The organism is Streptomyces sp. TRM49041, from assembly GCF_008271805.1.
GTDB lineage: Bacteria > Actinomycetota > Actinomycetes > Streptomycetales > Streptomycetaceae > Streptomyces.
Genome location: NZ_VSRY01000170.1, coordinates 1 through 57,671, shown reverse-complemented (window position 1 = coordinate 57,671; position 57,671 = coordinate 1). Strand labels below are relative to the sequence as shown.

Here is a 57,671-nt window from a genome sequence, read left to right as displayed (position 1 = left end):
CGCAGCGTCGGCTCGTCCCGCAGCAGCGCCGCCGGCCGTAGCCGCTTCCCGTGCTCGGCGGCCGCACCGGCCAGGAACCGGTCGGCGTGCCGCAGCAGCCGCACCTCGTTCGCGAGCCCCTGGGAGCCCTGCGCGCCGACGAGGCCCAGCAGGTTGTTGATGCCCACGTAGTAGACGAGCCGCTCGTCGATGACCTCGTCCGCGACATACGTGCCCAGGTCCCGGCCGACCCCCGGCACCCAGCCGTACAGGGCGTCGCTGCGGGCGGGCGAGAAGTAGTAGCCCTGGTTGTCCCGGTAGCGGCCGCCCACCGGCCACCCGTCGTCGTCCAGTACGACGAGCGTGTTCTGCTGGTGCGCCTCCAGGCCGAGCCCGTACGTGGCGTACAGCCAGAGCACCGGGGCGACGACCCGCTTCGCGTACCGAGTGAACCACTCCTCGGCGACCTCGCCGACGGGCCGCCCGGCGCGCTCGGCGAGCCCCCGCACCAGCGTCGCGAGCCACGACCGGCCGCCGGGCAGGTCGGGGCGCGGCGCGACCAGACCGGCCACGCACACAGCCTGCGCCACCGAGTCCGCCAGGAACGGGTTGGCCCGCACCACCACGTCGAGGCCGGTGCCCTCGCCGCCGTCGGGCGACGTGTCGACCGCGAGCCACGCCGGGTCGCGGACCACGGCGAACCCCGGGTGCGCGGCGTGCAGGGCCCGGCCCAGACCGGCCGTCAGCAGCCGGTCGACCGCCAGCCCGCGGTGCAGTTCGGACCGCATGTTCTCACGCCGCGAGTTGGTGATCCGCAGGCCCAGGGAGAGCTTCAGCATGACCGCCGCGTCGGCCCGGTACAGCGTCCGCACCGACGACGTCGCCGACCAGGCGGGACCGGCCGGGCCGAGGTCGTACAGCAGCCCCGCGTCCAGCAGGGCACGTACGGCGGGCCGGTGGACGACGTCCCGCGCCTGCCACGGGTGGGCGGGCACCAGGACCGTGCCGGCGGGGCGCGCCGGGCTGTCGCCCGCGAACGGCGCGAGCAGCTCGTCGGCTGTCCGGTCGAGCGACGAGTCCGCCCGTACGAGGGACGGGTCGGCGGCGAACCAGTGCAGCGGGAAACTGCCGCGCGTCTCGGGGGAGTAGCGGGCGGCCTCCGTCCCGGAGAGCCCCTCGCGGCTCTTGGGCGTCGGGTGCAGCGGGTGCCCGGTGATCAGGGCCTGCTCCCCGGCGAGGAACGCGGTCGTGCCCGCCGGGTCGTCGGGCGCGGCCCGGCGGGCCCGTACGAACTCCGCGACGCGGCGTACCGAGTCGCTGACCCAGCCGGTGAGGTCCATGACCGACTCCGGGTCCCCGTCGGCCGCCTCGACACCCAGCAGGGCGGCGAGGGCGGTGGCGGACGCGGGGGTGCCGGACCGCAGCCGGGCGGGACCGAAGCGGTGCCAGCCGACGGGCGACCAGTACAGGACGGGCGCCTCGACCGCCGTGCCCGAGGCGGGCAGCTCCAGGCGCAGGAGGTTGCCGACGGGCCGCTCCACTCCCGTCTCCCGCACCCAGCAGCGCAGCAGGTTGTCGACGGCGGCGCGGTCGGCGGCCATGACGGGGTCCAGGTGCTGGACCGGGCTCTCGCTCATGCGCACTCCATCCGCTCGTCGGCGGAGGTAAGGGACCGGTCCGCCGGCGGGTGGGGCCGGTCCCCGGGCGTACCGGCCCCGGGCGTACGGGCTCCGGGCGTACGGGCTCCGTGCGTACGGGCTCCGTGCGTACGGGCCCCGGGCGTACGCGCCCCGGTGAGGCCGAAGGTCGTGAACGCGGTCCGCTCCGGCAGCCGGTAGGCGGCGCGCCCGGTGAGGGCGTTGAGGATCAGCGCGGAGCGCCAGGCGGCCAGACCGAGGTCGGGGGTGCCCACGCCGTGCGTGTGCCGTTCCGCGTTCTGCACGAACACCGAGCCGCCGACCTTCTCGTCGAGGACGAGCCGCTGGTCCCGGCCGACGAGGGGGCGGCCCGCGCCGTCCCGGGCGATGTGCCGGCCGAGCGGTTCGAGGAGCCCGTCGACGGGCCGCTCCGCGTACCCGGTGGCGAGGACGACCGCGTCGGTGCGCAGCCGGGCCCGCGAGCCCTCCTCGGCGTGTTCCAGGCTCAGCTCCACGCGCCCGTCGCGGCGTTCGGCGGCGGTGACGGCCACCCCGGGCGTGAGCGTGACGTCCGGCCAGCCGCCGCCGCCCTCCACGACCCGCCGGTACAGCTCGTCGTGGATGTCGGCGAGGGTGTCCGCGCTGATCCCCTTGTACAGCTGCCACTGCCCCGGCAGCAGCCCGTCCCGGGCGGTCTCCGGCAGGTCGTGGAAGTAGCGGGTGTAGTCGGGGGTGAAGTGCTCCAGGCCGAGCTTGCTGTACTCCATGGGCGCGAACGCCGCGGTACGGGCCAGCCACGCCAGCCCCTCCCGCCCCTCCGGCCGGGCCCGCAGCAGGTCGAGCAGCACCTCGGCGCCCGACTGCCCGGCGCCGACGACCGTGACATGGCCGGCGGTGCGGAGCCGGTCCCGGTGGGCGAGGTAGTCGGCGGAGTGCAGCACCGGCACGCCGGGGTCGGCGGTCAGGGCGCGCAGCGGCGCGGGCACGTGCGGGGCGGTGCCGACGCCGAGCGCGAGGTGCCGGGCGAGGACCCGGCCGGTCCCCAAGGGCACGCCGTGCCCGTCGAGGCGGGTGAACCCGACCTCGTACGCCTGGCGGCCCTCGTCCCAGCGGACGGTGTCGGCCCGGTGGCCGAAGCGGCAGGACGGCAGTTCCTCGCTGACCCAGCGGCAGTAGGCGTCGTACTCGGCGCGCGGTATGTGGAACCGCTCGGCGAAGTAGAACGGGAACAGCCGCTCCTGGGCGCGGATGTGGTTGAGGAACGACCAGGGGCTCGTCGGGTCGACCAGGCTCACCAGGTCGGCCAGGAACGGCACTTGGAGCGTGGCGCCGTCGATGAGCAGGCCCGGGTGCCAGTGGAAGGCGGGGCGCTGCTCCAGGAAGACGGCGTCGAGCCCCGGCACCCCGTCGGCGAGCGCGGCGAGCGACAGGTTGAACGGGCCGATGCCCACGCCGAGGAGATCCACGGTCGTCGGGTCCTCGGCGGCTTGATCGGTCGTCATCGCGGTCCTTCCGGTTCCGGTACGTCGTGCGTCGTGCGGATACGGGCGGTGGTGGTGGTCGCGGTGGCGGCGGTGGCGACCGACGGGCCGGAAGAAGCTCGGCGCGCGGCGCGCCGTTCGGCATGGCGTATGCCCTTCGGTCGTGTTGCGGAGATCGCGCACAAGGCGCACGCGCGGCGGGCACGGGCGGGGTGCCCACCACCGCCTACAGAAAGTTAGGTTAGCCTAACTTGCAGTGGGATCAAGGGTTGCGGCCCGGCGGTGCACCGGTCCTGACGCCAATTACCCGCTGCCCGCCCCCTGTTACGCGCCACGCGCCGAGTTCGGTGTGGAAGTGGACGGTTGTTGACGGAGTGACGCCGCCTCAGCAGGCCACCTGCCCGTCAGTCCGGCGGCGGCAGCGGCAGTCGCGCGACGCGCCCCGGCTCGATCGACACCGACCGGTCGGGCAGCAGGATGTCGATCGGCGCGGTCCCCGACTCGGGGACCGCCACATGCAGGTTCCCCGGCGTCATCCGCAGCCGCACGCCCCAGTGGCCGTGGAACCGCAGCGTGAAGTCGTACTCGGACAGCTCCGGCAGCGGCACCGGGTCCAGCCGCAGCACCCCGCCACGGGTATCGAGCCCCGTCAGCCCGCGCTGCACCAGGTCGAGCGTGCCCGCCATCGCCCCGAGGTGGATGCCCTCGGCCGTCGTGCCGCCGTGCACGTCCGCGATGTCCGCCTCCAGGGCCTCCTGGCAGAACTCCCACGCCTCCGACCGGCGCACCCGCGCCAGCACCCACCCGTGCACCAGCACGCTCAGCGTCGAGCCGTGGCTCGTCCGATGCAGGTAGTAGTCGACGGTCCGCCACCACGTCTCGTCGTCCAGCACATGCCCGAGCCGCCGCAGCAGTCCCCGCAGTTCGCCCGGCGGGAAGAGATAGCCCAGCATCAGCACATCCGCCTGCTTGGACGCCTTGTACCGGTTGATGGAGTCGCCCTCCGCCTCCAGGATGCGGTCCAGCCGCCGGATGTCGCCGTACTTGTGGCGCAGCTCGTCCCAGTTCAGCTCCGCCAGCTCGCCGTAGCCGTGGAACTGGCTGATCACCCCGTCGTGGAACGGCACGTACAGCCTGCGCGACACGTCCTCCCACAGAGCCAGCTCGCTGTGGTGGAGCCCGATCCGCTCCTCCAGCTCCCGGCGGCGCGGCTCCGGCAGCGACTCCATCAGTTCCAGGGCCCGCATCAGCACCCACGCCGCCGTCACGTTCGTGTACGCGTTGTCGTCCAGGCCCGGGCGCTTCGACCCGGGGTAGGCGTCGTGGTACTCGTCCGGGCCCATGACGCCGCGGATCCGGTAGCGGTCGATGGCGTCGTCGTACGCCGCCGAGTCCGCCCAGAACCGGGCGATCTCCAGCAGCATCTCCGCCCCCTTGGTGTGCAGGAACTCGTCGTCCCCGCTCGCCTCCCAGTACCGCCACACGTTGTACGCGATGGCCGATCCCACATGGTGCTGGAGCCGCGAGTGGTCCGGCAGCCAGCGGCCCGAACGCGGATTGAGGTGCAGCTGCTGTGTCTCCTCCCGCCCGTCGCTGCCGCTCTGCCACGGGTACATGGCCCCCGAACGGCCCACGTCACGGGCCGAGAACCGGGCCCGCTCAAGCCGCCGGTGCCGGTAGGTGAGCAGCGCCCGGGACACCTCGGGGAAGTGCAGATTGAGGTACGGCAGCACAAACAGCTCGTCCCAGAAGATATGCCCCCGGTACGCCTCCCCGTGCAGCCCGCGCGCCGGAACGCCCACGTCCAGGTCGGCGGTGTGCGGCGACAGCGTCTGCAACACGTGGAACAGGTGCAGCCGCAGGATGCGACCCGCCTCGTCGGGCACCTCCAGCTCGGCGCGGCGCCATTGCTGCTGCCACGCCGCCCGGTGCGACGTCAGCAGCTCACCGAAGCCGGGCGCGCGGCCCACCCGGTCCACCGCCGCGTGCAGCGGGTCGGAGATCGCCGGGTCGCGCGAGGTGTGCAGCGCCACCGTCTTGTCCACCACGACCGTCGCACCCGGCAGCAGCGTGAGCCGGAACCGCTGCGCCACCCGGCGCTCCCGGTGCTGCACGACGGCCTCCTCCGGGGCCGTCGTGCGTGCGGCGAGCCCGATCCGGATGTCGGACGTGGTCGTACGGGCGCACAGCCACACCCGCTCGTCCGCGGCCTCACCCGTCTCGATGTGCTCCAGGTGCCGCGACGAGAGCTGCCGGTAGCGGGCCACGCCCGTGTTGGTGACCGAGCCGTCCAGCTCCGCCTCCACCTCCAGCGTCCCCGCCCAGTTCTCGGCGGTGAACTCGGTGCGCAGCGCCGCCACATGCGGATCACCCATATGGACCAGCCGCACCTGGCGGACCGCGAGCCGCCGCCCGCCGTCGTCCTCGTACCGGCTCCGCCGCTCCAGGGTGCCCCCGCGCAGGTCGAGGGTGAGCGCGTGGTCGGTGAGGAACTCGTGCGCGGGCGTCAGCCAGGGGCCGGGCTCCGGCCCGTCGGCCACCCGGTAGCGCAAGGGCAGCCAGTTCGGCAGATTGACCATGTCCTCGTTCTCGACGCGCCGGCCCGCCACCTCCGACGCCAGCCGGTTGTAGCACCCGGCCGCGTACGTGCCCGGGTAGTGCGTGCCGTCCGCCGCGCACTCGGGCATCGCCCCGCGTGTCGCAAAGTAGCCGTTGCCCAGCGTGCACAACGCCTCGCGCAGGCTCTCCCGCTCGGCGGCGTATCCCTCGAACTGCCACGTCCAGTCGCTCATGACGGCTGTCCCTCCCGTACGGCCAGCAGCTCGGCAAGGTCCTGTACGACGAGGTCGGCCCCGTGGCTCCGCAGCGCCTCCGCGTGGCCGGGGCCACCCGTACGGTCGACGCCGACGACCAGCCCGAAGCCGCCGCGCCGCCCCGCCTCCACGCCCGCCAGGGCGTCCTCCACCACGGCGCACCGCCCGGCCGGCCGGCCGAGCCTCCGCGCCGCCTCCAGGAACAGCGCCGGGTCCGGCTTGCCGGGCAGGCCGAGCCGGGCCGCCTCCGTGCCCTCCACCAGCGCGTCGAACAGGGCGATGACCCCCGCCCGCTCCAGCAGCTCCCGGGCGTGCCGCGAGGCCGAGGCGGCGGCCAGCGGGACACCGGCCTCACGCAGGGCGCGCAGCAGCCGCACCGTACCGGGGTAGGCGTCGACCCCCCGCTCGCGCAGCCGTTCGGTGAAGCGTCGTTCCTTGTCGGCCGCGACCGCCTCCACCGTGGACGGGTCGGTGGACAGCCCGCGCGAGGCGAGGAAGGCCGCCGCCCCGTCCAGCCGGGAGCGCCCGTCCACGTACCGCGGATAGTCGTCGGCGGTGCCGAACGGCCGGCGCGCGGGGCCGGCCGCCGTGTCCGGGGGCAGGTTCTCCAGATACGCGTCGAACGCCGCCTTCCACGCGGCCGCGTGGACCCGCGCCGAGTCGGTGATGACGCCGTCGGTGTCGAACACGACAGCGCGCACGGCCCGCAGCGCGGGAACCACCGGGCTGCGGGCCGTGCGTGAGGTCATCGCGGCGTCTCCTTGCGTCGTCGACCGCCCGGGTGCCCGGAAACTCCGGGATCACACGGCGCGGGCGCGCGGAACGGGCTCCACCCGACCATCATGGCCCTCCTGGGGCCCGGGTGAAGGGCCAAGAGGGCCATGAGGGGCATGCCGTCCGGCGGCCGCCGTGCCGTCAGGCGCCTGGGGGAGTGCCGCCGGACACCGTGTGGTGGGACTTCTCCGGCTCTTCCGCCCGCGTCTTCTCGTCCTCGTCGGTCGGGATGCCCGCCAGACTCTCGACGTGGAAGGCCCGCGCGATCGGGACGTCCGTGCTGCTGTGGGCGATGATCGAGAAGGCGATGCAGACGGCGATCAGCGTGTACGCCTCCTGGCCCTGCGGAATCCCCGCATGGAGTACGAGCAGCCCGTACACCACCGACGCGAAACCCTTCGGCCCGAACCAGGCGGCGACCAGCCGCTCGCGGCGGTCGAACCGCGTCCCGGCCAGCGACAACAGCATCGACGCGGGCCGGATCAGGACGATGGCCAGGACCACCGTGACGTACCCGCCGAACGACAGGTCGCCGAAGAGCTGCGGCGTCAGCAGCGCGCCGAACACCAGCAGCGCGGCGAACTTGGCCAGTTCGGCCAGCGCCTCGCCGAGCGGCTCGAACGCGTCCTTCGCCTCCGGCGACACCGCGGTCAGCACCGCGCCCGCGGAGAACGCCGCCAGGTACGGGTTGGCGTGGGTCAGGTGGCAGGCGCCGTACAGGATGACGGCGGTGGCCAGCGGGAGCAGCGGCTGAAGCTTCGGCTCGGCGCCGAGCAGCCGGAACCGGGAGAGGCCGCTGACCAGCAGCGGCAGCAGCACACCGAACGCCAGTCCGAGCGCGAGTTCCAGGCCGATCGCGCCGTACGACGTCTCCGCGAAGCCACCGGCCGTCGGACCGGCCGCGGCGATCAGAACCAGCACGACGGGCAGCGCGAGACCGTCGTTGATGCCGCTCTCGACGTTGAGCAGCTGCCGCAGCTTCGCCGGCACCTCCTTGCGGCCGACGATCGCCGACGCGAAGACCGGGTCGGTGGGCGCGAGCACGGCCCCGACGAGGAACGACGTCGTCCAGTCGAGCCCCACCAGATAGTGCGTGATGAGCGCCGTGCCCACCAGGGCCAGCGGCATGCCCAGACCGAGGGCGCGGGCGGGGTTCTTCCAGTTCTCCCGCAGCTTCGGGAACGACACGTGCATGCCGTCCGTGAACAGCACCGCGAAGAGTGCCAGATCGGCGGTGACGCCGACGATCTCACTGTCCGGGGTGATGTGGATCAAACCGAGGAAGCCGTCACTGACGAGCGCGCCGCCGACGAGGAACAGGAAGGAGGTGGACAGAACGGTCCGGGCGGCAAGCCCGGACAACAGCACCGCGATGAGCAGCGCGGCACCGAAGACAGCTACCAGCACCATGGGTGGGACATCCCCCGATCAGCGACGACGGTTCTCTTACGACGCGCCGACCGGGGACCGGCCCATGGAACGCCGCGATCCGGAAATGTATCGGACGCCCTCCGCCGCCCCGCGTGCCGGTCTCGCAGTCCCGCGCTAACGTGCGATCAGGTCGGATCTCCTTGAAACGGAGCGGAAGGTTCCAGCACTCCCCAAAGCGCAGACCAGAAGGACACGACATGACCCAGCAGCCGCGCGAGCAGTGGGCCACCCGCACCGGATTCCTGCTGGCCGCGATCGGTTCCGCCATCGGCCTCGGCAACATCTGGCGGTTCCCCGCCATCGCCTTCGAGAACGGTGGCGGCGCGTTCCTCCTCCCCTACCTGGTCGCCCTGCTCACCGCGGGCATCCCGCTGCTGATCATGGAGTACACGATCGGCCGCAAGTACCGGATGTCCCCGCCCGCGGCGCTGCGCCAGATGGCCCGCCCCGCCGAGACCCTCGGCTGGTGGCAGGTCATGGTCAGCTTCGTGATCGCCACGTACTACGCGGTCATCCTCGCGTGGGCCGTTCGCTACGTCGGCTTCTCCGTGGGGCAGCAGTGGGGCGACGACCCCGAGGGCTTCCTGTTCGGCACGTTCCTGAAGGTCGCCGACACGCCGGGGCCCATCGCGTCGTACGTGCCCGGCGTGCTCTGGCCGCTGATCGCCGTCTGGGCCGTCGTCCTCGCCATCCTGGCGTTCGGCATCCGGCGCGGTATCGAGCGGGCCAACAAGATCTTCATCCCGCTCCTGGTGGTGTTCTTCGCCGCCCTGGTGATCCGCTCCCTCACCCTGGACGGCGCCTCGGCGGGCCTCGACGCGCTGTTCTCGCCCGACTGGTCGGAGCTCGGCAACGGCAGTGTGTGGGTTGCGGCATACGGACAGATCTTCTTCTCGCTGTCCATCGGCTTCGGCATCATGGTCACCTACGCCTCCTACCTGCGGCGCCGCGCCGACCTCACCGGCTCCGCGATGGTCGCGGGCTTCGCGAACAGCTCCTTCGAGATCCTGGCGGGCATCGGCGTGTTCGCGACGCTCGGCTTCATGGCGACCAGCGCCGGGGTGCCGGTCGGCGAGGTCGCCAGCTCGGGGCTCGGCCTGGCGTTCGTCGCCTTCCCGACAGTCATCTCCGAGATGCCGCTGGGCGGACTGTTCGGCGTCGTCTTCTTCCTGTCGCTGGTGATCGCCGGACTGTCCTCGCTGATCTCCATCGTGCAGGTGGTCGTCTCCGCGGTGCAGGACCGCACCGGTCTGCGCCGCAGGACCGCCGTGTTCGGCGTGGGCGGGCTGGTGGCGCTGGTGTCGATCCTGCTGTACCCGACCGACGAAGGGCTCTATCTGCTGGACAGCGCCGACCACTTCATCAACCAGTACGGCATCGCCCTCGCCGCGCTCGTCGCCCTCGTCGTGATCGCCTGGGTCCTGCGGGCGCTGCCGTCCCTCCAGCAGAACGCCGACGAGACCTCCGCCGTCCGGCTGGGCCACTGGTGGCGCATCTGCCTCGGCGTCATCACTCCGCTGGTCCTCGGCTGGATGATGGTGGACAGTCTGCGTGCCGAGTTCGACGAGAACTACGAGGGCTACTCCACCGGCTTCCTGCTCGCCACCGGCTGGAGCGTCGCCATCGGCGCACTGCTCGTCGGTGTGCTCCTCACCGTCGTTCACTGGAAGGCCGGCGGAGAGGACATCGACCTGGACATGGAGTCCCCCGCCGACCGGAAGGAGCCGTGATGTCGGCGTCCGCCATCATCATGATGATCATCGCCATCGGGATCGTGTGGGGCGGTCTGGTCGCCGCGATCCTCCGCCTGCGCGGCCACCCCGACGAGCCGGAACCCATGCCCCCGGGCGTCCGGCCCGCGGAGGGCCCGTCAAGGGGCCCTGATCCGGGACTCTGATCCGGGACCCTGAGCCGGGACCCCGAGCCGGGGCACCGGCGGGCCGGACACTCCCTAGCTCAGCGCCTCCGCCAGGATCTCCGCCGCCTTGGCGACAAGCGGGTTGTCGGCCTTGGCGTCGGCTTCGAACTTGGTCGTGAGGACGGCCAGGACGACCGGTGGCCGCCCGGGCGGCCATGCGATGCCGACGTCGTTGTTGCCGCCGTACCCGCCGCCGCCCGTCTTGTCCGCGAGGAGCCAGCCCTCGGGCAGCCCGGCACGGAACCGCGCCTCGCTGGTGGTGTTGGCGAGCATCCAGTCCGTCAGGCGCTCCCGGTCGTGCGCCGCGAGCGCGTCGCCGAGGACCAGCCGGGCGTACGTACGGCCGATGGCGCGCGGGCTGGTGGTGTCGGTGACCCGCCAGGGCTCCGCCGAGTTGAGCTCCGGCTCCCACCGGTCGAGCCGGGTCGTCCCGTCGCCGAGCGACCGGCAGAACCGGGTGACGGCGGTCGGCCCGCCCAGCTCACGCAGCAGCAGGTTCGCCGCGGTGTTGTCGCTCCGGCAGATGGCCGCGGCGGACAGTTCGCCGACGGTCATGCCGTTCGCGATGTTCGCCGCCTGCTCGGTGACCGGGGAGTAGCCCGAGTCCTCGACGTACCGCGCGGTGTAGTGGACGCGCTTGGCGAGGACTTCGCCGTCCCGGTCGAGATCCCGCAGCACGGCCGCCGCGGCCAGGGTCTTGAACAGCGACGCCATGGGGAAGAGCTCGTCCGCCCGGTACCGCACCGCCCGGCCGGTCCCCGTGTCGTACGCGAACGCCCCGAGCCGCGCGTCGTGCTTCCGCTCCAGCGCGCGTAACCGGCCCCTGACCCCGCCGCCGGGGCCGGGCGCGGCGTGCGCGGGCCCGGCCACCGCCACGGCGGCGGCCAGCGCCGCTCCGGCCCCGGTGGCCAGCAGCGCGCGGCGGTTCGGACGTGCTCCGATCAGATCCATGCGATGTCCCCCTTCTCCTTGGACACATGAGGAATACATGGAGCAGGACGTCACACGCGCACCACTGGTTGCGGAACGCCGGGCGGTCAGGCGGCCGAGCGCTTGTCCAGGACCAGGTCGTGGCCGACCACGAACGCCGCCTCGTCGGAGCAGAGCCACACCACCGTCTCCGCCACCTCCTCGGTGCTCGCGCCCCGCGAGAGCGCATGCCCCGGGCCGGGGACGACGGTGCCGCCGGAGTCCGGCTCGTGCGCCGGGCCCGGGCTGATCGCGTTGATGCGGATGCCCTTGGCCGCGTACTCGTGGGCGGCCGTGCGGGTGAGGGTGCTCAGGGCGGCCTTGGACGCGGCGTACGCGCCCATGCCGACCAGCCGGCCGGTCGCGGCCATGTTGCAGGCGGTATTGACGATGACGCCCCTGCCGTTGCGCTCCATGTGCGCCAGCTCGTGCTTCATCGCCATCCACACGCCCGTGAGGTTGGCCGCGAGCGTCTCGGCCCACACCGTCTCGCAGATGTCGGCCACGTTCCGCGTCGGGCCGGTGACGGTCGCGTTGTTGAACGCGATGTCGATCGTCCCGAAGCGCTCCTCGGCCGCCTTCACCATACGCAGGGCGGCCGCCGAACCGACGGCGGTCAGGTCCGCGACCACATGGTCGGCCCTGCCGCCCGCGTCGCGGATCAGCTTCACCGTGCCCTCGAGGTCCTCGGACTCGGGACCGGCGAGCATCACCGTCGCCCCCTCCTGGGCGAACGCCAGCGCGGTGGCCCGGCAGATGCCGTCGCCCGCCCCGGCGACCAGGGCGACCTTGCCCGCGAATCGTGCCGACATCGGAGTACCTCTTTCCTCGGTGCGTCGAGCGGTCTTCATGACGCGGAACCCCGCTCCGCGCCCAGCTTGTCCAGCAACTCGTCGGCCCACGCCGCTTCATAGGCGTCGAACCGGGGGAGCCCGCCCTGCGCCGGGTCGCCGGTCCAGGTGAACGTGGCCCCAGGGTTGTGCACGGCGTAGCCGCCGGCGGCGAAGAGGTGCGGGCTGCCCTGCACGTCCGGCCCCTGCGCGGTGCGCCACTGCTCGTACACCTCGGAGCGCCCCGCGCCGCGCGCCAGCGCGTCGGCCAGTGCCCCGGCGTCGACGTGCGCGCACCGCTCGGCGATGTCCAGGATCACCGGGTGGACGCTGATGCAGGCGTTCTCCGCGTAGAAGGCGTGGCGCAGCGCGCGGTCCAGCTCACCACTGGCCCGCAGGCCGCCGACGGCCGGGTCCTTCGCGGCCTGCACCGCCTCCAGCGCGGGCAGCGTGGTGACCGGGTACTCGGACTCCCGGGCCGCCCACAGCCGCCAGCCCAGCTCGGGGCGGCGCGCGGCGATCACGATGACCTCGGGGTCGACGATGAACTTCGGCGTGGGCTGCCGGTTGAACAGCTCCAGCGGGAAGGCACGGTGGTCGATCAGCAGGGTCTGGCCGCGCCGGTCGGCGGCGGCGTGCAGTGTGTGCAGGGCGAGACTCGCCCACGGGCACCCGATGTCCGACCAGACGGTCACGACCGGGGCGGAAGGGGTTGCCATGTCGGTTCTCCTGGCTGTGAAGGGAGGGAGGGAGCGAGGGAGACGGTGCGCGGGAGGGGGAGTGGGAGGGGGAGGGGGAGGGGGAGGGGGAGAGGGTGTGAGGGGAGAGGGAGGGGCGCGCGCCCGGCCACCGGGAGGCCGGGCGCGCGGGGCGTCGAGCCTCGCCTACAGCTCGACCCGGACCCCGTACGCGGTGACCCACGTGTTGAACTCGATCAGCCGCTCGAGCACGGCCCGGGCGCTCCAGGGGCCGCCGACCCCGTACGAACCCTCCGGCACGTCCAGGAGCCTGCGGATCTCGTCCTCCGACACGAGCTTCAGCACCGGGGCGCCCTCGGTGAGCAGCGCCTCGACACGCTCGCGCAGGGCGAGTTCGTACTTCCGGTCCTGCGTCGACGGGTACGGGTTCTTCTTGCGGTCCAGCACCGAGTCCGGCAGGACACCGCGCATGGCGGCGCGCAGCAGGCTCTTCTCGCGGCCGTCGAACGTCTTCATCGCCCACGGCGTGTTGTACACGTACTCGACGAGACGATGGTCGGTGAACGGCACCCGCACCTCGAGGCTGACGGCCATGCTGATGCGGTCCTTGCGGTCCAGCAGGAAGTTCTCCCAGCGGGTGAGGTTGAGATACGTGATCTCACGCATCCGGGCCTCGGTGCCGCTCTCGCCCGCCAGCCGCGGCACCTCGTCCAGCGCCTGGGCGTACCGCTCCTTCACGTACTCGGAGAGACCGAGCCGGTCCCACAGGCCGATCGTACGCAGTGCGCCGATGCCGCCGGCCTTCTCGAACGGGTGGTGCCACGGGAAGGAGTCGTTCGCGACGGCCTCCGGGTCGTGGAACCAGGTGTAGCCGCCGAACAGCTCGTCCGCCGCCTCACCGGACAGCGCGACCGTCATCTGCTCCTTCAGCGCCCGGCACAGGATGAGCAGCGAGTACTCCATGTCGCCGGTCGACACCGGCAGGTCCTGGGCACGCAGCACCGTGTCGCGCACCTCGTCGTCGAGGACGTCCTCGTTGTCCAGCTCGACGACGATGTGCTCGGCGCCCACATGCCGGGCGACCTCGATCGCGAAGGGCGTGTCGGGGTCCTCCCACTGGACGTTCGACTCGAAGCGCTCCTCGTGCCCCTTGAAGTCCACCGAGAACGCCCGGATGGGCTCGGTCACGCCCTGCTTCTCCAGCGCCTTGGCGGCGAGCGCGGTCACCGCGCTGGAGTCCAGGCCGCCGGAGAGCAGCGTGCCCACGGTGACGTCCGCGACGAGCTGCCGCTCGACGATGTCCTCCAGCAGCTCCCGCACCCTGCCGACCGTGGTGTCCAGGTCGTCGGTGTGGGGGACGGCCCGCAGCTTCCAGTACTCCTTGGTCTCCACGAGACCGTCGCGGCCGAAGCGCAGCACGGTCGCGGGCAGCACCTCGCGCATGCCGCGGAAGACGGCGTGGCCGGGGGTCTTCACGATGCTGAAGATCTCCCGCAGCCCGTCCGCGTCGACGACCGCCTCCGCGTCCTCGTGGGCGAGGATCGCCTTCGGCTCCGACGCGAACAGCACACCGTCGGCGGTCGGGTAGTAGTAGAGCGGCTTCACCCCCATCCGGTCACGCACGAGGAGCAGTTCCTCGGTGCGCGGGTCCCAGATGGCGAAGGCGTAGATGCCGTTGAGGCGCTCCGCGAAGTCCACGCCCCACTCCAGGTAGGCGCGGAGCACCACCTCGGTGTCGCTGGACGTGCGGAACGTGTGGCCCAGGCCGCGCAGCTCCTCGCGCAGCTCACGGAAGTTGTACACCTCGCCCGTGTATGTGATGACGGGCAGAGTGTCGTCCTCGGCGGCGGCCATCGGCTGGCGGCCGCCCTCGAGGTCGATGATCGCGAGCCGGCGGTGCCCGAGGATCGCGTGGGGCGAGGTCCACAGCCCCCAGGCGTCCGGGCCGCGGCATTCCATGGTGTGGGTCATGGCCGCGGCCATGTCCGTGTACGCGGTCAGATCGCGCTGGTGGCTAACCCATCCGGCAAGGCCGCACATGTGTCACCGGTTCCTCTCGATAGCGCTGTGGGGCGGGTCGGTCGTGGACGGCCGGGCCGGTGCCCGTCCGCTGCCGCCACTCTCCGGGCGCCCGGAACGGCCGGTCCACGGTGGCCGGTTCACTTCGTCAAGTGACGGCGACTTCCTGAAGTCGCGTACGGCGGCGACCTGACGGAGTGGGCCGGCGCGGCTTGTCCACGGCCGGTGCAGGGCGCATGTTCCTGCGCGTACACCTACGTGGAAGGACGTGCCATGCCCGCCGTCACCGTCGACGATCTGCTCCTGCTCCAGCGCGTACGCCGCCCCGACCCGGCTCTCACCGCCGAGCGCCGGGTGCGCGGCGTCATCACCGCGGAGCCCGGCTTCGAGGGCGCGGGGTTCCCCATCCGCCGAGCCTTCCCCGGGCCGCTCGCCCCCCGCCACACCGACCCGTTCCTGATGCTCGACCACGTCGGAGCCGTCGACTACGCGCCCGGTGAGGCCAAGGGCGCCCCCTGGCACCCGCACCGCGGCTTCGAGACCGTGTCGTACGTCGTGGACGGCGCGGTCGCCCACCAGGACTCCAACGGTGGCGGGGGCGTCATCGGCGACGGCGACACGCAGTGGATGACCGCCGGGTCGGGCATCCTCCACGACGAGATGCCCACCGAGCGGATGCTCGCCCGAGGCGGCGTCATGCAGTCCTTCCAGCTGTGGGTCAACCTGCCCGCCGCGGCCAAGTGGAACCCGCCCCGCTACCAGGACATCCGCGGCGACAAGCTCACCCTCCTCAGCTCCGCCGACGGAGGCGCCCTGCTCCGGATCATCGCCGGCGAGCTCGACGGCCACCGCGGCCCCGGCGCCACGGCCACCCCCATCACCCTGATCCATGCCACGGTCAGTCCCGGCGCCCGCCTCGAACTGCCCTGGCCGCCCGGCTTCAACGCCCTCGTCTACGCGTTCGGCGGGCAGGGCACCGCCGGACCCGCCGGGCGCCCGCTGCGCGAGGGACAGATGGCCCTGTACGGCGAGGAGGGCGACACGATCAGCGTCACCGCCGACAGCCGGCAGGACGGTCTCGCCGGCGCGTTGGACGTCCTGGTCTTCGGAGGCCGCCCGCTGCGCGAACCGGTCGCCCAGTACGGCCCCTTCGTGATGAACACCCGCGAGGAGATCGCGCAGGCCGTCGAGGACTACCGCGCCGGACGCCTCGGCACGGTGCCCGCCCGGCACCTGGACGTGCCGTCCCCGTCCGTGACTTCGGAGGCGGACGTCGGCTGACCGGCGGCGGCCACCAGGAAGAGGAACCAGAACCATGACATCCGAGACCCCCGAGACCCCCGAGACCCGGCCCACCCGACTCCGGACCGCCCTGTACGAGTGCGTTCTGACCACCGCCACCCTGTTCGCCGTGGTCACCGCCGTGCGGTGGACCGCCCTCCCCGACTCCCCGCTGAACCGGCTGCTGCCCGGCCCGGAGAGCCGGCTGGTGGCGATGGGGCTGATGGTCGGCGCGATCGTCACCGCCGTCCTCGGCCCCGCCATGCGCCGCGGCACCGCCGGACACCTCAACCCGGCCGTCACGCTCGCCCTGTGGCTGCTGCGGGTCTTCCCCGGACGGGCCGTGGCGCCGTTCGTCGCCGCCCAGCTGACCGGCTCCGTCGCCGGGGTCGCGCTGGCGCGGCTCGTGTGGGGCGAGCCCGCCGCGGCGGTCCGGTACGCGGCCATCGCCCCGGCCCCCGACTGGCACCCGGCCGCCGTGTTCGCCGCCGAGGCGGGCTGCATGGCCGCCATCCTGCTGGTCGTCGCCGTCGCCATCGCCCGCCCCCGGCTGGCGAAGCATCTGCCCGTGGTGATCGGCGGCTCCGTCGCGGCCGTCGTCATCGGGTTCGGTCCGCTGTCCGGCGGCGCCGTCAACCCCGCCCGCCAGCTCGGCCCGGCCCTGCTCTCCGGGCAGACCGGGCTGCTGTGGGTGTACCTGGCCGCCCCGGTCGCCGGGGCCCTCCTCGCGGCGGGCCTCTCCGCCGCGCTGCGCCCGTCCGCCGAGCGGGGCGCCGTACGGAACGCTCCCGCAAAGACCGCCCGGCAGAACGCCCCGGCGGCCTCCTGACAGACGCCGAAGGGGCTGCGGTTACGCGCCCAGAGGCGCCTCGGACGCACGGCGGGCCGGCACCTCACGGCGCCGGCCCGCCGTCGCGTATCCCCGGACCCGGCTCTTCCCACGGGGGATGCCGTACCGGGCGCGCGGCGGCCGGGCAGAAGCGTCACCATTTGGTTCCCGCACGGGAAAGACACATGCCCAGACACTTCACCTACACTTTGGCCGCATCATCCCGGTGCGCGCCGACCGACCATCCGCGCTTTCTCCACCGGGTCTTGGCACGATCGATCTCGGGGGGAACATGCGCGAGAACGAGATGGCCGTGTTCGGTGTGTCCGCGCAGGAGGAAGAGGTCTACCGGCACTTCCTGCGGAACCCTGACACCTCCACCGACGACATCCATCTGCTCCTGCACGACAGCCCCGAGGACGCCCGGCGATGCCTGCGGCGGCTGCGGGATCTGGGACTGCTGCAGTGGGTGGGCGGGGACGGTGACAGCGTTGTCTCTCCTGTGGATCCCGAGGTCGCCCTCACGCGGCTGATGGACGCCCGGATGCACGAGCTGCACCAGGAGCTGATGCGTGTCACCCGCTCCCGGCACGTCGTGGACGGCCTGCGGGCCGAGCAGGCCGCGCGGTCGTACGCCGCCGATCCCGGGATCGAGCAGCTGGAGAGCCTCAGCGAGATCCGCAACCGGATCGACGATCTGGCCTTCTTCGCCCGGGACGAGATCCTCTCCGTCGAGCCCTACCGCAAGCTCTCGCCCGAGAACATCGCCCGCTCCCGGCCGCTCGACCTCCGATGCCTGCGGCGCGGGGTGCGGATCCGTAACGTGGTCGTCACCGATGTGCTCGACGATCCGGCGACCTCCGACTACCTGCGGGAGCTCGTCGCCCACGGAGCCGAGATACGGGTATCCGCCAGCACCGGTGAACGGTTGCTCGTCTACGACCGCAGTACCGCGCTGGTGCCGCTCGATCCCGCGAACACCTCGCGGGGCGCCCTCCTCGCCCGGCGCGGCGGACTCGTCGCCAACATCATCGCCCTGTTCGAGAAGATCTGGGACGCCTCCGAGGATTTCGACCTCGTCCTCAAGGAGCGGCACGGTACGGGGACCACCGTCGAGGGCGAGCTCACCGAGATGGAGCGGCGGGTGCTGGTGTCCATGTGCACGGCCGGTAAGGACGAGGCCCGGGCAAGGGAGTTGGGCGTCTCCGTACGGACCTACCGGCGGCACATCGCCGAACTGCTCCAGTCCCTGGGCGCGAGCAACCGGGTGCATGCGGCGCTGCTGGCACGGGAACGCGGGTGGATCTAGGACGCGGCCCCGAAAGCCGGGAGCTCCGCCCCAGCCCCCGCTGTCGCCCCCCGGGAGGGGCACTCCCGGAACGGAGCTCGTCCTCGAACCCGAAACTCTTCGAGCAGGGGGTTACTCGCAGACGGGCTTTGCGCTTCATCCCCGTAGGGACCAGCCCCTGAGCGCCGGGTCCGACAGGGTCGCCCGCACCGCGCCCCGGGCCGTCGCCTCGTCCGACGGGGCCGCCAGCGCGATGCGCAGGCGGATCCAGTCGGGGCCTATCGCCTCCGTGCACGACCAGTGCCGCGGCAGCAGGGCCAGGAGGCGTACCAGCGTCGTCGCCGGTGCCGGCGCGTGGTCGTCGTCACGTACGGCCTCCACGTCCAGGTAGCCGGCACGCTCGGCGTTCATGCGGGCGCCTCCTCCAGGGCGTGCAGCGCGGCCGCCGTCAGGGCCGCGATGCCGGTCGGCAGGGCCGTCCGTACGTCGGGAGCGAAGGCGGGCGCGTGGTTGGGCGGCACCGGGGGGCCGCCCGCCCGGGCCTGTCGCCAGGCCCTGGCGCCCGTCACGCCCAGGAGCCAGTACCCGAGAGGGACGCCGCCGGTGCCGAAGTGCGGGAAGTCCTCCGTGGCCGTGGTCGGCGGGGTACGGGTGACCCGGTGCGGACCCAGCAGCTTCTCGTGGGCCTGCCCGATGGCCGTCATCGCCGTGGCGTCCGGGGTCAGGGGCGGGGAACTCGACGTGATGGTGAAGCCCGGAGCGTCCGGGCAGGCGCTTGCCGTGCTCTCCGCCTCGATGATGCGCCGTGCCGCCGCCGTCATCCGGGTCAGCGACTCGTCGGTGAACGCCCTTATGGAGATGCCTAGTCGGGCGTTGGAAGGGGTGATGTTCGCTGCTTCTCCCGCTCTCAGGGCTCCCACCGTCAGGACCGCCTGTTCCGACGGCGGGGTCTCTCGCGCCACCACCGACTGGAGGCGTACCACCGCTGCCGCCGCCGCCAGCACCGGGTCGGCCGTCAGGTGCGGGGTGGCCGCGTGGCCGCCCCGGCCGTGGATCACCGCGTCCAGGGTGACGCTGCCGGACATGAGCGGGGTGCCGGGCGCCGCGTGGGCGACCGTGCCCGCCGGAATCGGGGCCGCGTGCTGGGCCAGCACCAGGGCAGGGGTGCCGAAGCGTTCGTACAGGCCGTCGTCGAGCATCGCCCGCGCCCCTGTCAACGTCTCCTCGGCGGGCTGGCCGACCAGCAGGACGGTGCCCCGCCAGCGGTCCCGTCGCCGGGCCAGCTCGGCGGCGGCGCCCGCGACGGCGGCCAGGTGCAGGTCGTGGCCGCAGGCGTGCATGACGCCGGGGACGGTGCTCGCGTACGGGAGGCCGCTCTGCTCCGTGACCGGCAGCGCGTCCAGTTCGGCACGGAGGAGGACCCTTGGGCCGGGGCCGTTGCGCAGGGCGCCCGCGACGCCGTGGCCGCCGACCCCACGGGTGACCGTGCAGCCGCCGAGGCGGGTGAGGGCGGCGGCGAAGCGGTCGGCGGTGCGCCGCTCGGCGCCGGACAGCTCGGGATGGGCGTGGATGTCGAGGCAGAGCTCCAGGGCGGGGCGCAGGACCTCGCGCGGGACGGCGGGACCCATGGAGTGTGTGGGGGCTGTGGCTGTGGCTGTGGGGCCTCCGGGCTTGCCTGTCACTGTCACGGGGGTTCACCTCGCTGAAGTCTGTACGGGCGTACGGGGGCGTGTGCGGGGTGTCGTACGCAGGAGTCTCGGGGGCCGGACCGTGCGGCGGCCCGTCGGTCCGCTGTCACCTGGTGTCAGCGGCCTGGCAGTGACCGGCGGGGCGATCTGACAGTGGGCGCGGCTGGAATGGGGGGCATCGCCCGGGGGCACCGCCGGTACGGCCGGTGGGCTCCCGGATGAGCACTGACCCGCAGCCGGTACCCCATTCACCCAAGGGAGAGCACCATGGCCAAGACCGAGCTCGCCACCCTCGCCGACGAGATCCTGGAGCTGGAGTCGGAGACCTTCGAGATCTCGGACTACTCGGACGCGGTCGAGGTCGTCCTCGCCGGTTCGTGTTCCTCGTCCTCGACCTCCACCTGCTCCAGCACCACCAGCACCACCTCCTGCAGCGCCTGATCCCGTCCCCGCCGGACCGGCAGCCCCCGCCCGGGCGGATCCCCCGCCACCCGGGCCGGGGGCTGCCCTGCTGTCGGCGGCTGCCCGTGCGTTCAGGAGAAGGTTCACGGGAGGGTCGCGGAAAGGGCTCACGGGAAAGGGTGGGGGACCGTTTTGATCTCCGCCTCGGTGAGGACGTCCTCACGGAGGCCCGCGTCCCGCAGTGCCGTGCGCAGTCGCGGCATCCGCAGGGCCCGCTGCCGGGTCCAGCCGAAGTCCAGCGGCAGCAGGCCCGGCACGGTGGTGCTGACGGTGTGCAGGCCCATGCGGTGCTGCTCGGGCGTCGTCTGGTCGACGGCGATCACGTCGAAGCCCGCGCCGGACAGTGCGTCGCGGACCAGCCGCAGATCGTCCAGCAGATCCCCCGTGCGAGGGCGGAGCGTCTCCCAGTCCCGGTACAGCTCGGTGACCGGTTTCACGGCCGTCGGGTTCAGGTACTCGGCCGCGTGCCGGGCCATGGCGGGGAGGCCGTACAGCTGGGCGTGGTCCTTCAGATGGAGGACTCTGGTGAAGTCCCGTTCCATCTCCTCCAGTTCGGCATGCCGTTCGGCCACCTGGTACGGCAGATAGGGAATGTAGGTCAGCACCTCGGAGAGGGCCGCCTCGACCGTGCCTTCCGGGTCGAAGCCCGCCGCCGCGGCGAAGGAGAGCGTGCCGTAGCCGCCGTCGCGGCGGACCGCCAGGGCGGTGACGACGGGAACCGCCAGGTCCATGCGGGTGTCGAAGGCGTGGACGTCGTAGCCGTGCAGCGCCGCCCGGTGGACCATGCTGTGGATGGCGGGGGTCCGGCAGGTCGCCAGGTCGATCTCGGCGAGGCGGGCCCGGCCGTACCAGGCCAGCAGGAAGGCGTCCCGCTCGATGAGCTCCAGCAGCCCGAAGAGGATCGCCTCCTCCAGACTGCCGCCTGTCGCGCAGCCGTTGGAGCACTCGAAGACGAAGTTGTCGGCGTCGACGCCCGCGCTGTAGTGGGCGAGCCGGGCCGGGACCAGGACGGGCCGGTCGTCGCGCAGCGAATGCCCCCACACCCAGGGAATCCTCCGGTCCGGGTCGAAGGGGCTGACGAGATGGTCCGTGGTGTACGTCTCCGGGGCGTAGAAGCCGCAGTCGGCGGGGTTCAGCACGGGAACGCCGTCCGCCACGAGGGTGTGGTACGACTCCGTGAGGGGGGCCGTGCCGCGGCGGCGGTGGGTGCCCGCGTACCGCTCGAGGCCCTCCAGGTAGGCGAGGGTCCTGCTGGTGGTGTAGCGGTTGGACTGACCGCTCCAGGTCACGTCGTTGAGCCCGGCGTAGCCCCGTACGAAGTGGGTCCCGGCGACCGGCGCGGTGGTCGTGGACGCGGGGTTGATCCAGGTGTCGGTGCCGATGGCACCGCAGACGGGGTTGGCGAGGGCGGCGGTCGGCAGCGGGTACGCGTCGAGAGGCTTCAGCCGGTAGCCGTCCGGCGCGGGCTTGGGTCTCGGGCCGAGGTCCATCCGGGCCGCTTCGGCCGTGTCCGGACGCTCCCGTACGCACGCGGGGCACAGCGGCTCCGGCAGGAGCGGGAACGTGGCGGTGGCCAGGGTGACGAGGTCGACACGGGTGACCTGGGCCAGGGCGCGGTCCGCCGGGGTGAACGCGGCCGGGGCGGGGCGGCCCCCCGGCAGCACCGCCCGGTAAGCGGCCCACACCGCGTCCACCGAGAAGTCGGTGAGCACCGGCCAGCCGGTGGCTCCACGCGACGGGTAGCCCAGTTCGAGGGCCTCCCGCTCGGAACGGCTGCGCAGCCGCTGCCACCGCATGGCGAGGCACTGGCCGCAGGGCGCCGTCTCCGGGTCACCGCCGCACCAGGGGCCGAGCAGCACGGCCCTTGAGGTGAGCTGGACGTTCGCAGCGGGGCGGGCGGCCGCGTAGGGGTCGGTCACGCCGAAGCCGAGAGTGTCGGCGTGGCCCAGCGGGACCACGAAGGGAGCGGGCAGGGCCGGAGAGGACGCGGCCTCGTGGCGGGCGGTGAGTTCCCGCTGCAGCAGGGTGCGGGCGGCCTCCAAGGGGCCCGCCTCCAGAGGTCGTACGGCATCAGGTCGTGCAACTGCGGCGGTCATGACTTGTCACTCCAGCGGAAGGTCTTCAGCGCGACGGCCCCGAAGACGACGGCGCAGCCGGCGAGTACCGCGCAGGCCACGGCCACATCGGTGCCGACCTGGCCGCCGCTGCCGGTGAGGGCGGCGGAGGTGCCGTCGACGAGGTAGTGCAGGGGCAGCGCCTTGGCGAGGGTCTGCATCCAGTCCGGCATGGCGTCCAGCGGGAAGAAGGACCCGGACAGGAACGCCATGGGGATCATCAGGCAGTTGGCGACGGCCGCGACCGCCTCGGGCGTCTTCGCGTATGTGCCGACGATCACCCCGATCGCCAGGAACGCGGTGATGCCGAGGAGCAGCACCGGCAGCGCCAGCGGCCACCCGGACGCGAGCCGCAGCCCGAACCACGGCAGCAGTGCCACACCCACGAACAGCGCCGTCTGTACGAGGCCGATGCCGAGCGCCAGCACGTACCGGGAGCCGAGCACGGCGGGAAGCCTTACCGGGGTCATGCGGATCAGGCGCAGGAGGTCGTCGCGGCGCCACTGCATCAGCACGAAGCCGATACCGAACACGGCGGCGTTGGCGACGCCCCAGGCCAGCACGCCCGGGGCGATGTAGTTGATGTACGGCTGGCCGCTCTGCTCGACGTTCTTGCCGTGGAAGATCAGGCCGAAGACGACGAGGAAGAGGAGCGGGAAGGCGAAGGTGAAGAACAGGGTGGTCTTGTCGCGGACGTAGGCCCGGTATCCGGCCTGGCTCAACGCGGCGTATGCGCTCATGTGGTCTTTCTCTTCCGTGTACGGGTGCGTGGGACGGCGGCTACGGCTGTGAGGCGTCGGCGGCGGCGGATCCGACGGCAGCGGTTCCGGCCGCTCCGCCGGTGAGTTCGAGGTAGACGTCTTCGAGGCTGGCGGTGCGGGTCCGTACTCCCTGGAGCCCGGCGAGCGCGTCGAGCCGGGCCAGGACGGGGCCCGAGTCCAGGGTCTCCAGGACGATCGTGTCGCCCTCCAGGGTGGCCGCGTCCACGCCCGGGATGTCCCGGGCGGCCTCCAGCGTGAGCCGGTGGGCGGGCACCAGCAGGCGAGTGGTGGGGCTGCCCGCGGCGACCATCCGGGCCGGGGTGTCCAGCGCGGCGATCCGGCCCGCGACCACGATGGCGACCCGGTCGCAGAGCACTTCGGCCTCGTCCAGGTGGTGGGTGGTGTAGACGATGGTGCGGCCCGCGCCCTTCAGATCCCGCAGCACCTGCCACAGGTCACGGCGGGCCTGCGGGTCCAGGGCGGCGGTCGGCTCGTCCAGGAAGATCAGCTCGGGCTCGTGGACGAGGGCGGCCGCGATGGCCAGCCGCTGGCGCTGCCCGCCTGACAGGTCCTCCACCCTCACGTCGCCCTGCTCGGTCAGCCGGACGGAGGCCAGGGCCCGTTCGGCCGCGTCGTGCCCCGCGCCGTACAGGGCGGCGACGGTCCGCAGGTGCTCGCGGGCGGTGAGCCGGACGAAGAAGGCCGACGACTGGGTCTGGACGCCGATCTTCGGCAGCAGCTCCACGTTGCGCGGCCAGGGGCTGCGGCCGAAGACCGACACCGTGCCGGAGTCGGCCTGACGCAGGCCCTCCATGATCTCGATGAGGGTGGTCTTGCCGGCGCCGTTGGGGCCGAGGAGGCCGAAGAACTCACCGCGGGCCACCGTCAGCGAGATGCCGTCCACGGCCTTGGTGGAGCCGTAGTGCTTACGTACGGAGTCGAGGGCGACGGAGGGTCCGTCCTGGGCGGTGGTGCTCATGGGGTTCTCCTTGTCGGTGCTCACCCGGTGGTGAGCAGGTGGTGGACGATCGCCACGACCGCCGCGACGAGTGCGCCGAGGACCAGCGGCACACCCACCCCGTAAGCGGTGTAGGCGGTGCGGGCCCGGCGCGGGTACGCGCGGGCGGACGGGTCGCGGCGGACGGCCAGCCGCAGGTAGGCCCGGCTGGACGCGGCCAGCTCGGTGGCTCCGGCCAGCTGAGCGAAGATCTTGTAGCCGTCGAGCGGCGGCAGCGGGACGAGCATGGAGAGTCCCTGCACGCTCCCGAGGAACAGGAGCCCCGACAGGGCGCCCCGGGTCGCGTCATCGACGGGGGCGTACAGCCACACCGCGAAGAACGGCAGCAGGAACAGCAGGTTCATCACGGCACCGGCCACGGCGGTGGCGATCCGGTGGCGACGGGCTGACAGGTAGAGGAAGTTGTCGACCGTGCAGTACATGATCACGACCGGGAGCCGCCAGCGCAGGCCGATCTCGGAGACGTGCCCGCCGTAGTGCCGGGCGACCACGCCGTGTGCCAGCTCGTGCAGGGCGGTGCTCAGCCACAGAAGTGTCGCGGCGGCCGTCAGCAGAACCGGGTTCTTGAACAAATCCCATGCGGCGGAGACCAGTTCACCCGCATGCCAGGCCAGTACGGCCTCCATGACGACGGCCAGGACGAGCAGCGGCACCATGCACCACGGCGACAGGGCCCAGCCGATGGCCCGGTGCAGCCGCCCGGTCGTCGCGTCCGCGTCCGCGACCAGCCGGAGACTGCCCCGGAGCAGGGTGCGCGGCTCGGCGGGCGCCGGGGGCGGGGCGGCGGCCGGGGAGCCCTCCAGAAGGCCGCGCTTGCCCAGCATGCCCAGCAGCTGCCGCCAGTTGGCGGCGGCCAGCCTGCGCCCGTACACGCGCGCGTACTCCGCGCCGATCTCCCCCAGGCTGCGCTCACCGTCCATCCGGGAGATCAGGAAGTGCTCCTTGGTGCCCACCTTGAAGGACTGCCCGCTGCCGGTGTCCTTGATCAGGTGCACGGTGTCGGCCCCGTGCAGCAGTGTGTCGCTGACCAGTACCTCGGGGCGGAGCCGGGGCCGGTACGCCGTGAAGGCGTCGGGGGCGTCGGGGGCGTCGGGCGGGGCCGTCACCGCGGCTCCCGCAGGGCGCGGCCCAGGACGTGCGACAGATAGGCCTCGTCGCGGATGGTCACATGCAGCCGGTTGTTGGTCATGTGCATATACGGGGAGAGCAGCAGCGGCAGCGCCACGGCGGGGTCCGTGACCTGCTCGTCCCGTTCACCGTCCCACGACCGGAACACCAGATCGCCGTTTTCGGCCAGGGCGCGAGCCCGGTCGCGCAGTTCGGCGCAGTGCTCGGCCCAGCCGGCCAGGAACGCGGGAAGCCGGGGACCGTCCAAAGTGCCCGCGACGGCCGCGCGGACGGCGGCGAACCGGGACGCCAGCTTCGGCGCCATGGCGGCGTAGTTCCGGTCGTACTCCTCGCTGCCGATGAAGCCGGTGCCGGGGAAGGCGCGGTGCCAGAACGCGTAGTAGCTGTCCAGATAGTCGGCCAGCTCGTCGTCGCCGGGCAGGAAGGTGCCGGAGACGACCATCATCAGCTGTGCCGAGGTGCCGAGCAGCACGGTCCGCAGATGCAGGTTCTTGGTGCGGAACGCCTCGATGACCAGGTCGCTGGAGTGCCGGAAGTGCCACTCGGCCAGCTCGATCCCGGCCGGGCCGCCGTATTTGCCGTACTCCGGTTCGTACGGCTCCGGGCTGCGGGTGTTGTTGGGGCGCAGCCGCATGCGGCCCTGGTCGTCGGTGTAGTGGGCGCGCTCGCTGCCGGGGAACTCGATCTCGAAGAGCGTGTTGTAGAAGTCGCTCAGGAAGCCCGAGTCGACCTCGTACAGGGCGGGGCGCTCCTTGAGGAACGCGTCGACGGCCTGCTCGGTCCTGCGGCGGACCTCCTCCTGCACGTCCGGTGACGACGGTTTTATCCGGAGCCGGACGTGGGGGCCTTCGAGCCAGTAGTTGATGAAGAAGTAGCCGGCGAGGAGCCCGTCCGCCTCCAGTCCGGCCACCAGGGGGCGGATGCAGTGGAGCAGCATGGGGCGGGGGTTGGCGGCATAGAAGACATGTGTGGCCTGCCAGGCTCCGGCGCCGGCATCGCGTGCCGTGATGGTGGTCATCGGTGGCCGTCCCTTCCGGTCGTACGGGTGGACACAAGGGTTTCCACGGCGAGTTCGGCGACATGGCGGCCCCGGTCGGACACGGTGTGCAGGGCGTTCTCGTCGGGCAGCGTCTCCCGGAACACGACCCGGGCCCGGTCGGTCCTGATCAGTGCCTCGAACGCCGACAGGGACAGGGCGCTGTCGAAGTCGACGTACTGCGGCTTGGCGCCGGTAGCCCCGCGGGCGCCGCTGTCGGAGAGGGTGGCGAACACCCGGTCGGGCAGCCCGTGGGCGCGCCGGAAGCGGTGCCAGCCCAGGAACCGGTCCGCGTCCGGAACGCCCGGCGCGGCCAGTGGCAGCCGGGCGGCGGGGCAGCTCCAGCTGCGGCGGCTGAGCACCACGCTGCCGTGCCTCACGCGCGGCCGGGTGGTCACCCCGCGGTCCGGTTCGCCCTCGGGGACGCCGCCCCAGACGTTGAGCGGCGCCATGGAGGTCGGGGACAGCAGGAGCAGGGTGCGCGGCAGCTCGGGGAGGGCCAGCGGCACCAGGTAGCCGAGGTAGACGGGGATCACCTCGCGGCCGAGCCGGACCGACCGGAGGACCAGGCGGTCGGCGTCCACATCGTGCTCGATGAACAGGTCGTCGAGCGGGATGCGGAACTCCGGCTCCAGTGTGCCCCGTTCGCCCGGACAGACGATCTCGTACTCGGTGAGCCGCCCGTGCAGGTTGAGGTTGCTGGTGACGGGGCCGCCGGTGACCTCCGCGAAGACGGCGCCCTCGGGCCGGATCTCCTCCGCCCGGCGCAGCAGCCGGTCCTCGACGCCGTCGAAGCAGTGAGTGAAGCGGCTGAAGGGGAAGGAGAGGCCCCCGTACGAGCGGTTGAGTACCGCCAGCGGACCCGTACCGCTGCCGTGGCCCCGGTCGGCGGCGAGCTGGAGGTGGTGGCTCATGGGGAGGAAGTCCGGGGCCACGGGGGCAAGCTCGGCGGCCACCGCGTCGATGAGATCGCCGCCGACGACGATCTCGTCACCCTCACGGCCCTCCCACAGGGCGCGCATCCGGGCGGCGAACGTCTCACGGGCCGAGTCGAGCGCCTTCAGCTGCGGCAGGCCCAGCCAGTTGACCTCGGGGACGTAGCGGCCGTCGGCATCGAAGGAGGTGTGCCCGACGGTGAAGGTCATGTACTGGTCGAAGAAGTCCTCGTGGAATTCGTGGACCAGCTTCAGCAGGTCGTCGCAGCGGCCACCCAGCCCGTACCGGGCGATGAAGAAGCCCTTGAAGGTGATCCGCTGCGGCAGCGTCAGGTCGAAGGCGGGCAGGATCCGCTCCACCTCACCCAGCGGCCCCGCGACCCGCTCGGCCCACGCCGCCCGGCCCAGGGCGGTTCCGGAGCCCGCCGCCGCGTCCTCGTACAGAACGGTCTGCGGCACCCTCGCCTGCCCCGCTGCTCCCAACATCTCCTGAACGGCGCGGAGTTCGGCCCGCAACTCGTCCAGCAGCGCACGCCGCTCCGCCGGATCCGCCGCTCCGAACCGGTCGACACAGGAGACGGCCGCGTCGAGCCGGCCGGCCAGCGCGTCCGCCCACGGCCGGCCGAGGTCCCGCAGCGAGGCCTGGAACGCCCGCAGCGGGTCCGTGTCGTGCACCTCGGTCCGCAGGCACGGTACCTGCACCATGCCCACGTCCAGCAGGGCCTGGAGATACAGGGCGCACTCCTCCTCCCCGGCGCCCCGGTCGGCGGCGAGCCACTCGGTCAGCTCACCGAACCGCACGACCTCCCGCTCTTCGAACAGGCCGAGCAGCCGCTCCAGGGTGCCGCTGCGGCGCAGGAAGAACAGCCGGTCCTTCACCGCGTCGAACGTGACGGCCGTGTCGTCGTCACCGGCCGTCACCCAGCGGCGCACATACCGCACCCGGTCGTCGTCCCGCCCCCAGCCGGAGGCCAGGGACACGGGCAGGTCGGCGCGGCGGGCCGGATCCGCCACGAGGGCTTCCGCGAGGCGGCGCAGCGCGACGACGTTCAGCCGCGCGTGGCCGGTCCACTCCTGCGCGATCCGCGCCTCCAGGCCTTGGGCGGTCCGGTCGGTGAACTCGCCGGGCACGACCCCCGTGAAGGTCGAGAACGGGCTGGTCTTGCAGGCCGTCCGGTACAGGTACGACAACAGCGAGCGCTCGATCTTTCGCCGTCTCTTGTCCGGCCGGGCGTCCGGCGCCGCCGCCGTCTTCCATACATAGGCGTCGAGCTGGGCGTCCAGCGTGGGCGAGGCCAGCAGCAGGCCCTTGCGCAGCCGCTCCTCTCCCGCCAGCCGGCACAGCGCGGCGCGACTGCGGGCCGTCTCGGCGGCGAGCAGTGCGGCACCCTCCGCGGTGCGGGCGGTGAGGCGGCGGCGGGCGGCCAGCCAGTCCGCGAGCGCCCCGCCCACCGCCGGGTCCAGCCCGGCCACCAGGGCTTGGGCGGCGTCGGCATCGGCGGCCGGCGGGAGCCGGTTGTTGAACACGTCCCGGCGCAGCTTCAGCAGTCGGCGGCGCTCCCCGTCGTCGGCGCTCCGTCCGACCAGGGGGTGCAGCAGCTCGCCCAGGGCGGCACCCGCCGCACCCAGTTCCTCGCGGGTGGCCAGCACGTCGTCGGCCCAGCGGCGGCTGTCGGGGCAGCGGAGTTCCCGTACGGTCTCGACGGGCAGCCCGGCGACCCGGAGCATGAACGGCATGGTGGCGTTCCCTCGTTCCGTCCCCATCAGGCGATCTCGTACCGGAAGTCGGCGGGGGCGGGCCGCTCGTGGCCGATCATCATGATCAGGAGCGGCGCCTCGCCGGTCTCCTGGAGGCCGAGCTCCTCGATGTACGAGATGTTGTCGAAGCCCAGGGCCACGCCGCAGCCGAGGTCCATGGCGGACGAGGCGGTGTAGACGCCCTGCGACACGGCGCCGACGGCGGCGTTGACCAGGCGGTAGCCGCGGTCGCCGACGGCGTCGAGGACGGCAGCCGTGCGGACCGTGGGCACCAGGACGGCCCCGGCCTGCTCCAGGTTGTAGTTGGACAGGAAGTAGTTCTTCTGCAGGAAGGCGCCCGGGGGTCCTTCCCTGACCGGCCGGAGGGTCTGGCTGTCGGGGTCGTACGCGTACGAGCCGGGGGCCAGGCCGTCGACGTGGTTGACGAAGGCGTACAGCTTGACCAGCCGGGTGTCGCCCCCGGTGTCGCCGCCGAGCTCGGCCGCCTCCACGGCGGCGTGCAGACAGGCCGCCAACTGGTCCTGGCCGACCGGCCGCCCGGCGTCGAAGCGGCCGAAGCTGCTGCGTCGGCGGCGCAGGGCGGTGCGGACGTCGGTGCCGAGCGGCCGGGGCGCGGGCAGCGCGATCCCGGGCCCGTCCCCGTCCGCGGCCGGCGCGACGGCGGGGGCGAGGGCGCCGGGGGAGGGGCGGCGGGAGGCGTGCTCGGCGGTGGCGGCCTGCATACGCGTGACGGCGTCGAAGACCAGCACGGTACGAGACCGCTCGGAGTCCCGGTGCCGCACGGGGGCCGCCACCGGGGCCGACGCGTTCGCCGACACGAACGGGGCGCCCCGCCACCGCAGCGGCACGACCGCGAAGACGCCCTCCTCCTCGGTCCGCACGCCCAGCAGCCGGGCCAGCCGCTCCTCGTCGAACCACATCAGCGGCTCTGCCTCCAGGCCCCTGGCCCGCGCCCACATGCGCCAGGTGTGGAGGATGGTCCCGACATCCATGCTGACGGCGTGGAAGCTGAAGCTGTTGTACTTGAAGGCGTTCTGCCAGTACTTGACGCCGAGGACGAGGTACTGGTCGGTGGCCTCCGCCCCCGGCGCGACCTCCCCCAGCGCGGCGCGCAGCTCGCCCGACACGTCGCCCGTGAGCAGCCGCTGCATGGCGTGGTGGCGGGGGGCGTAGTAGTGCACCCCTGGCGGTACGGGGCCGCGGGCCCCGGAGACCCAGTAGACGCTCACCGGGTAGAGCCCACCGCCGGAGGCGGTGCCCCGGGACCAGTTGGCGAGCGGGTAGCGGGGCAGGGTGCCGAGGTCCGTGTTGGCCTGCACGCCCAGGCGGCGGCCGGTCAGACCGTACGAGTCGCGGAGCATTCCGGAGAGGGCGGCCAGGTCGAACGCCTCCCCCTCGGCCGCGGCTTCCACCGGCCCCAGGCCGCGGTCCAGGGTCGCGTCGGCAGGGTAGTCGCCGTCGGGCAGCGGCATGCTGTCCACGCCCGGGTAGTACTTGGTCTTGCGGGGGCTGTCGGCCCAGTCGGGCACGAAGTCGGCGGGCGCCATCGCGACCCGGCCGCGCTGCATGATCGCAGCGGCGTATTCATGGGCGTACCCCATGATGAACTCCTTGTTCACTCGGGTTTGCCGCGCGGATGTCCGTACCGGCCACGTCAGACGGCCCGCTTGTCCGGCTGGGGGGTCCGGAGGGCCGCGGCGCAGCCGTCATCGGATACGGCCCCGGCGAAGCGCGGCACTCGGACGCGGTCACGGGAAAGGATGTGGCGCGGGGTTGAAGTCGGCGGGTACGAGGTCCCGGTCGCGCAGACCGGCCTCGCGCAGCGCGGTGCGGAGGCGGGGCATGCCCAGCGCGCGCTGACGCGTCCAGCCGAAGTCGATCGGCAACAGCCCCGGCACGATGACCCCGACGGTGGTCAGGCCGAGGTCCCGCTGCTCCGGCATGGTCTGATCGACCACGATCACGTCGAACCCGGCGTCGGTGACCGCCGTGACACACTGCTCCAGGTCGTCCCGCAGATCGTCCGACACGGGCGGGGCCGGACGACTCGCGCCCTCGCCGTACAGCTCCGCGAAGGACCGCTTGGGCGGCCTGGGCGCGTCCGGCTCCCCGAGCAGGAAGTGGGCGTGGTTCCCCATCTCCGGGACGCCGTACGCCATCGGGTGGTCGTGCAGCGCCTCGACCTTGCCGAAGTCGTCCGCCATGGCCCGCAGCCGCTCCCAGTCGCGCTCGGTGCGTCCCTGGAGGTTCACCGCGTCGGTGGCGATCTCGCAGAGCGCGCCCGCGAGCGCGGCCTCGGGGTCGAGTCCGGCGCCCGCGCCGAAGCACATGCGGCCGATGCCGCCGTCGGGCCGTACCGCCACGCCCGTCACGACGGGGACGGGGAAGGTGATCCGGGTGTCGAAGAACCGGGCCTCGTAGCCGTACATCTCCAGCCGGTCCACCATCGCGCGGGTGGCGGGGCGGGTGCTGGTGCGCGGGTCGAGCTCGGGGAGCGCGGCCTGCCCGTACCAGGTGAGGAGGAACGCGTCGCGCTCGACGACCTCCATGAGGCCGCAGTACACGGCCTCCTCCAGACAGCCTCCGGAAGCACAGCCGTTGGAGGACTCCTGGACGAAGCGGTTCTCCAGACCGGGTGCGTGATAGTACGTCAGGACTTCCGGCACCAGGACGGGCTTGTGGTCGCGCAGGGAGTAGCCCCACACCCACGGGATCTCGCGGTCCGGGCGGAACGGGGTGACGCGCGGGTTCGCGCGGTGGAACTCGTCGGAGTACAGGCCGCATCGGCGGGGGTCCAGGGCGTGCGTCCCCTTGGCGCGCAGGCCCTCCAGGGAGTCCCGTACAGCTGCCCCCTTGGCACGGGCGCGCATGCCGGCGTACCGCTCCAGGCCCTCCAGGATCCCGATGCGCACGCTGTGCGCGAAGGTGTCGGCGTGGCCGCCCCAGAAGGTCTCGCGCAGGTACTCGCCGGAGCGCATGGAGAAGCAGCCGATGGTGGCGGAGGTGGAGCGGGAGGCCACGTCCTGGATGACGGAGGGGCCGAGGGAGCCGCAGACGGGGTTGGTGTAGGGCTCGGGCGGAAGGTCGTAGGCGCGGATGTCGCGGACGCGGATGGTCCCGGGGCGATGCTTCCTGGCGGGGCGCAGGTGCAGGACCGCGGCGTCGGGGGTGTCGGGCCGTGTTTCGCCGCAGGCGGGGCACTCGGGGTCCGGGACCAAGGGGTACGAGCGGACCCCCAGGGTCTTCAGATCCAGGAGGTGGACGTTCGGGTAGAGCGCGCCGCGCACGGGGGATGTGCTCACCCTCCCCGGGACGCCCGACTCCGCTCGAGCAGGGGGGACCCCCTCCGCCCCCGACGGCACGCATGCCCACAGCGGTCGCGGACCGCGCCCGCCGGTCCGCGCTGCGATCAGGGCGGCGAGGGCGTCCACGGCGAACGGCGTCAGGTGCGGTGTCTCCCCGGCCGCTCGGGTGCCGGAGCCCAGCTCCAGCGCCTCCCGCAACGGAACGGAGCGCACCGCCTGCCAGCGGCGGTCCAGGCACAGGCCGCAGGGACGGCGGCGGCCGTCGGCGGGGAAGGGGCCGACGACGGCCTGGCGGCCGTAGAAGCGCACCGGAACCGCCCCGGAGTCGCGGTCACCGCTCTCCCCGAAAGCGTCCCGCACGCCAAGAGGGGTCACGTCCAGCCTCACCGTGACGCCGTACCGGGCCAGGGCGCGGTGCAGGTCGTCCGCCAGTCGGCGGGCCTCAGCGGTCGGCATGCGCACCCGCCTCCGGGCCGGTGGTGAGGAGCACGTAGGCGGTGCTGACGCCGCCCGACGGGAGGTCGGCGGGGGTCGTCGCGACATGGAGGGCGTCGCGGCCCGCCGCCCGCAGCCGGTCCAGGATCGTGCCGAAGTCGGTGCTCCGGGCGTCCGGCGCGACCGGGGTGCCCGTCACCGCGATCGTCCCGGGCGCCAGGTCGGTCAGCAGCGGGTCGCCCAGGTCCACCTCGGTGTCCGGGTCCTCGGCCGCGAGTTGGGCCTGGCCCAGCAGGTCGCGGAGGGCGGCGCAGGCCGCGGCCCGGCGGGACAGGTCCGTGGCGACCGCCCAGCGGCCGTCCGCGTCCCGGGCGAGGACGGTCCGGGCCGACGAGCGGGCGCCCTCGCCCAGGTCGAGCAGCTCCGCGCCGACGCCCAGGTTGCGGGCCGACTTCAGCAGGAACACCAGCTCCGGGTCGGTGTCGTCCGCCGCCAGTGGGCGCACCTCCGTCGTGCCCCGCAGCGCGCGCAGCAGGGCGTCGTGGGAGAGCGCCGACATCAGGCCGCGGCCCGCCGCCTCCTGCGGGGTGGCGCCCGCTCCCGTGCCCGCGCGTGTGGCGAGGTGCGGCCGGGCCCGGTTGTGCTCCCCGAACGGGCGGACGGCCGCCGTGGGGACCCGTACCGACTCCTTCGTCAGCAGCGAGGTAGCGGAGGTCCAGGATGTGACCGGGGCGCCCGTGCCGCCGCCCGTGGTCAGCTGTTCGGGGCCGAGGGCGACGGCGGCGCCGCCGACCGGCCCCGGCTCCTCGGCCGCCGCCGGTGGCACCACGTGCTCCACGTAGGTCTCGGCCGCCGCGTACAGCGCCCGCATCCGCGCGCCCGCCAGATGGTGCACGTCGAACGCGGCGATCGTGCGCCGCACGCCGGGTGCGAGGGCCACCTCGACACGGCTGATCTTCAGCGGGGTCTGGGTGATCTCCTCGTCGTCGTACCGGCGGAAGATCCCCGTGTACGGGCGGACCAGCGCGCCGCTGATCCGGTTGAGGCCGTCGACGAGGGCTTCCGCCTCGCGTGCGGTCTCCACGGTGGGGGTGACCGGGAGCGCAAGCCCGTCGGGCAGTCGGTCCTCCCCCGCCGGTACGAGCTCCGCGCAGCGGCGGCAGCGCGGGTGCGGCTGCACGGGCTCCGCCACGACGTCCAGCGACTCCAGGTCCTGGATCAGGATCTGCCGGTCCGTCTCGGGCGGCAGGGCGCCGGTGGCGAGGCGGAACACCTCGTATGCGAGGAGGTTGCCGGTCATGGCGGCGACGGGCCCGGTCGGCAGCGCCCGGCCGGACGGGGGAGTGACGCCGCCGGTGACGGTGGCCCACAGGTCGGCGGCGGCGCCCGCGTCGGTGTTGCCGCCGAGCCGGAGCGCGGCGCAGGTCCAGCAGCCGGTGGAGCCGGCGGTGGCCAGGGGGCCGGTCACGGCGTGGCCGCCGAAGGGCCAGGAGGGGATCAGGGTGCGGCCCTCGGGCACCCCGTCGGCCAGCAGCCGGCGGGCGGTGGCCGCAGCGTCCGGGCCGGTGACGACGACGGTGTCGTACGGGGTGAGCTCCGCCCAGCCGGCCCCCGCCGCCGCCTGGTCGAGCCGCACCGGGCAGCCGTCCTCGTTCAGCGCGGCCGCCTCGGACACCACGTCAGGGGAGAGGGTGGTGACAGCGACCCGGGCGCAGCCGTTGCGGACCAGGCTCAGGGCGCACCAGCGGGCCACCTCGTCGTCGCCGAGCACGGCGACGCTCGTGTCCCGGAAGCGGGAGAAGCGGCCGGGGGCGCCCTCGGCGTAGTGGTCGACGTAGGCGATCTGCGCGGCGAACCGACGGGCGGGACCGGCCGTGGCCCCGGGCTCCTCCCCCGCGTCCGCCTCGGGGATGTCGCGGGCGAAGTCCCGTTCGTACAGGGTCTTGACGAGCTCGGCCGCCATGGCGCGCTGGGCCGGGCCGAAGCCCTCACAGATGTCGCCGAGACGATGGTGTCCGGCGAGGTGCGGAACGAGGAGGGAGGCGAAGCGGTAGGCGGTGCGGCCGGTCAGGTGGAAGCCGCCGTCGGCGTTGTGGAAGAGCACGCCGCCGGGGGTCTCGGTGAAGAGCACGTCCCGGCGTATCCGAGGCCGGGTCGGGGCGAGCGCGTCGAACGTGGTGTCGGCCATGCGGATTCACACTCTCTCTGAGGTCTGTGAGGGTTGTGCGGGATGCGAGGTCTGTGAGGTCTCTGCGGCCGTCCGGCGCTCCGTCCGGCGGTGGTCTTCCGCGGCGGCCCTGCGGGCGTACGCCCGGAGCAGTTCGTGCATCCGGTACGGGCCGGGCGGGCCGTCCTCCAGGAATCCGGCGTCGGCCAGCCGCTCCAGCACCTCCTCGGCGTCCACCGCGTCGGTGCCGAGCGCGGCCGCGCCGTCCTGGGCCCGGAAGGTGCCCTGCGGCAGGGACCCGGCCCGTACGAACGCGTCGGCCAGCCGGGGGTCGAGCCGGTCCCGGGCGGCGCCCAGCACGCGGATGACCGACAGCCGGGGGTCGTCCGCCAGGGAGAGCCGGGCCAGGGGGTCTTCGGCCAGCCAGGCGGCGGCGTCCGCGAGACCGAGCCCGGGGCGGGTCAGCAGCCGGGCGGCGACGATCCGCAGGGCGAGCGGGAAGCAGCCGCACAGCACGGCGAGTTCACGCGCGGCCGCCTCCTCGGGGTGGACCCGCTCGGCGCCGAGCGCGGCGACCAGCAGCTCGTACGCCTCCTCCTCGTCCAGCGTGGACAGCCGGTGCACCCGGCCGCCGTGCGTGGCGACCAGGCCCGCGAGGCCCATACGGCTGGTGATGATGGCGGCCCCGCCGTGGTGCTCGGGCAGCAGCGGCCTGACCTGGTCGGCGTCCACGACGTCGTCCAGCACGAGCAGCGCGGGCGCGCCCGGCTCCTGGTCCCGCAGCGCGGCGGCCACCGCGGCGGCGGCCTCGGACGCGTCGCGCGGCGTCCCGTCCGGGCGCACCATCCGCACGAGCAGCCGTCCGGCCGGGAAACGGTCCCGCACCAGGTGGGCGACATGGTGGGCGAGCGCGGACTTGCCGATGCCGGGCGCGCCGGACAGGAGGATGGTCACGGGTTCGTCGCGGGCTCCGCCCAGCCGGGCCACCATGGCGGCGACCTCGGCCTCCCGGCCGGTGAAGGACGGCACGGCGGGCACCGGGACAACCGGGGGCGGGTCCACGGCGGGCGGCCTGCCGACGAGGGGAGTCCCGCGGTCGGCCGGAGACCCGCGGGTGACGGGCGGGGCGGCGTCCCGAGGCCCGTCGGCCGACGGGCCGAGGTCGTCGCCGCGCAGGATGGCGAGTTCCAGCCGGCGCAGCCCCGGGGACGGGTCGACACCCAGCTCGTCCAGCAGGTACTCCTTGACCCTGCGGTACTCGGCGAGGGCCTCGCTCTGCCGCCCGGTCCGGTACAGCGCCTCGATCAGCTGCTCGTGGAACCGCTCGTGCCCCGGGTGGGCGCGGGTCTCGCCCCACAGCGCCACAAGCGCCTCGCCACAGCGGCCGAGGGCCAGCTCCAGGTCGCAGACCCGCTCCACGGTCCGCAGCCGCTCCTCCACCAGCCGGGGGACCTGGTCCCGGTGGAGGACGTCCGACCGTACGTTGGCGAGCAGGGAGCCCTGCCAGAGGGAGAGCGCGGCCTTGAGGATCCGCAGCTCCTGTTCGGGGCGGCCCCGGCCGGACTCCCCGGCACGGCCCACCAGTTCCCGGAAGCCGATCAGGTCGAGACTGCGCGGCCCCGCCGTGATGCGGTAGCCGCCGGGGACCGCCTCGATGGGTGTCTCGTCGACCCCGTGCTTCAGGAAGAGCCGCCGCAGCCGCAGGACGCAGGTCTGCAACGCGGCCTTGGCGGTGGCGGGTTGTTCCTCGCCCCAGATGGCCCGCTGGAGGTAGTCGGCGGACGCCACGCTGTTGGCGTGCAGCAGCAGCGCGGCCAGCAGGCTCGTCGGCCGGGAGGGCTGGAGCACGACGGTGTCGGGACCGTCGCTGATGCTCAGCGGCCCCAGCAGCTGAAACCGCATGCCCGTCGCCTAGTCCCAGCCGTTGACCAGTTTGCACACCCGGACCGGGGCGGAGGTCGGCGGCAGCTCCGTGGCGGTCCGCCAGGCCTCCTGGGCCGCGGTCCAGTGCCCGTACACGGCGTGGGCCGCCCCGCCGGGCAGGTCCCATGCGGTGGTCCTGACGTGCCGGGCGCGCTCACCGGCGGACGGCGCGGCCACCGCGGTACCGGCTCCGGCGGACAGCACCGCGAGCGACAGGGCCAGAGCGGCACCCGCCCGGATCCAGCGCGCGGACTTCATCGCCGTTCCCGTCATGTCTCTCCCCTGGAATCGCTGAACCGCCCCATCGGCTGCGTCGATGGGACTCACGATGCCAGCGGCGACCGGGCCGAATCGCGCTGTGTGCTGTCAGGTTGCTGCACCTCCGGTGCAGCTTGGTGCCAGGGGGGCGGCACTGAACCGCCCGGGAGGCCGCTGATCCTCCGAGCGGGCGCTCAGCGCGCGTCCCGGCGGCACGGGGGAATGCCACCGGGACGACTCTGAACAGCGTGTTCCTGGCCGGGCAGCTGCCCGCCTTCTCCTCGCGGCCGGCCATCGCGCGGTCAGGCCGGCCCTGGAGACGGTACGACGCCGGGGCGGCCCTTCCGGAGTTCTGTGACCGGCACGATCGACCAGTCCCGTCGGGCCCCGGCACTCCGTCGGTGGTGCGGTGTTCCGTCAGGCGCTCCGCAGGCCCCGCTTGAGGGCGGCGGCGATCTCCACGGCGCGGCGGGCCTGGAACTCGACGGACGCGAGGTTCTCCTCCGCCACGTTGGCCGGGTTGTTGCCGGAGACACTGCTCGCGCCGTACGGGTTGCCGTTGGCGGGGTCGAACTGGACGGCGTCGGCGAAACCGGGCGGGACGATGATGGCGCCCCAGTGGTAGAAGGTGTTGTTCAGCGCCAGCACGGTGCTCTCCTGGCCACCGTGGGCGGTCGACGTCGAGACGAACGACGACACCACCTTGTTCACCAGCTTGCCCTGGAACCACAGGCCACCGGTCGTGTCGATGAACTGCTTGAGCTGGGCGGCCGGGAGACCGTAGCGGGTCGGAGTGCCGAACAGGACGACATCGGCCCACTCCAGGTCGGCGAGGGTGGCCTCGGGGATGTCCTTGGTCTCCTCCGCGTGCGCGGCCCAGGCATCGTTGCCGGCGACGACCGAGGCGGGAGCCAGCTCGGCGACCTTGAGCAGACGGACCTCGTCGGCCCCGGCCTTCTCCGCCGAGGCGGCCGCAGCCGTGGCCATCTTGTGGACGTTCCCGGTGGAGGAGTAGTAGATGACGGCGACATTGGTCATGAGTAGCAGGGCTCCCTCATCGGCGTGTTCTGATCGGTCCCACCCTGCGCGGGCGGGGGAGCGGCCGACAATCGGCGTCGGCGGACTATGTCAACTACCGAGCCCGGGAAGGTTGTCGAGGTACGAGCGGACGTTGCGGCGGGTCTCGGGCACGCTGTCGCCGCCGGACTTCTCCGCGACCGCGTCCGCGAGCACCAGCGCGACCATCGCCTCCGCGACGATCCCGGCCGCCGGCACGGCGCACACGTCGGACCGCTGGTGGTGCGCGGCGGCCGCCTCCCCGGTCGTCACGTCGATCGTCCTCAGGGCGCGCGGCACCGTCGCGATGGGCTTCATCGCCGCCCGGACCCTCAGCAGCTCACCGGTGGTGAGACCACCCTCGGTACCACCCGAGCGGCCGGTACCGCGCCGCACACCCTCGTCGGTGGCGACGATCTCGTCGTGCGCCCGCGACCCCGGCACCCGCGCCAGACCGAAGCCGTCACCGACCTCCACACCCTTGATCGCCTGGATGCCCATGAGAGCCGCGGCGAGCCGGGCGTCCAGCCGCCGGTCCCAGTGCACATGCGACCCCAGACCGACCGGCACCCCGTACGCCAGGACCTCCACCACGCCACCGAGCGTGTCACCGTCCTTGTGGGCCTGGTCGATCTCGGCGACCATCGCCTTCGACGCGTCCGCGTCCAGACAGCGCACCGGGTCGTCGTCCAGCCTCCCGACATCGCCCGGGACCGGGTAGACGCCGTACGGCGCCTTCGCCCCGGCCAGCTCCACCACATGCGAGACGATCTCGATCCCGGCCGTCTCCCGCAGATACGAACGGGCGATCGCCCCCAGCGCGACCCGCGCCGCCGTCTCACGCGCCGACGCCCGCTCCAGCACCGGCCGCGCCTCGTCGAACCCGTACTTCTGCATCCCGGCCAGATCCGCGTGACCCGGCCGCGGCCGCGTCAACGGCGCGTTACGCGCCAACGCCGCCAGCTCCTCCGGATCCACCGGATCGGCCGCCATCACCTTCTCCCACTTCGGCCACTCGGTGTTCCCCACCATGACCGCCACCGGAGAACCCAGCGTCAGACCGTGCCGCACCCCGCCCAGGAACGTCACCTCGTCCCGCTCGAACTTCATCCGGGCACCCCGCCCGTAACCCAGGCGGCGCCGCGCCAGATGATCCGCCACCATCTCCGTGGTGACCGGCACACCGGCCGGAAGACCCTCCAGCGTCGCCACCAGCGCGGGACCGTGCGACTCCCCCGCCGTAAGCCAGCGCAACCTGCTCAACGCCCGCCCCCGTCACCGGACTCCGGCGCGCCGAAGCCGCAGTCGCCGTGCAGCCAGGCGACCTTGTCGTACATGTCGTGAGCGGAGAGCGAGCCGAGCATTGCGTTGCGCTCCCGGGCCGCGTCGCCGGCCGGGTGGTAGAGCTGCCGCCCCATCTCCCGGGCGACCAGCTGGGTCCGGGCCGTGCGCTCACGGCGGGCCGCGTTGTACTTCTCCAGCCGCTGCACGATCTCGTCCGCGCCGCACTCGGCGAGGAGTTCGCCGATCACGACCGCGTCCTCCAGGGCCTGGCAGGCGCCCTGGGCCGCGTACTGGAGCATCGGGTGCGCGGCGTCGCCGAGGAGCGCGACCCGTCCGTCCGTCCACCGCTCGACCGGGTCGCGGTCGCAGAGCACCCACGCCTTCCAGTCCCGGCCCAGCTCCAGCAGCCGCCGCGCGGTCTCGCCCAGGTCGGGGAACTCCTCGAGGACATGGTCCCGTGCGGCGGGCTTGCCGACGACCGCCACCTGCGCCCCGTCGTCCCGTGTGGCGGCGAGGTTGAAGTACGCGCCGCCGCCGATCGGGTAGTGCACGAAGTGCCACTTGGGTCCGGCCCACAGCGTGACCGTGTTCCAGCGCAGCTCCTCCGGCACCTCCTCCATCGGGATCACCGAACGGTAGATGGTGTGGCCCGACACGCGCGGGTCACCGTCGTCGACCAGCTGCCCGCGGACCGCCGAGCGGATGCCGTCGGCGCCTATCAGGGCGTCGCCCGTCACCCGCTCGCCGTCGGCGAGGACCGCGGTGACCTCGCCCGCCGTCTGCTCGTACCGCGTGACCGCCGCGTCGTTGCGCAGTTCGATGCGCGGGTGGCGGCGGCAGGCGTCGAGCAGCGGCTCGTACACGTCGACGCGCTGCACGACCGCGTACGGGTTGCCGAACCGCTGCCGGTACTCCTCGGTCAGCGGCATGGAGGCGACCCGCTCGCCGGTGGTGCCGTCCATGAAGCGCAGCTCGTCGATGTAGACGGCGCGGGCACGCACCTGCGCGCCGACGCCGAGCCGGTCGAGTGCGTGGAACGCGTTGGGGCCCAGCTGGATGCCGGCGCCGAGCTCGGTGAACGTGTCGCGGCGCTCCAGCACCGTGACCTGCCGGCCCTGACGGGCGATCCCGAGGGCCGCGGCCAGACCGCCGATGCCGCCGCCCGCGACGATTGTCTTCGCCATGTCTTCCTCGTCGTCCTTCGTGTAGGAGTGTGTTCTGCTCGGTCAGTTGGCGGAGGCGGCGGCGGGGAAGAGCCGGCGCAGCTCCGTGTGGAAGCCCGGGAAGGTCTTGGTGACGCACCGCGGGTCGTCGAGGGTGATGCCGGGCACGCGCAGGCCCAGCACCGAGAACGCCATGGCGATCCGGTGGTCGCGGTGGCAGGTGATCCGCGCGGCCCGCGGCTCCGCCGGGTGCACGGTGATCCAGTCGCGGCCGGTGTCCGTGCGGACGCCGCAGGCGGCCAGGTTCGTGGCCACGGCGGCGATCCGGTCGGACTCCTTCAGCCGCGCGTGTCCGATGCCGCGGATGGTGACCGGCGCGTCGGAGAGCGGGGCGATCGCCGCGAATGTCATGAACGTGTCGGAGATCTCGCCCATGTCCACCTCGAACCCGCCCCGCAGCCGGCCGTCCCCGGTCCCGGTGACGGTCGTGGCGTCCTCGCCGACCTCCACCAGGGCTCCGGCCCGGCGCAGCACATCGGCGAACCGCAGATCGCCCTGGAGGCTGCCGTGCCCGAGGCCCGGCACGGTGACGCTCCGTCCGGTGACGGCGGCCGCCGCCAGCATGTACGAGGCGGTCGACGCGTCCGGCTCGATGTCCAGATCGGCCGCCCGGTAGCCGTCGGCCGCGATCCGGACGGCGCCCTGGCCGTGCTCCTCGCCGGGCCGGCCGGCCGACAGATCGTCCACCCGCGCGCCGAAGTGGCGCATGAGGGCGATCGTCATGTCGACATACGGGCGGCTGACGAGGTCCCGGGCGCGTACGGTCAGCGGGCTGCGCATCAGCGGCGCCGCCATCAGCAGCCCGCTGACGTACTGGCTGCTCAGCCCGCCGTCCACGACCAGCTCGCCGCCCCACACGCCGGACGCCGCCACCCGCAGCGGGAGCCGCCCGCCCGGCGCGGCCCGCACGGTCACCCCGAGCCGGGTCAGCGCGTCCACCAGCGGCGCCAGCGGCCGGGCCCGCAACTGCCCGGAGCCGTCGAACTCGTACGCGCCGTCGCCGGTCGCCGCGAAGGGCGGCAGGAACCGGGCGGCGGTCCCCGCGTCGGCGCACCACACCCGGCCGCCGCCCACCGGCCCGTGACCCTGCCCGGTCACATCCCAGTAGGCGTCGCCGGGCCCCGCCGAGATCCGCACGCCCATCCCGGCCAGCGCGTGCCGGAACGCCACGGTGTCGTCGCTGACCAGCGGCGCCCGCAGTCTGCTCGTGCCGCACGCGGCGGCCGCCAGCAGCAGCGCCCGGTTGGTGATGCTCTTCGAGCCGGGGATACGGGCGGCGGGCACCCGGTCCGTCGCGGCGGTCGCCGCCGGGGCGCTCACTTCCGCCCCCGCAGCCGCGCGACGCTCGACCGGGCGGCCGCCGCGACGCGCTCGGCGGTGAAGCCGTACTGCTCGAACAGCCGGGTGTACGAGGCCGACGCGCCGAACCGGTCCAGCCCCACGCACACGCCCGCGTCCCCCACGAGCGCGGGCCAGCCCAGCACCGAACCGGCCTCCACCGACACCCGGGCCCGTACCTCCGGCGGCAGCACCCGGTCCCGGTACTCCGGGCTCTGCTCCTGGAACCACTCCAGGCACGGCATCGACACCACCCGGGTGCGGACGCCGTCACGCTGGAGGATGCGACGGGCGTCCAGCGCGATGTGCACCTCGCTGCCCGTGGCGATCAGCACCGCCTCCGGGGCGCCGCCCTCCGCCTCCGCCAGGACGTAGGCGCCGCGTGCCGCGCCTTCGGCGGACGCCACGCCCGAGCCGGGGGAGCGGTCCAGGACGGGCAGGTTCTGACGGCTCAGGCACAGTCCGGCGGGCCGGTCGGTGTGCTCCAGGACGGTACGCCAGGCCACCGCGGTCTCGTTGGCGTCGGCGGGCCGCACCACGTCGAGGCCCGGTATGCCGCGCAGCGACCACAGATGCTCCACCGGCTGGTGGGTGGGCCCGTCCTCGCCCAGTCCGATGGAGTCGTGCGTCCACACGTAGGTGACGGGCAGCCGCATCATCGCGGCGAGCCGCACGGCGGGCCGCATGTAGTCGGAGAAGACCAGGAACGTACCGCCGTAGGGGCGGGTGCCGCCGTGCAGGGCGATGCCGTTGAGGATCGCGCCCATGGCGTGCTCTCGGATGCCGAAGTGCAGGGTGCGGCCGTACCGGTGGCCCGGGAACGCGTCGGTCGCCAGCTCCTCCGGCACGAAGGACGGCTCGCCCCTCATCGTCGTGTTGTTGGACTCGGCCAGGTCGGCCGAGCCGCCCCACAGCTCGGGCAGCACAGCCGCCAGCGCGTTCAGCACCTCGCCGGACGCCTTGCGGGTCGCCATCGACGCCCCCGCCTCGAAGACGGGCAGCGCGTCCGCCCACCCGTCGGGCAGGGCGCGCGCCGAGATCCGGTCGTACGCCCGAGCCCGCCCGGGACACGCTGACCGCCAGTCCCGGTACCGCTTCTCCCACACGGCCCGGTCGCTCCGCGCCCGTTCACGCACCTCCCGGGCATGCGCCAGCACGTCGGCGGGCACCTGGAACGCCGCCTCCGGGTCCAGGCCCATCGCCGCCTTGGTGGCGGCCGTCTCCTCCGCGCCGAGGGCGGCGCCGTGGACCTTGCCGGTGTTCCGCTTGCCGGGCGACGGCCAGCCGATGATCGTGCGCAGCGCGACCAGCGAGGGCCTGCCGGTCTCCGCGCGGGCGGCGTCGAGGGCGTCGTACAGCGCCGGGACGTCCTCGTCGTACGAGGGGCCGGCCGTCCAGTCCACCCGCTGGACATGCCACCCGTAGGCGGCGAACCGCGCGAGCACGTCCTCGGACTGGGCGATCCGCGTGTCGTCCTCGATGGAGATGTGGTTGTCGTCGTACAGCACGACGAGGTTGCCCAGCTGCTGATGGCCCGCCAGGGACCCCGCCTCGTGGCTGATGCCCTCCTCCAGGTCGCCGTCCGACGCGAACACCCAGACGGTGTGGTCGAACGGGCTGGTCCCGGCCGGCGCGTCCGGGTCGAACAGGCCGCGCTCGCGACGGGCGGCCATCGCCATGCCGACCGCGTTGCCGAGCCCCTGCCCGAGCGGCCCGGTCGTCGTCTCGACACCCGGCGTGTGCCCGTACTCCGGGTGCGCGGGAGTCAGGCTCCCCTCCGTGCGCAGCGCCCTCAGGTCGTCCAGCTCCAGCCCGTACCCCGACAGGTACAGCTGCGTGTACAGGGTCAGGCTGGTGTGCCCGCACGACAGGACGAACCGGTCGCGGCCCGCCCACGCGGGGTCGGCGGGGTCGTGCCGCAGCAGCCGCTGGAACAGCAGATACGCGGCGGGCGCCAGGCTCATGGCGGTGCCCGGGTGACCGTGCCCCGCTGCTTCCACGGCGTCGACGGCCAGCGCCCGCGCGACGTCCACGGCGCGCCGGTCCAGCGCGCTCCACTCGAAGCGGCCGGGGAGGGGGGCCAGGGGGGTGTCCGAGAGGGTACTCACCGTGTGCTCAGGGCTCCTTAGGGAGAGGGTTTCGAGTTCGGAGTGGGCGCTTCCGGCGCGTCCGCCAGGCGCGTCCGCCGCCCAGCGCGTCCGCCAGGGCGCGTCAGACGGTGGCCGCCCGCGACGCCGCCAGCCATGCGACGATCTCCGCGGCCGCGCCGTCCGGAGTGTCGTCGTCCGTCCGGACGCGGTCGCGGGCGAGCCGGTCGTAGATGGGTGTCCGTACCGAGGCCAGGACACGGAGTTCACCGGCCGGGTCGTCGGCGAGCAGGGGCCTGGACCGGGCGGTCCCGACGCGGCCGGCCGCGGTGGCCGGGTCGACCACGAGGTGCACCACCCGGTGCCCGGCCAGCAGCCGCTGCGTGGTGTCGTCCAGGACGGCGCCGCCGCCGACCGCGAGGACGCCCGGGTGCCCGGCCAGCGCACGCCCCACCGCCTCCCGCTCCAGGACGCGGAACGCCGCCTCGCCCCGGTCCAGGAGGATGTCCCGGACGGCCAGCCCGGCCTCCCGCTCCACATCGGCGTCCGTGTCGCGGAAGCCGACGCCCAGCCGGTCCGCGAGGAGCCGCCCGACGGTCGACTTGCCGCTGCCCGGCAGCCCCACGAGCACCACGACCGGCCGGGTCACGGGACCACCCGGGCGAGGCCCGCCGGCGACAGGTCCGGGTCCGTGTGCCGCCCCTCCACGACGGCTTCCACGTCGAAGAGCGTGTACTGCGCGGGCGGCCGCCCGATCAGCTCGGCGGCCCGCGCCGGCAGCGGCGCCGCGGCCGCCTCGGCCGACTCCCACAGCAGTACGGCACCCCAGCGCCCGGTCTCCGGGTCCGAGATCCAGAACTTCAGCCGCAGCCCCTCGACACCGGCGAACCGGTCGACCGCCTCGTCCCGCAGGAAACCCCGCAGCGACGCGGCCGTCAGGCCGGTGCCCTCCAGCTCCCACCACACCACCGCGGCCTTCATACGGGCCGCTCCGCGAGCAGCCCGCTGAGCGCGTCGCCCACGATGCGGACCCCGTCCTCGGTCAGCACCGACTCCGGGTGGAACTGCAGGGACCGGAAGCCGGGCCCGCGCAGCGCGTGCACCTCGCCGTTCTTCGGGTCCGAGCTGACCTCCACCACACCGACCGGCGTCTCGGTCTTCTCGTCCGGGCAGCGCGCGGCGAAGGTGTTGTAGAAGCCGACCCGCTCGGTCCGCCCGAACAGGTCGATCTCCCGCCGCACGCCCTGGTTGGGCCGCTCGCGGCGGACCAGGTCCAGGCCGAGGCGGGCGCTGAGCACCTGGTGGCTCAGGCACACCGCCAGGAACGGCCGGTGCTCGGTGAGGAGCCTGTCGATCGCCGCCCCCAGGTGCGCGACCTTCGGATGGCCCGTGTCCTGCGGATCGCCCGGACCCGGACCCATGACCACCAGGTCGTACGGGCCGAAGTCGTACGGCTCGTCGTAGCGGCGGACCGTCACCCGAGCCCCCATGGCGCGCAGCTGATGGGCGATCATCGCGGTGAAGGTGTCCTCCGCGTCGACCACCAGCACCGCCCGCCCGGCCAGCGCCGGCACCGCGTGCCCGGCCCGGGCGTCGCCGTCGGCGAGCCAGAACCCGGCGATGCCGTCGTTGCGCCGGTCCAGCGCTGCCCGCACGGAAGGGTGTTCGCCCAGCCGGCGCGGGCCGGTGTCGCCCAGCACGCTCAGCAGGCCGGCGGCCTTGGCGCGGGTCTCGGCGACCTCGGAGCGCGGGTCCGAGTGGCGCACCAGGGTCGCGCCGACCCCGATCCGCATCCGCCCGGCCGCGTCGATGTCGGCGGTACGGATCAGGATCGCCGAGTCCAGGGTGCGGAAACCCTCCGCGTCCCGGCCGATCAGGGCGAGGACCCCGCTGTAGTAGCCGCGGCCCTCCGGCTCGTACCGGTTGACGACCCGGCAGGCGCTCTCCAGCGGCGAGCCGGTGACGGTCGGCGCGAACAGCGTCTCGTGGAGGATCTCGCGGGGGTCCAGACGCGTGTCGCCCTCGATGAAGTACTCGGTGTGCGCGAGCCGCGCCATCTCCTTGAGCCGAGGGCCGACGACCCGCCCGCCCTCGTCGCACACCCGGGCCATCATCTTCAGTTCCTCGTCGACGACCATGTACAGCTCGTCGGACTCCTTGCGGTCGGCGAGGAACTCCATGACGCCGGAGAGCGTCGGCCCGGACTCGGGGTAGCGGTATGTGCCGCTGATCGGGTTCATCACGGCCCGGCCGCCGGTGACACTGATGTGCCGCTCGGGTGACGCTCCGACGAACGTGCGGTCCCCGGTGTGCACGACGAACGTCCAGTACGCGCCGGACTCCCGTTCCAGGAGCCGGCGGAAGAACCGCAGCGCGGTCGCCACCGAGTAGTCGCCGATGTCGGCGACGAAGGAGCGCTTGATGACGAAGTTGGCGCCCTCGCCGGTGCCGATCTCCCGGTCGATGACGTCCTGGACGGTGCGCGCGTACGTCTCGTCGTCGATGTCGAACCCGCCGCCGTCGAGCAGCGGCACCGGGAGGTCCGGTACGCGTCGCAGTACCTCCGTGAGCGGCAGCGTCGTCTGTTCCTCCACGACCATGGCGAGCAGCTGCTCCCCGTCGTCGGGGGCGTCGTAGCCGCGCTCGGCGATCTGCCGGTACGGGACGAGCGCGAGCACGTCCTGCCGGGCCGCACCGGCCGCACCGGCCGCACCGGCCGCACCGGCCGGGTCTGCCGGTTCCGACGGGGCCGCCGCTTCCGGCAGGGGCAGCTCGGCCAGCGACCCCGCCTCGCCCACCGTACCGACCAGCAGATCGACCCGGTCGGGCCCGGTCGCCTCCGGGCGGTGCACCAGGGCGAACGGCGGCGGGTTCGCCGACAGCACCCGGCACAGCAGGTCGTCGGTCATGACGCCTCCTTCCCCGCGGCCACGCCGCCCGGCACCGCCGGCCGGGCGGGGAGCCCGGCGAGCAGCTCGTCGGTGGTGGTGAGCGCGGCGCAGCGGGCCGCCGCGTACTCCAGCGCCATACGGTGGTCGCGCGCGCTGAAGTCGGCGACGGCGTCGGCGACCAGGAACGGCTGGATGTCGTGGCTGAACGCCTCGACGGCCGTCATCAGCACACCGACGTGCGCGTACACGCCGCAGACGACGAGCTGGTCGCGGCCCGCGAACCGCATCCGGTCCAGCAGCTCCGTCCGGTGGAAGGCGCTGTAGCGCCACTTGGTGAACACCCAGTCGCCCGGCCGCGGCGCCACCGGATCGACGACCTGGCGGTGCTCGGCGCTCGGCGCCATGCCGGGCCCCCAGAAGTCCTTCAGCAGGCCACGCTGCCGCTCGTCCATGCCGCCGGGCTGCGCCGTGTACGCGACGGGGACACCGAGCGCGGCGAACCGTTGCCGGATCCGCGCGGTGTGCGTCACCAGCGCCGAGACGGGCTGCTCACCGGCCGGGAAGGGGGACAGGAAGTACCGCTGCATGTCGTGGACGAGCAGCACGGCACGGTCGGGGTCCACTGTCCAGGCCGGTGTGCTCACCGGCAGGTCGGCGGCGGACGGCATCGGATAGGGACTGATCGGCGGTATGCCGGCCATGGGCTTGGTCCTCGGTCGACGGGTACGGAAGGGGGTGGTCGTGCCGGTCCTAGACACCGAGCGCCGCACCTCCATCCACGGTCAGGTCGTGCATGGTGATGTGCGACGCCCGGTCCGACAGCAGGAACACCACCGCGTCGGCGACGTCTCCCGGCTGGGCGAGCTTCCGCAGCGGTATGCCGACGCGGTACGCCTCCGGCACGCCGTCGAGGGAGGCGTTCGCGCCCTGCTCGTCCTTCCACATGGAGGTGAGCATCGGGGTGTAGGTGGAGCCGGGCGCCACGATGTTGGCCCGGATGCCGTACTTGGCCACCTCCAGGCCCAGGCACTTGGTGAACATGGTCGCGGCCGCCTTCGAAGCGGCGTACGCGGACATCTCGGTGCGCGCCGTGCCGGCGGCGTTCGACGCGACGGTGACGATCGCGCCGTGCCCGCGGGTCACCATCCGGTTGACGACGGCCCGGGAGACGAAGAAGACACCGGTGGTGTTGACGGCGAACGTGGTCGCCCACTCATCGTCGGTGAGCGAGCGGGCCTCGGCGAGCCGCAGCACCCCGGCGCCGTTGACGAGGTAGTCGACGGGCCCGACGAGCGCCTCGACGTCGTCGACCAGCGAGTCGACCTCGGCGCTCGACGTGATGTCGGCGGGGAACGCGTAGACGCGCAGGTCCTGTTCCACGGCGGCCTTGGCCCGGTCACGGAGCCGGTCCGCGTCACGGTCGACGGCCGCCACCCGTACCCCGCGCTCGGCGAGGGCCTGGACGATCGCGTCGCCGATGCCGCCCGCGGCGCCGGTGACCAGAGCGGTCTTTCCTTGCATGGAGGGAAGCTCCTTCTTCAGCCGGGTCAGCCGAGCCAGGCGGAGGCGACCTCGAAAGCCTGCCGGGCGTTGAGCCGGGGATCGCAGAACGTCGTGTACTTGTCGCCGAGTTCACCGGTGCTCGACGCGTCGAGCACACACTCGGTGACGTCGTCCGGAGTGGTCTCCAGGTGCAGACCGGCGGCCACTGCGCCGTTGTCGGTCACGGCCGCCTGGAACTCCAGGACCTCCTGGACGACGGTGGTGACGTACCGGGTCTTCACCCCGCCCGGCGCGCTCACCGTGTTGCCGTGCATCGGGTCGCAGAGCCACAGCACCGGGTGCCCGGCTTCGCGCACCGCGCGCACCAGCTCCGGCAGCCGCTCGGCGACCGTCCCGGCGCCCATCCGGGAGATCAGCGTCAGCCGGCCCGGTTCGCGGCCCGGGTCCAGCCGCTCGCACAGCGCGAGCAGCTCGGGGGCGGTCATGGAAGGGCCGACCTTGCAGGCCACCGGGTTGGCGACCGCCGCCAGCAGAGCGACATGGGCGCCGTCCAGCTCGCGCGTACGCTCACCGATCCACGGCCAGTGCGTCGACGTCAGCAGCAGCGAGCCGTCCGGCCCGGTCCGCAGCATCGGCCCCTCGTAGTCGAGGAGCAGCGCCTCATGACTGGTCCACACCGGCGCCTCGGCAGGGAAGGGGCGCCGCCCGCCGTGTCGGCCGAGTATCTCCATGACGTCGGCGGCGGCCCGGTACCCGGCCCACAGCCGCTCGGGGTCGGGGCGGCGCAGCACCGGGTCCGGCTCCGGGCTGTTGACCATGTGGCCCCGGTACGAGGCGAGTTCGACGCCGTTCACGACCTCGGTCGGTTTCGACCGGGGCTTGCCGAACTGGCCGGCGAGCCGGCCGACGCGGATGACCGGCTTGTGCGTACGGGCCTTCATGACCCCGGCCAGTACGTCGAGGAGCGCGGCCTTGCGCGCCACATAGCCGGGCGTGCACTCGGCGGGGTCCTCCGCGCAGTCCCCGGTCTGCACGATCTGCGCCTCGCCCGCCGCCGCGGCGGCCAGCAGCGACCGCAGCTCCCGTACGTCGTCCGCGTCGACGAGCGCGGGGGCCGCCGCGAGCCGCCCCCGTACCGCCGTGAGAACGGCCTGATCCGGCCAGTCGGGCTGCTGGCCCGCCGGTAGCGTCTTCCAGAGGTCGGTTTCCTGCACGTGTTACCTCCCGGTGCTCAACTGCCGCCAACGGATGCAGCAGGAGTCTGGGAAGGGCGGAAGGCCGGGAACCACCGGCCCGGTGCCACTTCGTCAAGTGACGCGCACTTGGTCAAGTCCGGACAGATGTCAACCGTTGCCGGGAGGCGGCGACCTGACATAGACGAGGACGCGTCCGTCACACGGGCCCGCGGCCGTCCTAGGGTCGGACCATGAAGAGGGAATCAGCCCTGGTGCTACTCCAGCGGCTGGCCGCCGAGGGTGTCACGCCGTGGATGGACGACGGTGGCCGCCGCCGGCCGGCCGGGGGAGTCCCGGACCGGCTCTCCGGGTCGCCGCCGCCCTTCCGCGGCGCGGTGATCCCCCCGTCCTGCCCGGCAGCGGCCCGGCACGCCTGCGACGCGCTGCTGCCCGTCCACGAGGCGAGCGGCGGCCGTGACGGCCATGTCTCCGCGCCGGTGGACCCACGAGCCGCCCACGACGCGGACGCCCTGACAGCGGCGGCCGGGACGCTCCACCGGGCGGTGGAGCGCCCCAACCTGCTGGTCCGCATCCCGGCGACCCCGGCGGGCCTCGTCGCCCTCGCCGACTGCCTCGCCGAGGGCATCGGCGTGGACAGCACCCTGGTCTTCTGCGCCGAGCGCTACGCCCAGGTCCTGGACGCCTACTTCACCGGGATGGAACGCGCCCTGACCGCCGGCCTCCCCCTCCAGCCCCTCACCTGCGTGACGTCCTTCCCGGTGGGGCCCCTGGACACGGAAGCCAACGCGAGACTCACCCGCCCGCGAGCGGCTCCGTCCGAGTGCGGTGCCGCTGCCCGGGCGTGTGTGCGAGGCGAGGGCGACGGCCCTCCCGGCGGGCCCGCAGGGCCGGTCGAGGGGGTGGGAGCGGACTACCCCGTCGCTCTGGCCGTTGCCCGGCAGGTGTTCCGGGTGCGGGAGGAGCGGCTCGCGGGGCAGTGGTGGCGGGTGCTGCGGGCCGGTGGGGCCGCGCCGCCGCGGTTGCTGTGGACCGAGCCCGAGCACCGGCACATCGGCGCCCTCATCGGCTGGAACACGGCGATCGCCCTGCCCCCGGACGTACTCGAGAGTGCGCCCGACGACCTCGAACTGTGCGGGGACACCCTCCTCAACTCGCACCGCGAGGGCCTGCGCACCCTGGCCGCCCTGGAGCGGCACGGGGTCCGCATGGCCGAGCTGGCCGACGTGCTGGAGTCGAGGGAACTCGCCCGACTCCAGCACGCCTGGAAAGCCTGACCCGCACCCGGCTCAGAGCCGGACCCGCTCCCGCTCCCCTCGCGGGAACACGGCACCTGTCAGCGCCAGCAGCGGGGCCGACTTGACCGCCGTCTCCTCGAACTCGCCCTCAGGGTCGGACAGGGCGATCACCGCACCCCCCACCCCGTAGCGGACCCGGTCCTCGGTGATCAGGGCGGTGCGGATGACCACGCTCAGATCCGCCGCCCCGTTGAGCGAGAAGTACCCGACGGCCCCGGAGTACACCCCGCGCGGCCCGCCTTCGAGCCGGTCGATGATCCGCATCGTACGGATCTTCGGCGCGCCGGTCATGGACCCGGCGGGGAACGCCGCGCGTACGCACTCCACGGCGCTGCGCCCGTCCCGCAGCCGGGCCCGCACGGTGCTCACCAGCTGGTGCACGGTCGCGTAGCTCTCGACGCGGAAGATGTCGTCGGCCTCGACCGAGCCCGGCACGGCGCACCGGCCGAGGTCGTTGCGGACCAGGTCGACGATCATGAGGTTCTCGCAGCGGTCCTTCTCGGAGTCCCGCAGATCGGCGACCAGCGCCGCGTCCTCCTCCGGGGTACGGCCGCGCGGCCGGGTGCCCTTGATCGGCTCGGACACGGCCACGCCGTCCCGCGAGACGCTCAGAAACCGCTCGGGCGACGTGCTGAGCACCGACAGGCCGCCGAACTGCAGGAGCGCGCCGAACGGCACGGGACTGGTGCGCCGCAGCGTCCGGTACGCCTCCCACGGGTCGTAACTCCCCTTCACCTCGGCCAGATTGGTGAGGCACACCTCATAGGTCTCGCCCGCCGCGAGCTCGCTCCGGCAGGCGTCGATCAGCCGCAGATACGCCTCACGGCCGTGCCGCAGCAGGACCTCACCGTCGCCCTGGGCGGGCGAGTCCGGCGCGGCCGCGGGCACCCCGGCGCACCGGGCGAGGCGCTCCGCCGTCGCGGCGAACCAGCCACGCGCGGCGACCTCGCCGTCGTCCGTACCGTCCTCGGTGAGCGCCAGCAGATAGGTGGTGTCCGTGGCGTGGTCGAGGACCAGGGCGCGGTCCGCGAAGACCATCGTCGCGTCGGGGTCCTCGGAGCGGTGCACCGCTTCGCCGCCGCACTCGGCCTTCAGCTCGTAGCCGAGGTATCCCACCCAGCCCAGCGCGAAGTCGAAGGGCAGATCGGGAACGCGGGTGGTGGTGGTCCGCAGGTCGCGGTCGATCCAGTCGAGGAAGGGGCCCGCGACGATCTCGGTGCCGGCCCGGGACTCCAGAGTGACCGTGCCGCTCCACACATCGGCCCTTGCGATCCGGGCCAGCGGCCCGGAGGCGTCGCCCATCACCGAGAACCGGCCGCGGCCGTGGTCGGGGCGGCTGCTGTCCAGCCAGAACGCGTGGTCGTTGCCACGGAACAGCCGGTCGTACGCGGCCTCGGCGTCCCAGCGGGTGGGCAGCGTCTCGACGAGCACCCGCAGCCGCCGGGCCGGCCCGGGACCCACGGCGGCGGGCGCCACGGCGGCAGGCCGCGCGGCCGTCGGCCGCTCGGCGCCCGCGGGCCGGGGCGGCTGCGGCCGTCGGTGGCCGCGTGGCGCCCTGCTCAACTCCGCGAAGTTACGGAGCAGCCGGACGCCGTGCTGCGAGCAGACCGACTCCGGATGGAACTGCACCCCCCACTGAGGCCGTTCACGGTGCCGCAGCCCCATGATCAACCCGTCGGGCGTCCACGCTGTCGCCTCCAGGCGGGACGGCAGCGCGGTCACCGCCAGCGAGTGGTACCGCACCACCTCCAGCGGCGACGGCAGCCCGGCGAACAGCCCGTCGCCGTCGTGCAGTACGGGCGATACACGGCCGTGGCAGGGCTCCGGCGCACGGCCCACGGCGGCGCCGTGCAGCAGCCCGACGCCCTGGTGCCCCAGACAGATGCCGAGCAGCGGCAGCCGGGTCTCCTCGATGATCTCCCGGCAGATCCCGAAGTCCGCCGCGCGCTCCGGTGTTCCGGGCCCCGGGGATATGACGACATTGTCGAAGGCCGCCAGCAGCCCGGGCCGCCAGTGCGGGTCGTCGTTGCGGACGACCTCCGGCTCCTGGCCGTTCACCTCGGCGATCTGGTGGAACAGGTTGTATGTGAACGAGTCGTGGTTGTCGACGAGCAGCGTACGCAACGGAAACGTCTCCTCGGAGGTCAGACGGCGGCCGGGACGATCTCGAGGAGCATGTGCGTGACGATGTCGTCGCCGTACACACCCTCGTGGACCCGCGCGGTGCGCAGGGTGCGCAGCTCCCGCCCGCACTCCTCGGCCATCCGGTGCAGCGCGGCCAGGTCACCGCGGTCACTGAAGTGCAGCAGCGCCGACCCGCCCGGGGCGATCCATCTCGGCGCCTGGTCCAGATAGCCGCGGTGCGCCCGATAGCCGACGTCGACGTAGGCCCGCTCGTGCACCGACTCGTACATGTACTCCGCCGGGCCCATCACATAGTTGGAGCTCCAGAAGACCGTGTGGAATCGGTCACCCTCGTCGAGACCGGAGAACAGGTCGCTGTGCAGCGGACGCAACCGGTCGGTCACGCCGTGCCGTTCGGCGTTGACGGCCGCGTTCTCCACCGCCCGCGGGCTGATGTCGGACGCGACGACCCGCTCGTGCCCGGCCAGCGCGGCCATCACGGCGATGACGCCCGTACCGCAGCCGACCTCCAGGAAGGAGCCGGCGCCCGGCGCCGGCACGGTGTCGTCGAGGCCGAGGAACCGCAGCGCGATCTCCGTCGACGGCGAGTAGACCGGCGCGAACACCTCGTTCAGCAGGTCCCACTCCCGGCCGCACAGGGTGAAGGTGCTCGGCCGGTCCTCCCGGGTCAGTGACTCACGGCTGCGCCGCAGCGAACGCTCGAAACTCTGGATCTCGGTCATGGTGTCTCCTCGCACTCGGGTTGTCCTGAGTGGCGCCCCCCTGGCACCTGCCGCCCAGCATTCAGGCGGAGGGACACCGTCCAGAAGGTGGTCCGACGACACCCTTGATCATGGAGAGTGGTGGCCCGGTCACCGTACGCGTCCCTGACCAGCGGCCCCGCACCCACGGATTGTTGACCAACCCTTACGATCCGCATTACTTTCAGCCAGTCAGAGGCGGCTTGAGTACTCGGGGGGCGAGCGTGACGCCGGATGGCCGGTCGTCGTCGGAAGCCGACGTTTTCACCATGCTCGAACTGCTCGCTCAGGAAGCGCCGGAGAGTGAGTTCGAGCAGGTAGTCGCGCGGGCCCGCGACTCCGGGGCCCGCACGGCGGCCCTCGACCGGCTGGTCCGGGCCAAAGACCTGTCGCTGGGCATCCGGGCGCTCTTCGCCCGCCGCCAGCAGCGCGAGGCCGGGCTCTCGGCGCTCGTCGACACCGCCCGGGACCTGACGCTGCCGTACAACCTGGACGCCCTGCTGAAGGTCATCACCCGGCGGTCGAGACTCCTCCTGGGCCTCGACATGTCATGGGTGACCTTCCACGACGTGGAGCGGCGCTGCTCCCGGGTGCGGGCGTCGGACGGCCACGCGTCGGCCATCACCGTGGGCTTCGAGGTACCCATGGAGGGCGGCGTGGGCAGGCAGGCGACGCAGCGGTCCGGTCCGTTCTGGTCCGCCGACTATCTGCGGGACGACAGCTTCACGCACTCCCCGGCGATCGACGACGTGGTGCGCGCGGAGGGACTGCACGCCATCATGGCTGTGCCGCTGCAGTCGGAGGAGTCGACCTTCGGGGTGCTGTACGTGGCGGACCGGCGCATACGCCACTTCGCCCCGGACGAGATATCCCTGATGAGTTCCCTCGGCGACCTGGCCGCCGTGGCGATCGAGAAGACGCGGCTGCTGGAGCGCGCCCGCGACGAGGTCGCCGAGCTGGCCCAGGACACCTCCCGCGCCAAGGACTCGTTCGCCGCCGCCCGCCGGTCCGGCGACGTCCACAACCGGCTGCTGGACCTGCTGCTGGAGGGCCGTGATCTGCAGGCCCTCGCCGCGGAGGCGGCCACGCTGCTCGCCGTACCGTCCCTGCTGGTCCGCGACCCGGCGGGACGCGACCTCGCCGCCGTCGGGGAGCCGCCGGAGCTCGACGACTCCGCACTGCTCACACTCGCCCTGGACGCGCACACGGAGGGCCGGCCCATGCGGTCCGGCGACGGCGTCTGGGTGTGCCCGGCCACGGCGGGCGACGAGATGCTCGGCACGCTCTTCGCCACCCCGTCCGCGCCGCTCGACGAGGACCGGGTCGAGCTGCTGCGGCCGGTGGCCCGGATCACCGCGCTGTTACTCCTGATGCGGCGCAGCGCGGCCGTCGCCGAGGGGCAGGTGCGCGATCTGCTCTTCAGCGACCTGCTCAGCGGCTGCGAGATGCCGCCCGACCAGCTCGCCGAGCGCGCCCGGCGGCTCGCCGTCGACCTGGACCAGCCGCACGTCCTGGTCGTCGCCCGCCCCGAGGGCGGCATCCGCGGCCGTGCCGTCGTCTGGGCGTCCTCGTACGCGTACCGGCTGTCCGGGCTCAAGGCCGTGGACGGCGACTGCCTCGTCATGATGCTGCCCGGCAGCGACCCGGGCGCGGCGGGCGAGGCCCTGTCGGCGGAGCTGACCTCGGTGCTCGGCCGCCCGGTGACCGTCGGCTCCGCCGGCCCGGCCACCGACCCGGCAGGGATCATCGCGGCCCACCAGGAGGCGCGGCGCTGTCTGGAGGCGGTGACCGCGCTCGGCGGGACCGGCGTCGCCGCGTCACCGCGCGAGCTGGGCTTCCTCGGCCTGCTGCTCTCCGACAGCCCCAACACCGTCGGGTTCATCACCGCCACCATCGGCCCGGTCCTGGACTACGACTCCCAGCAGTGCACCGAGCTGGCACGCACCCTGGAGGCCTACTTCGCCTCCGCCAGCAGCCCCACCCGCGCCGCCGAGACCCTGCATGTGCACCCCAACACCGTGTCGCGGCGGCTGGAGCGGATCACCGAACTCCTGGGCGCGGGCTGGCAGGAGCCCGCCCGGGCGCTGGAGGTGCAGCTGGCCCTGCAACTGCAGCGCACCCGGCGGGCGCTCGTGCGGCGGCGCAGCGGTCAGGCGGACCGCGCCATCGGCTGACCCTCATCCTGGGCCTGGGCCTGGGCCTGGGCCTGGGCCTGCGCCTGGGCGTGGGCCTGGGCGTGGGTGTGGGCGTGGGTGTGGAGCCGTGCCCGGCCCTGTGCCCGGCACTCCGCCGTGGCCACGGTGTGCACGGCCTGTGCGGCGGACGCCAGGGTGGTGTGCCGGTGCCAGCCGTCGTACGACCGCCCCTCGAAGTCCACGAGGCCCACGCTGACCGAGGTCTCCGCGAAATCAGCCGCGACGCGGTGCGAGAGCAGCGCCAGGCGCAGCAGCTCACCCCAGGACGCGCGGGGCAGGTCGGTGATCCAGCACCGCCGCGGCCAGCCGTGCGGGCCGTCCCACTCACCGAGCAGCAACACCTGCCCCGCCCTCGGCAGTTCCACCTGTACGGCGGTCACCAGGCTGGTACGCGGCCGTCGGCTCACCGGGTCCGTCCAGGTGACGGGCCGCCGCAGCGGGGCCGCCATGCGCAGCAGCTGCTGCACGGACACCTCACCGACACCGAGCCGGTCGAGGGCGGGGTCGGTGGCGGTGACCCGCGTCGCGCCCGGGACCGTCGCCAGGAACGGCAGCGCGGCGGCCCGGAACTTCCCCACCAGGAAGGCCGGTTCCGTGTCCGGCAGATCGACGACCACTGGCCGGTGCCCCGCCGCCGTCCACTCCCGCACCTCACGTGCGGCCCCGATGACACACTCCAGGGAGGTGTCCGCCCCCCGCCCGAGTCCCTCGAGCCACTCGCCGGACAGCCTCAGCCGCCAGCTCACCGGGGTGCTCAGTTCGTCACCGGCGGCCCACACGCCGTACGCCTCCTGGCTGTTGACGATGTGCCCCAGGCTCGGTACGAACCGCCGTGCCACGCCCACCGAGTGCTGCCCCGCCTTGGGGATCACCACGTTCTGCACCACCCAGCAGCGCGGCCGCAACGCCCGCTCCACATACCGGGCGAGCGCCGCGCGCACCGGTGCCCACTCCCAGGTGGACGCCGAGATGAAGTGGTGCAGACTCTGCTCGGCCGCGCCGTCCCCGACGGAGGCGGCGATGTTCCGGATCGACTTGCGCCCCTGGGCCGTGAGCAGGCCCCGGAGATACTGCTCTCCTTTCCGCCGCTGATCCTTGCGCGGCAGCCCGGCGAAGAGTTCGGCGCACAACTCACCCACGATCACCTCCGGCACCCCGTGTGTACGACGACTTCTCTCCCGTACGAGCTCGACTCCCATGGTTCCCCCGCCTCCCGGTACACAGCGACAACCAGTGCCTCCACCGTGCTGTCCGGACGGTCCGCCGGCCCAGGTGCGCCGAGCACACACCTGCGCCCGCCGCTGCGCACGGGCAGCCACGAGTCATCCCGGGCGCCCCGCGAAGGCCCATAGAACGGACATGTGCCGCGGTTCTGAGGCGCGAGTGTCGGTGCGATGGGGGAGCGCCGATGGTGGCCCGGCCACCATCGGCGGATCGGTGGGAGCGCTCCGACGGTGGCCCGGCCACCGTCGCGAGGGCAGGGTCTCGGCCCGCACGCGAAGTGCCCGCGTACCGGTGAGGTACGCGGGCACTTCAGGTACTGCGGGGAACTACGGTGCGACGGTTCAGCTGATCGGTCCGCTCCAGCGGTCCGCCGGGGCGCCGAAGCCGGTCCCGGTGCTGAGCCACGAGTACAGACCGTCGACCTTGCGGCCGTCGGCCGTGTTGCCCTTGTCGTAGTACACCGCGACGTCGGCCTTGCGGTCGCCGTTGTAGTCGCCGGCGGTGAACTGGCTTGCGGTCCAGCGGAAGGAGCCGGTGCTCTCCCACTTCAGGCTCGGTG

43 protein-coding genes and 2 pseudogenes (1 of these 45 running past the window's edge) are annotated in these 57,671 nt (G+C 73.2%); 8 read left to right on the top strand and 37 right to left on the bottom strand.

Translation table 11 applies throughout. The annotated features are described in order from the left end of the window. From FVS66_RS30990 to FVS66_RS30970, 5 genes are all read right to left on the bottom strand, one after another. Positions 1-1,616, bottom strand: the 5' portion of a protein-coding gene (locus FVS66_RS30990) for an IucA/IucC family protein (protein WP_149184575.1). It extends 115 nt beyond the left edge of the window; only the first 1,616 of its 1,731 coding nucleotides appear in the window; the start codon lies at positions 1,614-1,616; the stop codon falls past the left edge of the window. Beyond that, the gene (locus tag FVS66_RS30985) at positions 1,613-3,118 is read right to left on the bottom strand and encodes a lysine N(6)-hydroxylase/L-ornithine N(5)-oxygenase family protein (RefSeq protein ID WP_149184574.1); all 1,506 of its coding nucleotides are present in this window, start codon (positions 3,116-3,118) and stop codon (positions 1,613-1,615) included. Before FVS66_RS30985 ends, FVS66_RS30990 begins: the two co-directional genes overlap by 4 nt. A gap of 383 nt (positions 3,119-3,501) precedes the next feature. Beyond that, positions 3,502-5,889, bottom strand: a complete 2,388-nt coding sequence (locus FVS66_RS30980; protein ID WP_149184573.1) for a glycoside hydrolase family 65 protein — start codon at positions 5,887-5,889, stop codon at positions 3,502-3,504. Then, entirely contained in the window at positions 5,886-6,659 is a 774-nt protein-coding gene (locus FVS66_RS30975; RefSeq protein ID WP_149184572.1) for an HAD-IA family hydrolase, read from the bottom strand. The genes FVS66_RS30980 and FVS66_RS30975 overlap by 4 nt, the downstream gene beginning before the upstream one ends. A 166-nt stretch (positions 6,660-6,825) precedes the next feature. After that, a complete protein-coding gene (locus FVS66_RS30970; protein WP_149184571.1) occupies positions 6,826-8,094 on the bottom strand; it encodes a sodium:proton antiporter in 1,269 nt (422 codons plus the stop codon). Between the two features lie 218 nt (positions 8,095-8,312). On the opposite strand from FVS66_RS30970, the gene FVS66_RS30965 reads away from it, so the two are divergent. Further along, a complete protein-coding gene (locus FVS66_RS30965) occupies positions 8,313-9,845 on the top strand; it encodes a sodium-dependent transporter (RefSeq protein WP_149184570.1) in 1,533 nt (510 codons plus the stop codon). Next, complete coding sequence (locus FVS66_RS30960) at positions 9,845-10,012, top strand: methionine/alanine import family NSS transporter small subunit (RefSeq protein ID WP_149184569.1); 168 nt, start codon at positions 9,845-9,847, stop codon at positions 10,010-10,012. The genes FVS66_RS30965 and FVS66_RS30960 overlap by 1 nt, the downstream gene beginning before the upstream one ends. 54 nt (positions 10,013-10,066) lie before the next feature. Here FVS66_RS30960 and bla read toward each other — a convergent pair whose 3' ends face one another. The 4 genes from bla to asnB form a co-directional block, all read right to left on the bottom strand. Beyond that, on the bottom strand, positions 10,067-10,984 hold the full coding sequence (bla, locus tag FVS66_RS30955; RefSeq protein ID WP_149184568.1) for a class A beta-lactamase: 918 nt from the start codon (positions 10,982-10,984) through the stop codon (positions 10,067-10,069). An 86-nt stretch (positions 10,985-11,070) separates the two neighbouring features. Beyond that, on the bottom strand, positions 11,071-11,814 hold the full coding sequence (locus FVS66_RS30950; RefSeq protein ID WP_149184567.1) for an SDR family oxidoreductase: 744 nt from the start codon (positions 11,812-11,814) through the stop codon (positions 11,071-11,073). Between the two features lie 35 nt (positions 11,815-11,849). Next, on the bottom strand, positions 11,850-12,551 hold the full coding sequence (locus FVS66_RS30945; RefSeq protein WP_149184566.1) for a DsbA family protein: 702 nt from the start codon (positions 12,549-12,551) through the stop codon (positions 11,850-11,852). 165 nt (positions 12,552-12,716) lie between these two features. Then, a complete protein-coding gene (gene asnB, locus FVS66_RS30940; RefSeq protein WP_149184565.1) occupies positions 12,717-14,570 on the bottom strand; it encodes an asparagine synthase (glutamine-hydrolyzing) in 1,854 nt (617 codons plus the stop codon). A 252-nt stretch (positions 14,571-14,822) separates the two neighbouring features. Here asnB and FVS66_RS30935 point away from each other — a divergent pair, with 252 nt between their 5' ends. From FVS66_RS30935 to FVS66_RS30925, 3 genes are all read left to right on the top strand, one after another. Beyond that, complete coding sequence (locus tag FVS66_RS30935; RefSeq protein ID WP_149184564.1) at positions 14,823-15,830, top strand: pirin family protein; 1,008 nt, start codon at positions 14,823-14,825, stop codon at positions 15,828-15,830. Positions 15,831-15,864: 34 nt separating this feature from the next. Further along, positions 15,865-16,659 (top strand): aquaporin, encoded by a 795-nt coding sequence (locus FVS66_RS30930; RefSeq protein WP_149184563.1) that lies wholly within the window; start codon positions 15,865-15,867, stop codon positions 16,657-16,659. A gap of 292 nt (positions 16,660-16,951) precedes the next feature. Next, positions 16,952-17,968 carry a helix-turn-helix transcriptional regulator gene (locus tag FVS66_RS30925; RefSeq protein WP_149184562.1) on the top strand — a complete coding sequence of 339 codons (1,017 nt, stop codon included), beginning with the start codon at positions 16,952-16,954 and terminating at the stop codon, positions 17,966-17,968. 135 nt (positions 17,969-18,103) lie between these two features. Here FVS66_RS30925 and FVS66_RS30920 read toward each other — a convergent pair whose 3' ends face one another. Both FVS66_RS30920 and FVS66_RS30915 read right to left on the bottom strand, forming a co-directional pair. Further along, positions 18,104-18,358 carry a hypothetical protein gene (locus FVS66_RS30920; RefSeq protein WP_149184561.1) on the bottom strand — a complete coding sequence of 85 codons (255 nt, stop codon included), beginning with the start codon at positions 18,356-18,358 and terminating at the stop codon, positions 18,104-18,106. Beyond that, positions 18,355-19,575 (bottom strand): amidohydrolase, encoded by a 1,221-nt coding sequence (locus FVS66_RS30915; RefSeq protein WP_149184606.1) that lies wholly within the window; start codon positions 19,573-19,575, stop codon positions 18,355-18,357. The genes FVS66_RS30920 and FVS66_RS30915 overlap by 4 nt, the downstream gene beginning before the upstream one ends. A 327-nt stretch (positions 19,576-19,902) precedes the next feature. Between FVS66_RS30915 and FVS66_RS30910 the strand changes: the two genes are divergently transcribed. Further along, positions 19,903-20,076: a thiazolylpeptide-type bacteriocin gene (locus FVS66_RS30910; RefSeq protein ID WP_149184560.1), complete on the top strand. Its 174-nt coding sequence runs from the start codon at positions 19,903-19,905 to the stop codon at positions 20,074-20,076. A 128-nt stretch (positions 20,077-20,204) separates the two neighbouring features. Here FVS66_RS30910 and FVS66_RS30905 read toward each other — a convergent pair whose 3' ends face one another. The 22 genes and pseudogenes from FVS66_RS30905 to FVS66_RS30800 form a co-directional block, all read right to left on the bottom strand. Next, a complete protein-coding gene (locus FVS66_RS30905; protein WP_149184559.1) occupies positions 20,205-22,193 on the bottom strand; it encodes a TOMM precursor leader peptide-binding protein in 1,989 nt (662 codons plus the stop codon). Continuing rightward, a complete protein-coding gene (locus FVS66_RS30900; protein WP_149184558.1) occupies positions 22,190-22,951 on the bottom strand; it encodes an ABC transporter permease in 762 nt (253 codons plus the stop codon). The genes FVS66_RS30905 and FVS66_RS30900 overlap by 4 nt, the downstream gene beginning before the upstream one ends. Positions 22,952-22,991: 40 nt before the next feature. Beyond that, on the bottom strand, positions 22,992-23,951 hold the full coding sequence (locus FVS66_RS30895) for an ABC transporter ATP-binding protein (protein WP_149184557.1): 960 nt from the start codon (positions 23,949-23,951) through the stop codon (positions 22,992-22,994). A gap of 20 nt (positions 23,952-23,971) precedes the next feature. After that, a complete protein-coding gene (locus tag FVS66_RS30890) occupies positions 23,972-25,096 on the bottom strand; it encodes a M50 family metallopeptidase (RefSeq protein WP_149184556.1) in 1,125 nt (374 codons plus the stop codon). Further along, positions 25,093-26,136 carry a lantibiotic dehydratase C-terminal domain-containing protein gene (locus FVS66_RS30885; protein ID WP_149184555.1) on the bottom strand — a complete coding sequence of 348 codons (1,044 nt, stop codon included), beginning with the start codon at positions 26,134-26,136 and terminating at the stop codon, positions 25,093-25,095. The genes FVS66_RS30890 and FVS66_RS30885 overlap by 4 nt, the downstream gene beginning before the upstream one ends. Next, positions 26,133-28,826, bottom strand: a complete 2,694-nt coding sequence (locus FVS66_RS30880; protein WP_262387305.1) for a lantibiotic dehydratase family protein — start codon at positions 28,824-28,826, stop codon at positions 26,133-26,135. The genes FVS66_RS30885 and FVS66_RS30880 overlap by 4 nt, the downstream gene beginning before the upstream one ends. Before the next feature lie 26 nt (positions 28,827-28,852). Continuing rightward, on the bottom strand, positions 28,853-30,448 hold the full coding sequence (locus tag FVS66_RS30875; protein ID WP_149184554.1) for a SagB family peptide dehydrogenase: 1,596 nt from the start codon (positions 30,446-30,448) through the stop codon (positions 28,853-28,855). Between the two features lie 147 nt (positions 30,449-30,595). Beyond that, a complete protein-coding gene (locus tag FVS66_RS30870) occupies positions 30,596-32,608 on the bottom strand; it encodes a TOMM precursor leader peptide-binding protein (protein ID WP_262387303.1) in 2,013 nt (670 codons plus the stop codon). After that, positions 32,595-34,775, bottom strand: coding sequence for a TOMM precursor leader peptide-binding protein (locus tag FVS66_RS30865; RefSeq protein ID WP_149184552.1), 2,181 nt, complete (start codon positions 34,773-34,775; stop codon positions 32,595-32,597). The genes FVS66_RS30870 and FVS66_RS30865 overlap by 14 nt, the downstream gene beginning before the upstream one ends. Positions 34,776-34,781: 6 nt before the next feature. Next, complete coding sequence (locus tag FVS66_RS30860) at positions 34,782-36,656, bottom strand: AfsR/SARP family transcriptional regulator (RefSeq protein WP_149184551.1); 1,875 nt, start codon at positions 36,654-36,656, stop codon at positions 34,782-34,784. Positions 36,657-36,665: 9 nt separating this feature from the next. Further along, complete coding sequence (locus tag FVS66_RS30855; RefSeq protein ID WP_149184550.1) at positions 36,666-36,950, bottom strand: hypothetical protein; 285 nt, start codon at positions 36,948-36,950, stop codon at positions 36,666-36,668. 402 nt (positions 36,951-37,352) lie between these two features. Beyond that, on the bottom strand, positions 37,353-37,973 hold the full coding sequence (gene wrbA, locus FVS66_RS30850) for an NAD(P)H:quinone oxidoreductase (protein WP_149184549.1): 621 nt from the start codon (positions 37,971-37,973) through the stop codon (positions 37,353-37,355). A 90-nt stretch (positions 37,974-38,063) separates the two neighbouring features. Continuing rightward, complete coding sequence (gene aroC, locus FVS66_RS30845; protein ID WP_149184548.1) at positions 38,064-39,254, bottom strand: chorismate synthase; 1,191 nt, start codon at positions 39,252-39,254, stop codon at positions 38,064-38,066. After that, a complete protein-coding gene (locus FVS66_RS30840; protein WP_149184547.1) occupies positions 39,251-40,459 on the bottom strand; it encodes a 3-hydroxybenzoate 6-monooxygenase in 1,209 nt (402 codons plus the stop codon). Before FVS66_RS30840 ends, aroC begins: the two co-directional genes overlap by 4 nt. Before the next feature lie 42 nt (positions 40,460-40,501). Further along, entirely contained in the window at positions 40,502-41,818 is a 1,317-nt protein-coding gene (gene aroA, locus FVS66_RS30835) for a 3-phosphoshikimate 1-carboxyvinyltransferase (protein WP_262387302.1), read from the bottom strand. Beyond that, positions 41,778-43,944, bottom strand: a pseudogene (gene tkt, locus FVS66_RS30830) (transketolase); the annotation flags it as partial. The gene aroA and the pseudogene tkt, both read right to left, overlap by 41 nt. 103 nt (positions 43,945-44,047) lie before the next feature. Next, positions 44,048-44,572 (bottom strand): shikimate kinase, encoded by a 525-nt coding sequence (locus tag FVS66_RS30825; protein ID WP_149184546.1) that lies wholly within the window; start codon positions 44,570-44,572, stop codon positions 44,048-44,050. Continuing rightward, positions 44,569-44,904 carry a hypothetical protein gene (locus tag FVS66_RS30820; RefSeq protein WP_149184545.1) on the bottom strand — a complete coding sequence of 112 codons (336 nt, stop codon included), beginning with the start codon at positions 44,902-44,904 and terminating at the stop codon, positions 44,569-44,571. The genes FVS66_RS30825 and FVS66_RS30820 overlap by 4 nt, the downstream gene beginning before the upstream one ends. Then, positions 44,901-46,832, bottom strand: coding sequence for an anthranilate synthase family protein (locus FVS66_RS30815; protein WP_149184544.1), 1,932 nt, complete (start codon positions 46,830-46,832; stop codon positions 44,901-44,903). The genes FVS66_RS30820 and FVS66_RS30815 overlap by 4 nt, the downstream gene beginning before the upstream one ends. Beyond that, entirely contained in the window at positions 46,829-47,515 is a 687-nt protein-coding gene (locus tag FVS66_RS30810) for an isochorismatase family protein (RefSeq protein ID WP_149184543.1), read from the bottom strand. Before FVS66_RS30810 ends, FVS66_RS30815 begins: the two co-directional genes overlap by 4 nt. 49 nt (positions 47,516-47,564) lie before the next feature. Next, the gene (locus tag FVS66_RS30805) at positions 47,565-48,335 is read right to left on the bottom strand and encodes a 2,3-dihydro-2,3-dihydroxybenzoate dehydrogenase (protein WP_149184542.1); all 771 of its coding nucleotides are present in this window, start codon (positions 48,333-48,335) and stop codon (positions 47,565-47,567) included. 26 nt (positions 48,336-48,361) lie between these two features. Continuing rightward, entirely contained in the window at positions 48,362-49,531 is a 1,170-nt protein-coding gene (locus FVS66_RS30800) for a 3-deoxy-7-phosphoheptulonate synthase (protein WP_149184541.1), read from the bottom strand. Between the two features lie 212 nt (positions 49,532-49,743). Between FVS66_RS30800 and FVS66_RS30795 the strand changes: the two genes are divergently transcribed. Further along, positions 49,744-50,787: a transaldolase family protein gene (locus tag FVS66_RS30795; RefSeq protein ID WP_149184540.1), complete on the top strand. Its 1,044-nt coding sequence runs from the start codon at positions 49,744-49,746 to the stop codon at positions 50,785-50,787. Positions 50,788-50,799: 12 nt separating this feature from the next. On the opposite strand, the gene pabB is transcribed toward FVS66_RS30795, so the two are convergent. Next, positions 50,800-52,932, bottom strand: a complete 2,133-nt coding sequence (gene pabB / locus FVS66_RS30790) for an aminodeoxychorismate synthase component I (protein ID WP_149184539.1) — start codon at positions 52,930-52,932, stop codon at positions 50,800-50,802. A 20-nt stretch (positions 52,933-52,952) separates the two neighbouring features. Further along, positions 52,953-53,675: a class I SAM-dependent methyltransferase gene (locus FVS66_RS30785; protein WP_149184538.1), complete on the bottom strand. Its 723-nt coding sequence runs from the start codon at positions 53,673-53,675 to the stop codon at positions 52,953-52,955. A gap of 287 nt (positions 53,676-53,962) precedes the next feature. Here FVS66_RS30785 and FVS66_RS30780 point away from each other — a divergent pair, with 287 nt between their 5' ends. Next, the gene (locus FVS66_RS30780) at positions 53,963-55,867 is read left to right on the top strand and encodes a helix-turn-helix domain-containing protein (protein WP_149184537.1); all 1,905 of its coding nucleotides are present in this window, start codon (positions 53,963-53,965) and stop codon (positions 55,865-55,867) included. Here the strand turns inward: FVS66_RS30780 and FVS66_RS30775 are convergent. Further along, entirely contained in the window at positions 55,843-57,087 is a 1,245-nt protein-coding gene (locus FVS66_RS30775; protein WP_262387301.1) for a transposase, read from the bottom strand. The genes FVS66_RS30780 and FVS66_RS30775 overlap by 25 nt on opposite strands. A 366-nt stretch (positions 57,088-57,453) precedes the next feature. Then, a pseudogene (locus FVS66_RS35300) lies at positions 57,454-57,671 on the bottom strand (esterase); the annotation flags it as partial.

Excerpts from the sequence above, each read along its gene's own strand:
- FVS66_RS30815 (WP_149184544.1), bottom strand. The coding sequence starts at position 46,832 with ATGACCGACGACCTGCTGTGCCGGGTGCTGTCGGCGAACCCGCCGCCG.
- FVS66_RS30840 (WP_149184547.1), bottom strand. The coding sequence starts at position 40,459 with ATGGCGAAGACAATCGTCGCGGGCGGCGGCATCGGCGGTCTGGCCGCG.
- FVS66_RS30960 (WP_149184569.1), top strand. The coding sequence starts at position 9,845 with ATGTCGGCGTCCGCCATCATCATGATGATCATCGCCATCGGGATCGTG.
- FVS66_RS30980 (WP_149184573.1), bottom strand. The coding sequence starts at position 5,889 with ATGAGCGACTGGACGTGGCAGTTCGAGGGATACGCCGCCGAGCGGGAG.
- FVS66_RS30795 (WP_149184540.1), top strand. The coding sequence starts at position 49,744 with ATGAAGAGGGAATCAGCCCTGGTGCTACTCCAGCGGCTGGCCGCCGAG.
- FVS66_RS30855 (WP_149184550.1), bottom strand. The coding sequence starts at position 36,950 with ATGACGGGAACGGCGATGAAGTCCGCGCGCTGGATCCGGGCGGGTGCC.
- FVS66_RS30905 (WP_149184559.1), bottom strand. The coding sequence starts at position 22,193 with ATGACCGCCGCAGTTGCACGACCTGATGCCGTACGACCTCTGGAGGCG.
- FVS66_RS30805 (WP_149184542.1), bottom strand. The coding sequence starts at position 48,335 with ATGCAAGGAAAGACCGCTCTGGTCACCGGCGCCGCGGGCGGCATCGGC.
- FVS66_RS30775 (WP_262387301.1), bottom strand. The coding sequence starts at position 57,087 with ATGGGAGTCGAGCTCGTACGGGAGAGAAGTCGTCGTACACACGGGGTG.
- FVS66_RS30970 (WP_149184571.1), bottom strand. The coding sequence starts at position 8,094 with ATGGTGCTGGTAGCTGTCTTCGGTGCCGCGCTGCTCATCGCGGTGCTG.
- FVS66_RS30875 (WP_149184554.1), bottom strand. The coding sequence starts at position 30,448 with ATGGGGTACGCCCATGAATACGCCGCTGCGATCATGCAGCGCGGCCGG.
- FVS66_RS30930 (WP_149184563.1), top strand. The coding sequence starts at position 15,865 with ATGACATCCGAGACCCCCGAGACCCCCGAGACCCGGCCCACCCGACTC.
- FVS66_RS30935 (WP_149184564.1), top strand. The coding sequence starts at position 14,823 with ATGCCCGCCGTCACCGTCGACGATCTGCTCCTGCTCCAGCGCGTACGC.
- wrbA (WP_149184549.1), bottom strand. The coding sequence starts at position 37,973 with ATGACCAATGTCGCCGTCATCTACTACTCCTCCACCGGGAACGTCCAC.
- FVS66_RS30865 (WP_149184552.1), bottom strand. The coding sequence starts at position 34,775 with ATGGCCGACACCACGTTCGACGCGCTCGCCCCGACCCGGCCTCGGATA.
- FVS66_RS30880 (WP_262387305.1), bottom strand. The coding sequence starts at position 28,826 with ATGCCGTTCATGCTCCGGGTCGCCGGGCTGCCCGTCGAGACCGTACGG.
- FVS66_RS30860 (WP_149184551.1), bottom strand. The coding sequence starts at position 36,656 with ATGCGGTTTCAGCTGCTGGGGCCGCTGAGCATCAGCGACGGTCCCGAC.
- FVS66_RS30910 (WP_149184560.1), top strand. The coding sequence starts at position 19,903 with ATGGCCAAGACCGAGCTCGCCACCCTCGCCGACGAGATCCTGGAGCTG.
- FVS66_RS30780 (WP_149184537.1), top strand. The coding sequence starts at position 53,963 with ATGCTCGAACTGCTCGCTCAGGAAGCGCCGGAGAGTGAGTTCGAGCAG.
- FVS66_RS30810 (WP_149184543.1), bottom strand. The coding sequence starts at position 47,515 with ATGGCCGGCATACCGCCGATCAGTCCCTATCCGATGCCGTCCGCCGCC.
- FVS66_RS30920 (WP_149184561.1), bottom strand. The coding sequence starts at position 18,358 with ATGAACGCCGAGCGTGCCGGCTACCTGGACGTGGAGGCCGTACGTGAC.
- FVS66_RS30945 (WP_149184566.1), bottom strand. The coding sequence starts at position 12,551 with ATGGCAACCCCTTCCGCCCCGGTCGTGACCGTCTGGTCGGACATCGGG.
- FVS66_RS30950 (WP_149184567.1), bottom strand. The coding sequence starts at position 11,814 with ATGTCGGCACGATTCGCGGGCAAGGTCGCCCTGGTCGCCGGGGCGGGC.
- FVS66_RS30900 (WP_149184558.1), bottom strand. The coding sequence starts at position 22,951 with ATGAGCGCATACGCCGCGTTGAGCCAGGCCGGATACCGGGCCTACGTC.
- FVS66_RS30820 (WP_149184545.1), bottom strand. The coding sequence starts at position 44,904 with ATGAAGGCCGCGGTGGTGTGGTGGGAGCTGGAGGGCACCGGCCTGACG.
- FVS66_RS30965 (WP_149184570.1), top strand. The coding sequence starts at position 8,313 with ATGACCCAGCAGCCGCGCGAGCAGTGGGCCACCCGCACCGGATTCCTG.
- asnB (WP_149184565.1), bottom strand. The coding sequence starts at position 14,570 with ATGTGCGGCCTTGCCGGATGGGTTAGCCACCAGCGCGATCTGACCGCG.
- FVS66_RS30885 (WP_149184555.1), bottom strand. The coding sequence starts at position 26,136 with ATGACCACCATCACGGCACGCGATGCCGGCGCCGGAGCCTGGCAGGCC.
- FVS66_RS30785 (WP_149184538.1), bottom strand. The coding sequence starts at position 53,675 with ATGACCGAGATCCAGAGTTTCGAGCGTTCGCTGCGGCGCAGCCGTGAG.
- FVS66_RS30925 (WP_149184562.1), top strand. The coding sequence starts at position 16,952 with ATGCGCGAGAACGAGATGGCCGTGTTCGGTGTGTCCGCGCAGGAGGAA.
- FVS66_RS30870 (WP_262387303.1), bottom strand. The coding sequence starts at position 32,608 with ATGCCGACCGCTGAGGCCCGCCGACTGGCGGACGACCTGCACCGCGCC.
- FVS66_RS30975 (WP_149184572.1), bottom strand. The coding sequence starts at position 6,659 with ATGACCTCACGCACGGCCCGCAGCCCGGTGGTTCCCGCGCTGCGGGCC.
- FVS66_RS30915 (WP_149184606.1), bottom strand. The coding sequence starts at position 19,575 with ATGGGTCCCGCCGTCCCGCGCGAGGTCCTGCGCCCCGCCCTGGAGCTC.
- FVS66_RS30985 (WP_149184574.1), bottom strand. The coding sequence starts at position 3,118 with ATGACGACCGATCAAGCCGCCGAGGACCCGACGACCGTGGATCTCCTC.
- FVS66_RS30895 (WP_149184557.1), bottom strand. The coding sequence starts at position 23,951 with ATGAGCACCACCGCCCAGGACGGACCCTCCGTCGCCCTCGACTCCGTA.
- bla (WP_149184568.1), bottom strand. The coding sequence starts at position 10,984 with ATGGATCTGATCGGAGCACGTCCGAACCGCCGCGCGCTGCTGGCCACC.